Annotated in this window: 54 protein-coding genes and 2 pseudogenes (1 of these 56 running past the window's edge); 13 read left to right on the plus strand and 43 right to left on the minus strand. The window is 48.4% G+C overall.

Annotated elements, in window-relative coordinates; genetic code table 11:
- Positions 1 to 522: 522 nt before the first annotated feature.
- The 4 genes from ACFSX3_RS27795 to ACFSX3_RS27810 all read right to left on the minus strand — a co-directional run bounded on the left by ACFSX3_RS27795 (position 523) and on the right by ACFSX3_RS27810 (position 3,813).
- Complete coding sequence (locus ACFSX3_RS27795) at positions 523 to 1,917, minus strand: ADP-ribosylglycohydrolase family protein (protein WP_209992512.1); 1,395 nt, start codon at positions 1,915 to 1,917, stop codon at positions 523 to 525.
- Between the two features lie 321 nt (positions 1,918 to 2,238).
- Complete coding sequence (locus tag ACFSX3_RS27800) at positions 2,239 to 2,391, minus strand: hypothetical protein (protein ID WP_209992513.1); 153 nt, start codon at positions 2,389 to 2,391, stop codon at positions 2,239 to 2,241.
- 147 nt (positions 2,392 to 2,538) lie between these two features.
- Entirely contained in the window at positions 2,539 to 2,871 is a 333-nt protein-coding gene (locus ACFSX3_RS27805) for a hypothetical protein (protein ID WP_379256380.1), read from the minus strand.
- A gap of 15 nt (positions 2,872 to 2,886) precedes the next feature.
- Positions 2,887 to 3,813 (minus strand): helix-turn-helix transcriptional regulator, encoded by a 927-nt coding sequence (locus ACFSX3_RS27810; RefSeq protein WP_209992514.1) that lies wholly within the window; start codon positions 3,811 to 3,813, stop codon positions 2,887 to 2,889.
- Positions 3,814 to 3,912: 99 nt separating this feature from the next.
- Here ACFSX3_RS27810 and ACFSX3_RS27815 point away from each other — a divergent pair, with 99 nt between their 5' ends.
- A complete protein-coding gene (locus ACFSX3_RS27815; protein WP_209992515.1) occupies positions 3,913 to 4,395 on the plus strand; it encodes an effector binding domain-containing protein in 483 nt (160 codons plus the stop codon).
- Positions 4,396 to 4,531: 136 nt separating this feature from the next.
- Here ACFSX3_RS27815 and ACFSX3_RS27820 read toward each other — a convergent pair whose 3' ends face one another.
- From ACFSX3_RS27820 to ACFSX3_RS27835, 4 genes and pseudogenes are all read right to left on the minus strand, one after another.
- Positions 4,532 to 5,386 carry a DUF1648 domain-containing protein gene (locus tag ACFSX3_RS27820; protein WP_379313535.1) on the minus strand — a complete coding sequence of 285 codons (855 nt, stop codon included), beginning with the start codon at positions 5,384 to 5,386 and terminating at the stop codon, positions 4,532 to 4,534.
- A 172-nt stretch (positions 5,387 to 5,558) separates the two neighbouring features.
- Positions 5,559 to 6,158: pseudogene (locus ACFSX3_RS27825) on the minus strand (putative immunity protein).
- Positions 6,159 to 6,203: 45 nt separating this feature from the next.
- Positions 6,204 to 7,130, minus strand: coding sequence for a hypothetical protein (locus ACFSX3_RS27830; RefSeq protein ID WP_209992518.1), 927 nt, complete (start codon positions 7,128 to 7,130; stop codon positions 6,204 to 6,206).
- 109 nt (positions 7,131 to 7,239) lie between these two features.
- Complete coding sequence (locus ACFSX3_RS27835) at positions 7,240 to 7,659, minus strand: DUF4275 family protein (protein ID WP_209992519.1); 420 nt, start codon at positions 7,657 to 7,659, stop codon at positions 7,240 to 7,242.
- A gap of 146 nt (positions 7,660 to 7,805) precedes the next feature.
- Between ACFSX3_RS27835 and ACFSX3_RS27840 the strand changes: the two genes are divergently transcribed.
- Positions 7,806 to 8,291 (plus strand): hypothetical protein, encoded by a 486-nt coding sequence (locus ACFSX3_RS27840; protein WP_209992520.1) that lies wholly within the window; start codon positions 7,806 to 7,808, stop codon positions 8,289 to 8,291.
- 223 nt (positions 8,292 to 8,514) lie between these two features.
- Here ACFSX3_RS27840 and ACFSX3_RS27845 read toward each other — a convergent pair whose 3' ends face one another.
- Both ACFSX3_RS27845 and ACFSX3_RS27850 read right to left on the minus strand, forming a co-directional pair.
- Entirely contained in the window at positions 8,515 to 9,048 is a 534-nt protein-coding gene (locus ACFSX3_RS27845; RefSeq protein ID WP_379313537.1) for a hypothetical protein, read from the minus strand.
- Between the two features lie 8 nt (positions 9,049 to 9,056).
- Entirely contained in the window at positions 9,057 to 10,541 is a 1,485-nt protein-coding gene (locus ACFSX3_RS27850) for a serine hydrolase domain-containing protein (RefSeq protein ID WP_209992522.1), read from the minus strand.
- Between the two features lie 242 nt (positions 10,542 to 10,783).
- Between ACFSX3_RS27850 and ACFSX3_RS27855 the strand changes: the two genes are divergently transcribed.
- Together ACFSX3_RS27855 and ACFSX3_RS27860 are read left to right on the plus strand one after the other, a co-directional pair.
- Positions 10,784 to 12,634, plus strand: a complete 1,851-nt coding sequence (locus tag ACFSX3_RS27855; RefSeq protein ID WP_209992523.1) for a PA domain-containing protein — start codon at positions 10,784 to 10,786, stop codon at positions 12,632 to 12,634.
- Between the two features lie 127 nt (positions 12,635 to 12,761).
- A complete protein-coding gene (locus ACFSX3_RS27860) occupies positions 12,762 to 13,115 on the plus strand; it encodes a VOC family protein (RefSeq protein WP_209992524.1) in 354 nt (117 codons plus the stop codon).
- 48 nt (positions 13,116 to 13,163) lie between these two features.
- Here the strand turns inward: ACFSX3_RS27860 and ACFSX3_RS27865 are convergent, their stop codons facing one another.
- The 4 genes from ACFSX3_RS27865 to ACFSX3_RS27880 form a co-directional block, all read right to left on the minus strand.
- Entirely contained in the window at positions 13,164 to 13,577 is a 414-nt protein-coding gene (locus ACFSX3_RS27865; protein WP_209992525.1) for a DUF3788 domain-containing protein, read from the minus strand.
- 26 nt (positions 13,578 to 13,603) lie between these two features.
- Positions 13,604 to 13,996, minus strand: coding sequence for a VOC family protein (locus ACFSX3_RS27870; RefSeq protein WP_209992526.1), 393 nt, complete (start codon positions 13,994 to 13,996; stop codon positions 13,604 to 13,606).
- Positions 13,997 to 14,346: 350 nt separating this feature from the next.
- Positions 14,347 to 15,042: a hypothetical protein gene (locus ACFSX3_RS27875; protein WP_209992527.1), complete on the minus strand. Its 696-nt coding sequence runs from the start codon at positions 15,040 to 15,042 to the stop codon at positions 14,347 to 14,349.
- A gap of 269 nt (positions 15,043 to 15,311) precedes the next feature.
- Complete coding sequence (locus ACFSX3_RS27880) at positions 15,312 to 15,632, minus strand: DUF6809 family protein (protein ID WP_379256355.1); 321 nt, start codon at positions 15,630 to 15,632, stop codon at positions 15,312 to 15,314.
- 271 nt (positions 15,633 to 15,903) lie between these two features.
- Between ACFSX3_RS27880 and ACFSX3_RS27885 the strand changes: the two genes are divergently transcribed.
- Positions 15,904 to 16,446: an AAA family ATPase gene (locus tag ACFSX3_RS27885; protein ID WP_209992528.1), complete on the plus strand. Its 543-nt coding sequence runs from the start codon at positions 15,904 to 15,906 to the stop codon at positions 16,444 to 16,446.
- 91 nt (positions 16,447 to 16,537) lie between these two features.
- Here ACFSX3_RS27885 and ACFSX3_RS27890 read toward each other — a convergent pair whose 3' ends face one another.
- The gene (locus tag ACFSX3_RS27890) at positions 16,538 to 16,738 is read right to left on the minus strand and encodes a sensor histidine kinase (RefSeq protein WP_209992529.1); all 201 of its coding nucleotides are present in this window, start codon (positions 16,736 to 16,738) and stop codon (positions 16,538 to 16,540) included.
- A gap of 192 nt (positions 16,739 to 16,930) precedes the next feature.
- Between ACFSX3_RS27890 and ACFSX3_RS27895 the strand changes: the two genes are divergently transcribed.
- Complete coding sequence (locus tag ACFSX3_RS27895) at positions 16,931 to 17,221, plus strand: hypothetical protein (protein ID WP_379256352.1); 291 nt, start codon at positions 16,931 to 16,933, stop codon at positions 17,219 to 17,221.
- Between the two features lie 53 nt (positions 17,222 to 17,274).
- Positions 17,275 to 18,180, plus strand: coding sequence for a trypsin-like peptidase domain-containing protein (locus ACFSX3_RS27900; protein ID WP_209992531.1), 906 nt, complete (start codon positions 17,275 to 17,277; stop codon positions 18,178 to 18,180).
- A gap of 118 nt (positions 18,181 to 18,298) precedes the next feature.
- Here the strand turns inward: ACFSX3_RS27900 and ACFSX3_RS27905 are convergent, their stop codons facing one another.
- From ACFSX3_RS27905 to ACFSX3_RS27915, 3 genes are all read right to left on the minus strand, one after another.
- Positions 18,299 to 18,595, minus strand: a complete 297-nt coding sequence (locus ACFSX3_RS27905; protein WP_209992532.1) for a hypothetical protein — start codon at positions 18,593 to 18,595, stop codon at positions 18,299 to 18,301.
- Positions 18,596 to 18,627: 32 nt separating this feature from the next.
- Complete coding sequence (locus ACFSX3_RS27910) at positions 18,628 to 19,041, minus strand: hypothetical protein (RefSeq protein WP_209992533.1); 414 nt, start codon at positions 19,039 to 19,041, stop codon at positions 18,628 to 18,630.
- Between the two features lie 513 nt (positions 19,042 to 19,554).
- Complete coding sequence (locus ACFSX3_RS27915) at positions 19,555 to 19,719, minus strand: CPBP family glutamic-type intramembrane protease (protein ID WP_209992534.1); 165 nt, start codon at positions 19,717 to 19,719, stop codon at positions 19,555 to 19,557.
- Between ACFSX3_RS27915 and ACFSX3_RS27920 the strand changes: the two genes are divergently transcribed.
- Positions 19,703 to 19,924: a hypothetical protein gene (locus ACFSX3_RS27920; RefSeq protein ID WP_209992663.1), complete on the plus strand. Its 222-nt coding sequence runs from the start codon at positions 19,703 to 19,705 to the stop codon at positions 19,922 to 19,924. The two genes, ACFSX3_RS27915 and ACFSX3_RS27920, sit on opposite strands and share 17 nt — an antisense overlap.
- A gap of 5 nt (positions 19,925 to 19,929) precedes the next feature.
- On the opposite strand, the gene ACFSX3_RS27925 is transcribed toward ACFSX3_RS27920, so the two are convergent.
- The 9 genes from ACFSX3_RS27925 to ACFSX3_RS27965 form a co-directional block, all read right to left on the minus strand.
- The gene (locus ACFSX3_RS27925) at positions 19,930 to 21,156 is read right to left on the minus strand and encodes a glycoside hydrolase family 5 protein (RefSeq protein ID WP_209992535.1); all 1,227 of its coding nucleotides are present in this window, start codon (positions 21,154 to 21,156) and stop codon (positions 19,930 to 19,932) included.
- 401 nt (positions 21,157 to 21,557) lie between these two features.
- The gene (locus ACFSX3_RS27930; RefSeq protein ID WP_209992536.1) at positions 21,558 to 24,137 is read right to left on the minus strand and encodes a glycosyl hydrolase; all 2,580 of its coding nucleotides are present in this window, start codon (positions 24,135 to 24,137) and stop codon (positions 21,558 to 21,560) included.
- 357 nt (positions 24,138 to 24,494) lie between these two features.
- Complete coding sequence (locus ACFSX3_RS27935; protein WP_379313543.1) at positions 24,495 to 25,073, minus strand: hypothetical protein; 579 nt, start codon at positions 25,071 to 25,073, stop codon at positions 24,495 to 24,497.
- Between the two features lie 127 nt (positions 25,074 to 25,200).
- The gene (locus ACFSX3_RS27940) at positions 25,201 to 26,604 is read right to left on the minus strand and encodes a M56 family metallopeptidase (RefSeq protein ID WP_209992537.1); all 1,404 of its coding nucleotides are present in this window, start codon (positions 26,602 to 26,604) and stop codon (positions 25,201 to 25,203) included.
- A 26-nt stretch (positions 26,605 to 26,630) separates the two neighbouring features.
- Positions 26,631 to 26,990 (minus strand): BlaI/MecI/CopY family transcriptional regulator, encoded by a 360-nt coding sequence (locus ACFSX3_RS27945; RefSeq protein WP_209992538.1) that lies wholly within the window; start codon positions 26,988 to 26,990, stop codon positions 26,631 to 26,633.
- A 107-nt stretch (positions 26,991 to 27,097) separates the two neighbouring features.
- Positions 27,098 to 28,858: an ABC transporter ATP-binding protein gene (locus ACFSX3_RS27950; protein ID WP_209992539.1), complete on the minus strand. Its 1,761-nt coding sequence runs from the start codon at positions 28,856 to 28,858 to the stop codon at positions 27,098 to 27,100.
- Complete coding sequence (locus ACFSX3_RS27955) at positions 28,855 to 30,597, minus strand: ABC transporter ATP-binding protein (RefSeq protein WP_209992540.1); 1,743 nt, start codon at positions 30,595 to 30,597, stop codon at positions 28,855 to 28,857. The genes ACFSX3_RS27950 and ACFSX3_RS27955 overlap by 4 nt, the downstream gene beginning before the upstream one ends.
- A 282-nt stretch (positions 30,598 to 30,879) precedes the next feature.
- Entirely contained in the window at positions 30,880 to 31,974 is a 1,095-nt protein-coding gene (locus tag ACFSX3_RS27960; RefSeq protein WP_209992541.1) for a radical SAM/SPASM domain-containing protein, read from the minus strand.
- 9 nt (positions 31,975 to 31,983) lie between these two features.
- Entirely contained in the window at positions 31,984 to 32,262 is a 279-nt protein-coding gene (locus ACFSX3_RS27965; RefSeq protein WP_209992542.1) for a PqqD family protein, read from the minus strand.
- A gap of 244 nt (positions 32,263 to 32,506) precedes the next feature.
- Here ACFSX3_RS27965 and ACFSX3_RS27970 point away from each other — a divergent pair, with 244 nt between their 5' ends.
- Both ACFSX3_RS27970 and ACFSX3_RS27975 read left to right on the plus strand, forming a co-directional pair.
- Positions 32,507 to 33,259 (plus strand): LytR/AlgR family response regulator transcription factor, encoded by a 753-nt coding sequence (locus ACFSX3_RS27970; protein WP_209992543.1) that lies wholly within the window; start codon positions 32,507 to 32,509, stop codon positions 33,257 to 33,259.
- A gap of 2 nt (positions 33,260 to 33,261) precedes the next feature.
- Positions 33,262 to 33,960, plus strand: coding sequence for a sensor histidine kinase (locus ACFSX3_RS27975; RefSeq protein WP_209992544.1), 699 nt, complete (start codon positions 33,262 to 33,264; stop codon positions 33,958 to 33,960).
- Between the two features lie 51 nt (positions 33,961 to 34,011).
- On the opposite strand, the gene ACFSX3_RS27980 is transcribed toward ACFSX3_RS27975, so the two are convergent.
- Positions 34,012 to 35,175, minus strand: coding sequence for an MFS transporter (locus tag ACFSX3_RS27980; protein WP_209992545.1), 1,164 nt, complete (start codon positions 35,173 to 35,175; stop codon positions 34,012 to 34,014).
- 130 nt (positions 35,176 to 35,305) lie between these two features.
- On the opposite strand from ACFSX3_RS27980, the gene ACFSX3_RS27985 reads away from it, so the two are divergent.
- Together ACFSX3_RS27985 and ACFSX3_RS27990 are read left to right on the plus strand one after the other, a co-directional pair.
- Positions 35,306 to 36,217 (plus strand): LysR family transcriptional regulator, encoded by a 912-nt coding sequence (locus tag ACFSX3_RS27985; RefSeq protein WP_209992546.1) that lies wholly within the window; start codon positions 35,306 to 35,308, stop codon positions 36,215 to 36,217.
- Positions 36,218 to 36,241: 24 nt separating this feature from the next.
- Positions 36,242 to 36,610, plus strand: a pseudogene (locus ACFSX3_RS27990) (Rpn family recombination-promoting nuclease/putative transposase); the annotation flags it as partial.
- Between the two features lie 73 nt (positions 36,611 to 36,683).
- Here ACFSX3_RS27990 and ACFSX3_RS27995 read toward each other — a convergent pair.
- The 9 genes from ACFSX3_RS27995 to ACFSX3_RS28035 form a co-directional block, all read right to left on the minus strand.
- Positions 36,684 to 37,535: a MurR/RpiR family transcriptional regulator gene (locus ACFSX3_RS27995; protein ID WP_209992547.1), complete on the minus strand. Its 852-nt coding sequence runs from the start codon at positions 37,533 to 37,535 to the stop codon at positions 36,684 to 36,686.
- A gap of 61 nt (positions 37,536 to 37,596) precedes the next feature.
- Positions 37,597 to 38,649: a DUF871 domain-containing protein gene (locus ACFSX3_RS28000; protein ID WP_209992548.1), complete on the minus strand. Its 1,053-nt coding sequence runs from the start codon at positions 38,647 to 38,649 to the stop codon at positions 37,597 to 37,599.
- Positions 38,650 to 38,677: 28 nt separating this feature from the next.
- A complete protein-coding gene (locus ACFSX3_RS28005; protein ID WP_209992549.1) occupies positions 38,678 to 40,096 on the minus strand; it encodes a PTS transporter subunit EIIC in 1,419 nt (472 codons plus the stop codon).
- Positions 40,097 to 40,123: 27 nt separating this feature from the next.
- Positions 40,124 to 41,011, minus strand: coding sequence for an N-acetylmuramic acid 6-phosphate etherase (murQ, locus tag ACFSX3_RS28010; RefSeq protein WP_209992550.1), 888 nt, complete (start codon positions 41,009 to 41,011; stop codon positions 40,124 to 40,126).
- 513 nt (positions 41,012 to 41,524) lie between these two features.
- Positions 41,525 to 41,959 (minus strand): hypothetical protein, encoded by a 435-nt coding sequence (locus ACFSX3_RS28015; RefSeq protein WP_209992551.1) that lies wholly within the window; start codon positions 41,957 to 41,959, stop codon positions 41,525 to 41,527.
- Positions 41,960 to 42,004: 45 nt separating this feature from the next.
- Positions 42,005 to 42,646 (minus strand): tyrosine-type recombinase/integrase, encoded by a 642-nt coding sequence (locus ACFSX3_RS28020; RefSeq protein ID WP_379313549.1) that lies wholly within the window; start codon positions 42,644 to 42,646, stop codon positions 42,005 to 42,007.
- Between the two features lie 154 nt (positions 42,647 to 42,800).
- Positions 42,801 to 43,475 carry a DNA alkylation repair protein gene (locus ACFSX3_RS28025; RefSeq protein ID WP_209992552.1) on the minus strand — a complete coding sequence of 225 codons (675 nt, stop codon included), beginning with the start codon at positions 43,473 to 43,475 and terminating at the stop codon, positions 42,801 to 42,803.
- Entirely contained in the window at positions 43,468 to 43,923 is a 456-nt protein-coding gene (locus ACFSX3_RS28030; RefSeq protein ID WP_209992553.1) for a VOC family protein, read from the minus strand. Before ACFSX3_RS28030 ends, ACFSX3_RS28025 begins: the two co-directional genes overlap by 8 nt.
- A 174-nt stretch (positions 43,924 to 44,097) precedes the next feature.
- On the minus strand, positions 44,098 to 44,580 hold the full coding sequence (locus ACFSX3_RS28035) for a copper amine oxidase N-terminal domain-containing protein (protein ID WP_209992554.1): 483 nt from the start codon (positions 44,578 to 44,580) through the stop codon (positions 44,098 to 44,100).
- A 144-nt stretch (positions 44,581 to 44,724) separates the two neighbouring features.
- Here ACFSX3_RS28035 and ACFSX3_RS28040 point away from each other — a divergent pair, with 144 nt between their 5' ends.
- Positions 44,725 to 45,696, plus strand: a complete 972-nt coding sequence (locus ACFSX3_RS28040) for a helix-turn-helix transcriptional regulator (RefSeq protein WP_209992555.1) — start codon at positions 44,725 to 44,727, stop codon at positions 45,694 to 45,696.
- Between the two features lie 122 nt (positions 45,697 to 45,818).
- Here ACFSX3_RS28040 and ACFSX3_RS28045 read toward each other — a convergent pair whose 3' ends face one another.
- The 6 genes in view from ACFSX3_RS28045 to ACFSX3_RS28070 are tightly spaced (at most 38 nt apart) and all read right to left on the minus strand, a layout consistent with a single transcriptional unit that may run on beyond the window.
- Entirely contained in the window at positions 45,819 to 51,632 is a 5,814-nt protein-coding gene (locus ACFSX3_RS28045; protein WP_209992556.1) for a tail fiber domain-containing protein, read from the minus strand.
- A 38-nt stretch (positions 51,633 to 51,670) separates the two neighbouring features.
- Complete coding sequence (locus ACFSX3_RS28050; RefSeq protein ID WP_209992557.1) at positions 51,671 to 51,853, minus strand: hypothetical protein; 183 nt, start codon at positions 51,851 to 51,853, stop codon at positions 51,671 to 51,673.
- Positions 51,854 to 51,872: 19 nt separating this feature from the next.
- A complete protein-coding gene (locus tag ACFSX3_RS28055) occupies positions 51,873 to 54,713 on the minus strand; it encodes a tail fiber domain-containing protein (protein ID WP_209992558.1) in 2,841 nt (946 codons plus the stop codon).
- Positions 54,714 to 54,741: 28 nt separating this feature from the next.
- A complete protein-coding gene (locus tag ACFSX3_RS28060; RefSeq protein WP_209992559.1) occupies positions 54,742 to 55,491 on the minus strand; it encodes a phage tail protein in 750 nt (249 codons plus the stop codon).
- Positions 55,488 to 56,360, minus strand: coding sequence for a hypothetical protein (locus ACFSX3_RS28065; RefSeq protein ID WP_209992560.1), 873 nt, complete (start codon positions 56,358 to 56,360; stop codon positions 55,488 to 55,490). The genes ACFSX3_RS28060 and ACFSX3_RS28065 overlap by 4 nt, the downstream gene beginning before the upstream one ends.
- 22 nt (positions 56,361 to 56,382) lie before the next feature.
- Positions 56,383 to 57,671: the 3' portion of a putative baseplate assembly protein gene (locus tag ACFSX3_RS28070; RefSeq protein WP_209992561.1), read on the minus strand. It continues 2,365 nt past the right edge of the window; only the last 1,289 of its 3,654 coding nucleotides appear in the window; its start codon lies beyond the right edge, outside the window; its stop codon occupies positions 56,383 to 56,385.

Genomic DNA, 57,671 nt, shown 5'->3' on the forward strand with positions numbered 1-57,671 from the left:
AAGTGAACGGTATATTCACGTTTTCTCATAGTCGATACCTCTTTTTTCTCGACTATATCATATCTACCATTAATTAACTAATTTAAATCTGATGCTGTACTAGTTGATACGGGAAACGTAACTGATGAGGAAGATGGAATTCAACTTGGTCTTAAAATCTACAAAAGCACTGTCTTCGAGGACCGTTACTTCATAAAAAGCCAAGATTATGAAAACGCATGGCGTGAATATAAATTACGCGATTAACATTGTTCATCTCAATGCATCCCCTGAATTTATGTTTCCATCTTTACACATGCAGCCCTAACCGCAAAGCCAATCCAGCGGACAATTCTTTTTGATAATCCAACTTCAGTTCGTTATACACTTTGGTCATACGTGCCTGTGCTTGTTCTATATCACCTGTTAAGCAATACAGTGCAGTTAAGTGATGTGGGTTCTCGTATATTCCAGCTTTCTCCCTTAACTCCATTACCCGAATGACATCTTCAACCCCTTCCCACTCCCCTATCCTCCAAAAACTCAAATCCCCAAATTCTCATTCACATACAGCTCGCTGGGTAGAATTCGATGCTGGCCGGTGTGCAACAGCTCTGGCAAACGCCCTATGCGCTGAGCTAAGCGGGATAGTTGTTGCTCATGAAAATAAGATAACCCCGTATGAATCCGGTCCTGGAAAGGTTCAAGCCATCTCGCTTCCAAGCTGTCCGGGCCGAAATACACTCCTAGCAGCGAGCCAGCTGTTGCTCCGAAGCTGTCGGTATCGTTGCCTTGCATGACCTGCTTGCATATTCCGTCTCCGGCATTGTCAGCAAATCGAAATGTATTTATCAAGGTACCGATTTCCTGATACACCTGACAGTGGGAATAATTCGCGTACTTGTGATGAATGCCCTGATACGCTTCCAGCCAGTTATCTGCATTCGCTACGATCTGGAGACAATCCGCAGTAATCTCATAGAATCGGCTCCTTCTAGGGACGAATTGCAGTGCAGTTCTTATGATTTCAAGCCGATCGCGCAGCACATGTGCGGCAGCAATTGCAGCGGCAATGAACATCGTGGCATAAATTCCCGTCCGCCGATGTGTAAAACTGGCATCACGCCAAGCCAGCTCGGCCGCAAGAGCGGGTTGACCAGGACAGGCATAACCGTAAGCATCTGCACGAATCGCCGCCCCGCATAATTCGGTATCTTGCACCAGGAAGTCGGGCCAAGCCTCTATTTCAGAATGATTGAATACTTCTCTGTCATGCTCCAAATAGCTAATCCCCGACCGAACCAGGATGGCCCTCTCCGGCCCCCACGTTGTACTTATCGGGAGATGATTTATCCATAAATCTCTTAGGTTTCTTTTCGTAAAACCCTTACCGAATTGCTCTAACGCCATCATTCCTATTAAGGTGTAGTTGATATCATCATCAGGTGCCACATAGCGAATCCGCCCCCGCGCCGTCTCGAACCAGGACCAATGACGACGATCCAACGCATGGAGAGCTCCTTCCGAAATATAATCATTCAGCGGCCATTCCCCTACAGCGGTTAACGCTTGACGTAATTCCGACAAGGTGGGATTGACCTCAATCGGCTTGCCCAGCATTGAACCACAGACTGAAGCGAGGAATCCTGCCTCTACACGCTTGGCACTGTCCTTCAGATTCAATACTCCGATCTGGCCTAGAGGTCTATCCAGGTCGCATTCCCGCCATATCTCCTCCAACTCGTCCGGCTCATAGTAAGGCCAGTTGTCCCGCATTGGAATGTCAGCCAAACTATGGGCGAATTCCAGATAAGCATCATAGCTTGCGGGAAGCTGTTCCAATCGGGCTAAATAACCGGAGGTTTGGTGCCCCTGTGCAAATTTATTACGCAGAATTCCCTCTAATTGATGTTTTAGAAACGCTAGTGATGGCAGCATGTTGTATCTCCTTTATTTTGATTGTCACAAAACCCCAACAAATTAGAAAAATAAACGGATTTCAAAAGTTCACTGTTTATCGCTTGAATCTCCTTAATAAATTCAATAATTTTAGTTCTTATCTCTTTTACAAATTTACTTTTGTGTACTCTAATATTCGAGAATGACCCATATGGGGCATCTATTAATAGGAACTTATCCGTTTGAATTAAATATCTATAGGGTATTTCATGATTTAACTCGCTTAAGATTAGAACCTCATCATCAACTTGTATTTCTAACCAGGTCCAGCAATTTTCAACATACTTCAAGGCTAAGTATTTATGCGAATTCATGTCCGTCTACAACTAGAGTAAATGCCCCATAGATCTGATGCCACTCTTTATCGAATGTCGCTGTATCCACCGTTCTCAGTTCCTCTACCTGATCTTCAAACAACTCATACTTAATCTCAAATGTTGGACGCTTAGACACTATTTCTTTCCTCTTCTCCAGGTATTCTCCCAATACTCTATCGTCACATCTGAATATTCATCCTCGCTCAGAACAATTTTTTTAATACGCTCATACACTTTTCTACGAACTTCCTCAGATCTTTGATAATCAACGTAGTCCTTTCATTCACTCTAAACTACCCTCTTCACACCTGCTAAACATCACTTCAAAGTCACCGCTCATTATAAAATGTGCAATTACCTCTTCAATCCGCTTACGGCTGCATTCGTCCACAAGCACCATGTCACTTCCCCAAAGATACTTTCCGTGCAAGCACTCACCCGTTAGTTTATTCTTGTCAGCCAGTGTCTGAATGTTCTGGTATGTAAAAAATGAAGCCACCCACCTTGAGCTGTCTTCAAAGGTTACTATAGCATCCGTGTTACCATCAACGATGTTCCATTCCCCTTCAGCCCATTCTTCATATTCAATCCAAATAGAATACTTCATTCCATTCATCCGCTCCCTCCCCCGCTAATCCCCATCATACTTCTTCAAAATCCCAACAACATATGCCTTAAACCCCTCCCTGATCTCAGGCGGTCCCAGCACTTCACACTTATCTCCAAAAGTAAGCAGCCGGTCATAGCCATAGTCATTCGCAATAATGGGATACTTGGCCCAGCAGTGGTGTTCATCCACCCGCAGGATATGGTCAGCACCGAAGCGTTCGATTACCCGATCCATAACGGAGCGTTCCAGCCGGATTGTCACGTCCACCCAGCCCTGGTTCAGCCAATCGCCGCCGTCCATCGGGAGAGGGGTGAACGCTTTTGGAACGAACTGCTCTTTCGTCACCTGGAGACCGCTCATTCTGGCCAGCTTGAAGATCCGGTAGTCCTTTTTATCCAGACAATAGGCTTGCAAGTACCAGCTACTCTCCTTGAAAACCACCTGATACGGCTCCACCCGCCGTTCACTGCTCTGCCCCCGCGCATCTGTATACGCAAAAGTAAGCACACAATGCTCATTCATCGCCGTCTCGATCATCCCGAACAGGCTGCGCAGCGACTCGTTTCCCTGATTCAAGGACAGATCCATGACGAACGGCGCATTCGGCCTGCCCTCCGCATTGTCCGGGTAGAGAGCGTTCAGCTTCTCCGCTACATACACCATTTCCCTTCTTCCAAAAAGCTGCTTGTAGCTGTGCAATCCATTCTGCAGGTTCTGAATTTCTTGAGGGGTGAACAGGGTTTTGCCCACTTTGTAGGATTTCATCAAGCCGACACCGCCCCATGCTCCCATAAGCGTATAGATGGGCAGGCCGGCTCTATTCAGCGTTTCAATATCCCGGTAAATCGTTCGTCTGCTGACTTCGAGACGCTCTGCTAACTCGCGCGCACTAATCTGCTCATGCTCCAGCAGGATCATAATGAGCGCAATCAAGCGATCCATTTTCATGATGACCACCTCTAATCAAGTATGCCATACAGGTGTCACAGTTGGTAGATTATGCTTGCTTGGAATACACCAATCCCACTATCCAGGAGGTACATTGTCATGATTTCGACCAGAATTGAAACGAAGGAAGCATTCCGCATCATTGGGTTCAAGGCCACACTAAGTGAAGATGGAGCAGTGCACGATCCAGCGTATTCTCCGCTCAAAACGGCTTTTTTCAAAAGCACGCTGGAGAACGGCTCTATGGCCTCCCTGCGTCCTCTGTCCGAAAGCCCCTACGGCTTCGCCGCGATTACCCAGGAAGATGGAAAGATCCTGTATGTTGCAGGCGTTCAGTCGCCCAGGCCCCAGCCGGATGTAGCGGTTGAAGTACTTTTTCCGGGAGGAGAGTATTTGGTGTTGTCGGGTCAGGGCGGCTTGTCGCGTCTCGCGTTTGACCGGCTGGAGGATGAGGCATTCGATGCCATCCTGAACGATAATTATGAGTATGTGTATACCGGACACCCGATCGCGGAGGTACTAACCAATGGCAATCCTATGGATGCCGAAGTTGAAGTATGGGTGCCGGTGAAGAAGCGGTAGGCAAATTGAGGATTAAGCTTGAGGAAATAACATTGGGCTGTAGGTAGAAGCAACTTCGTTGCGTTGGAGCGTGTTGGATCAGCGGTACTCAGAATTTGAGGTGTGGCTGATCCAGCGCTCAACCATCTGCTCATGTCTAGCGGCTTTCGCGCTGACCAGCCCAGTACGTTAAGGTGTAGGCGTATAGGATGATAAAGGCAATTATGCTTAGGACAACGGGGATAACAAAATTAATATTAAGCAGAGACGTCATATTTAGCTGCATTACGGATAACAGGATAACGAACAAGAAGCTTGCTGTAATCATAAAATTCGACCAGGCACGGCGGTAAGTTAAGTCTTCCCTAACCTGCTGCTTCCCTCTGCGCATTCTCCAATATTCATATATGAACAGAAGGATTCCTAACACCTGCATGATCGTAGGTATAAACACGATACTATAAGATTTATCTATATAGCGGTCTACGGTCCAACTGCCGTTGAAATGGACCGGAAGCTGGTCAGGAATCAGATCGTAGTTGCGCAGCACTGTTACAATACTAACCACAATAATAACAGCATGAATGAGGAACCAATGACTGGGCAGGCCAACATTTCCGTTCCGCAATCCTGGTTCCATGACCGATGATTCGGGAGCAGCAGGCAGCATAGGCAGTACGCTTTTCATTTTCAAATGATACCTGATGTTAATGACCAGAGAGATTACGAGCATAGCGAGTGCATAAGTAATAATGATCCAACTAATTTGTCTCGAATGTTCATCACTGTAAATTAAGCATAGAATGCCAACTATGAACAGGATGCTATGTAAAATTGCACTAATCCTAGCATACGACTTCCGCATCTGACGCAGCGGCTCACTGTGGAATTGGACAGCGCTGACAGTGACTCCGAAACTAATCGTCTCTTTTGTTAAATACGGCATACTCACGATGAGTACAATGGAAGGTACAAATACTAAGATAAAAATTATAACAGGCAGTATCGTCATATCGTTCACCTCATTCTACATACGTATTATTTTACATAGTCCTCGAAAGTGATCTTATACTCAATAGAAGTTGAAGCCCTCAATTTCCGCACAATGCAATCCCCCTACTATCACATGCTAAGAAAGTTTCATCCGAGGCCTATCGGCAGCATACCTTCTTCGGTGTAATGCTTCAAGCTTGAAGATCTGGAGGCGTTAAAATTACTTCATGTATTAAATTCAATTGTCTTTCCCTCTCCTTTGTTGAAGAATCTGTGGAGTTATCAGTTAATACATTTGTTGCCTTTATTGCGTAATCACTGCTAACTAAAGCATGTCCTCTCATATGTCCTGTTGCAATGGCTTGGGCAAATGAACGTGCAGAATACTTGCTAATGTCTGATTTGGATTATTTCGCCAATTCATTAACTACAAATCCAACTTTCCGTAAATCGGAGGCTCTAATGCTTCCGTCTATTCGTTTTTGTAAAGTTTCTATCCCTAAATGTATTCGTGAGTCATTTTTTAAATGGTCATCTAAGTAATCCAAGTACGGAGTTGCTACTTTTAAAGTCCATTGAGCAACTAACTTCTGCGGTATTTTTTCAAGAGCCTCTTCAATTTTATTGCGCAATTCGGTGTTATCTATAATTTTTATTTTAGGTTTACTATGCTTGAATTCTGTTTGTGCTTCTTTTAATTTTTGCTCATGTTTATTCCATGCGTAATCTTCTAATTTCACTGAATTCACTCCTATCAAACTACAAAAGATTTGATTGGAAAACGAAACCATAGCCTCAATTCCTTATCGTATTACAATCATAAGGTAACCGCAGCGTCACAGCAATTCTTTAACCGAAACCTGATACAACATATCATCTACACAGAACAGCACGCGATCTTCCCGAAAATCTTGCGTCACTGGTACAAGCGGCTCAGATTTTTCATTCAGAAACTGTATCTTATGCCCTTTGGTCAGGCTTGCTTTTTCATGTTTTTTGAGATAATAGTCTCCGTGTTTGCCGTAACCGCCATCGAACAAGAAGTGACAACCATCCGTGCAGAACCCGGCCGAACCGGAAATCTCAGGATTCATAAACGTAACCTTGGGCTGACTGGGTCCGCCTGAGATGCAGCCGAGCAAAAAGTCCGTATAATAATAAAACCAGACCTCCTCTTCACGGACCACATTCAAAGCGTAACAATCGGCAATGTCCGACACATGATCTTCGTACAATTTGTTGCCATGCTCATCCCAAGCCACAAGGCCGTGTGCACCGACAGGTTGATCCCACCCGTTATTCCCGAACACGCCTTCGTCAAAATAACTGGTCCAGATGGTACCTTTCTCCGTCACTTGAACATTCTGAATCCCGTCTCCAAGCAGGAACTCACGAACGGTACGCCCTTTATAATCACACACTTTGGCGTTCAGATCGTATCTGCCTGCACCATAATACGAGCAGCGCGCTCCAACCAACAGCAGATGTCTGCGGAGCGGCTGAACATAATGATAATTAAAATGCTGATCCTCAATCAAAATCTCATCGATATAATGTTGACTTTCCACCATCAAAACCTTGTAAGTATGCGGTTGCTTCAAGGCTGGTTGGACGAACATTCCTCGTTTCCGTTCCGGGATCTGGTTAATCAGCAGGACATATACGCAGCCATCTCCACCTAATTGAGCTGAGACGATCTTGAACCCTTTAGTATGCACCGAAATATCTGCAAAAGGCTGCAGCGTCACTGTTTTATGAAACATGCCTATTCCTCCTTAAGAGCTGATGTAAAACCATCCTCTGTTCTATTACCGTATTATGTCAGAGTAGATGGAACCAGAACATGGCGGAAGTATGGCGAAGGTAATCAGATCAGGATTTTTTATAAAAATAAGGTCCACTAAATGATTCATGAGTGTTAACATACGTCCATTGAAATTCCGTGTCGACGATATAAATATCGTCTTCATTTTTAAAATCATCCGCAACAATATCCTTCGCATTCTCTATAGTTAATGCAAGATCAGAATGTTGATAAAACACATATACACGATTCTTCAGTTCATTGTTAAATGCATTTTTTGCATAGTCCTTCTCGTAAGCTTTCACCCTACTGTAGCTGAATAGATTCCATAAAAAGTCGTGCAAATATATTTTCCTTTTCTCATCACTGCTTATAGCCTCAGTAAATTCCTTCTCCCAGACGCCTCTAAGGTACTTCCCCCATCTACCAACCTCAGTATATTGAATGTTTCGTTTATGAAGTATTTCTGTAAGCTTTGTCTTTGTCATCAGGTATTCTCACTTTCGTTACTATTTAGCATATAGTTGAATATTTATTTCGTAATTATATTGTATAGAAGGCTCGATGAAGCTGGCAGTGGGGATATTATTAATAATATTCAGAAATCCCCATCATAAAAGGAGATGAAATAAAGATGAACAGAACCAGACCTACAAAATTACTATTATTATTTTTGTTTGCACTATTGATTACTTCATGTCAATCCTCGACTGAACCTAGTACCGGAAACAATAGCAATACTGGAGATTGGCCTTCTTACACCTTTGAAGAATTAGTCTCGAATTCAGACTTGGTTGTTTATGGAGAAATCACTGACACTAAAAATCTTGACGGTGACCCTCCTTCACAAGAATCAAATCTGAATGTTTTGAAAGTGTTGAAAGGTGACGAAACGAATAAAACAATATCCTTAAAACTAACAGACCCTTCATATTATGTTAGTTCTGATTCTAAATATGTTATGTTCTTAGATAGTACCGGCTCTTACTATACACAAAAAACATACAACTCCCTTTTAATCGAAAAAAATGGAGTCATCTCATCTAGTCTTCAAGGATTAAGCGGCGAATTTACAATAGATGAGGTTCAAAATCAGATTTCTAGTGTTATGGCAAAATGATTATTAATGAGTCTTAGAGGGGCAGTTTTTTCTGCTCCTTTTTTTGGTTTAACCGATATGATACTAGGAGTAATGTGATGCACCCGACCGCCGTTCTATTCGGAGACTGGATAGGATTCGAGCAGATCAAAGTTCTCGTGATTCCCGTCAATAAACAGGGTGGTCCATGGTTTCTCAGTCAACCATTTTAGCCAAAAGCGATCCTCCGCATCATCTGCCCCATTCAGTGAGCGCTTGATTGGATCGCAAAAGCATATTTCTTTTCCTGCTTCTCCCAGAATGCATTTATGATAAAACCTCTATATTCCTTTTTATCTTTTTCATAGTAAGAGCTTAAGGAAGAAGCGATGTGCGTTTCTAAATTGAAGCTATACACGCCTTTCTTTGTAACATAGGGAACGTCGGTTATTAATTTGGATGTATATAAATAATCTCCATTAGCATCAAGTAATCCATCGCTTATGGAAAGTGTGTCAGGCGGATTTGATCCAAAATCAATTGAAATCTCTTCGCCAATTTTCAAATATTGAATTTCCGAAGTGTTCTCTTCCTCGAATGCAAAGGAAAACGGTGAAGCTGTCTGATCGGATAAAGAAGCCTTTTGATCACTATTCAGATTCGCATATTTAATATTCTCTTTTCCGCCAACAATGGTAACACTACTCTTAGGACTACCATCACAGCCCGTAAATGCCACAAGTAATGAACATAAAAGCATACTCATTATTATTTTTTTACAGCGATTAATAAGGATCATCCCCCTCTTTATAATGAACGCCAGTTTCTGCCTGCCAAAATCATGGACAACACGCAGCTAAGCGAAGCCAGCCCCATCCACAGCAATACGGAATAGGACATCCATACACTAATCATATTGTAATTATAATTCACCAATAAAGGCCAGCCCAGCATGAATAGTAACAACAGCGCTCTGATTAGCAGGGTAACACGGGCCTTGATCTTTTGGCGGCGGATTCCCTTCTCTGTGGCAAAATCGCTTCTCCCTCCTGCCAGCCGGATGAGCTTAAACGCAATCCCAATCACAGTTAACACTACTAAAAGCGAACCTATCCCGTCTATTAGGATATAGGTGTCGTCATACTTGAAGGTCTTCATCGGCTGCCCTTGCATCTGGTCATAGATATTCTGAGCAATCAGCGTAGGTGCGGTAGAGTTCAGATTAGCCAGTACGAACACCCCCTCCTTACGTTCTGGATCGATGATCGCCTGGGAAGAATAATTCGGGTTGCTTCCACTATGACGGATCACCCTCGTCTCCCGGTCTTGGCTCCAGCCGAAGGCATAGAATTGGTTCTCAGCTTCATGCCCCGCTGTACTAAGGTCAGGCTTATGGGATTGTTGAATGGCCTTTCTTAGATTATCCGGGACCTCGCCGCTTCCAATCTGAGCGTTGACCCAGTGCTGCAAATCCTTCAGATTGGTCACCAGATACCCTGCGGCTATATTTCCGTAGTATCTGGGAGCATCGTAGGCCATACTTTTGCCAAAAAACACCCGATACCCCTGTACAAGCTGCTCCGGCTTCCGTTCCTGCCCTGTCGAGAAATAGCTGTCGTTCATCCCCAGGGGCTTAAGGATCTGCTGCGTTACATAATCCTGATAGCTCATCCCTGTAACCCGCTCAATAATCGCTGCCAGAATATCGTAATTCACTGTTGCATACTGATACTCATTGCCCGGCTGGGTATCCAGCGCAAGGCTGGACATCTTATGTATGGTGGTAGCAAGCTGCTCCTTATCTGAACCTTCAGGGATCAGGCGGATGCTCCAAGACGGTATTCCGCTGGTATGTGATAGTAGCTGGTTAATTGTGATCTTAACCTTCTCCCCCTTATAGGTTGGAGCAAACTCTGGTAGATATTGCGATACATCATCGGTATAAGCCAAAGCCCCCTGATCCTGTAGCATAATCACAGCCAGAGCCGTAAAGGCCTTGGTCGTTGAGCCTAGTTCAAAAAGCGACTCTGCCGTAACCGGCCTTCGCTGCTCCTTATCGGCGTAGCCGTAGGTTTTGAATTCGGTCTTGCCCTTGCTGGCGGATAGAATCGCTACACCTGGAGTCGCTGTTTTGTCCATGATGCTCTGTACCGTAGCGGACTCACTGTCAACCTTCCCTGAGGCCAAAAGAGTTCCAGTCTCATGCCAACATGTAGCCGTAGCAAGGATTACGATTAGCAGCATCGCTATGCCTTTCAGCAGTATTTCTTTTCTCCGCGTTGTTCTCTTCATGATTATGCTCCTTCAAGTTCGGTCATCTGGATCAATTTACACTTATCTAGTATGACGGCTTGCAGCAGCCCTTCCCTGCATAATGGGTGATTAGTACTTTACCTCAACAAAAACAAGCCCATATACCAATGTATAAAGAATTTTTTTAGTTTGACCTTGCAGTATAGTTCAACCCTTATAGTGAAATATAGTTAAGGATGCTTTTAAACTAAATTTATAAAGATTATGAGAGAAGGTATATTATGAGAAGTAAATTTAATGGAGAACTGCCGGGGATTCTATTCCTGATTCTAGCACTTGGTGCTTCTGTATTTATCGGAAAAGAAATGTTGTTCGCTGTACTAGCAATAATCGTGCTATTGGCACAATTAGGTATTTATACTTTTCACCTTCAAAGAAGAGGTAAACTGTTCTGGGTCTATGCAGTGGCCCTGGTAACCGAGATTTTATTCTTGGCCACTAATGAGTTTTGGATATTCTCACTTACTATTCTACTGCTGATAGTAGCAGGGGTGTGGAATGTGTTTTATGCTGGTGATGTGCGTAAGAGCGGGAAGGTTTTTCTAGTGGTTCGGAGAGTGTTGTTCGGAATTGTAGCTTTAGTTGCCAGTGTTTTTTGGCTAGTTAACATATATGCTAAGCCTATTACGAGGTCTGTTACCCTGCCAGCTGAATTGACTGTTGAAATCAACAATGACCAGCTTGATTCTCCAACCACCATGTTGGAAAATATTAAGAAAATGAATTCTTTTGGCAGCCGTACAACAGGATCTGAAGGTCACAATAAGTTCATTGCATGGTTACAGCAGCAGGTAACGGATATGGGCCTTACTGTGTACCGTGATAAGTATACTTTTGATCGCTGGGAAGAGAAGAAAAGCTCTGTGACCATAGATAACCAGGAAATTCATGTATCCTCTGCGTTTCCTTACTCAGGCGAGACCGATACAAATGGAGTTACCGGAGAGTTTGTCTACACCAAACCTGGTAAATATGAGGAAGCCAAGGGCAAAATAGCCGTCGTAGAAATCAAGAACTTTAAGAATTTTCCCATGGCACTGGTTATGAATATACGTGAAAAAGTTGGGGCGCCGGGCGGTATTCCTTCAGATGAGGGCGATCTGGTCCTTACCACAGCTTTGAAGCACGCTAAATTGGAAGAAGCCAAGGAACAGGGCGTCAAAGCAGTCATTATCGTCTGGGATGGTGTTTCTGATGAAAAGGCTGAAAAGCAGTACCTCCCCTTCACTGAGCATTATTTCGGAATTCCAGCAGTTTGGGTCAATAAAACAGCAGGGCAAAAGGTAATCAACGCAGCTAAGGCACATAAGGCGGGCACAGTGATTTTAGAGGCAGAAACACAGGAACATGCACCGACCGAATCTTTTTATGTGAAAATTGAAGGAAAGAATAAAAAGGAATCGATCATTATAAATACGCATACCGATGGTGTGAATGTGGTAGAAGAAAACGGTGCGATTGGCATGCTCTCCATGATTCGTTACCTGCAGCAGCAGGAGCAGCCAGAACGGACTATGATCTTCACCTTTGTAACAGGACATTTCAGATTACCCGAATTCAAAGGTACGTCGCAGGCAACCTCAACCTGGATGCAGGCTCATCCTCAGCTGTGGGATGGGAAAGATGGACACCTGAAAGCCGTGGCAGGACTCACTGTAGAGCATCTGGGCAGCTTAGAATGGAAGGACAATGCTTCCGGACAATATGGACCGACTGGTAAAATAAGCACAGAATTCACCTATGCAGGAAATGAAATAATGGAAGCTATTTGGATGAAAGCTGTTGAAGATAGAAATAACACCCGGACCGTTATCTTACGCGGACATAATAACTTCCAATTCGGTGAGAGTCAGCCCCTGTTCAATGCCGGGATTCCAATGATTGGACTTATCCCCATCCCAGACTATCTCCTGGTAGATAGTATAGACAGAGAAATGGATAAATTCGATGTGAATCTGATGCACGAACAAGTCGGGTCTTTATTGAAGGCATTACAGCTCATGGATCGTATAGAGACTTCTGAGCTAGGGACGGCGGATAAATATTCGTTTTTCCTTGGGCGGACGAAATAGTTGAATGATGGCGCGGCAGTCTAACACCGGTGCCGGACAATATAACATGAATAACTTGTGATCCTAAACAAGATTTGGGATAATGAGCATAATCTAAGCCGTCCAAAAAAAGGAAGAAGGTATACGTATGAAACTTTGTGGAGTCTGTATCCTCACTGACAATGCGCCGCGCCTCGCTGCTTTTTATGAAATCGTGCTCAAGGAGTCTCCGGTTGTGGAAGGACAGCATTACGGATTCGACTGCGCCCAGCTTGCGGTCTACACTCCGGGCCAAGTGAACGTGGTCAATGACAAGAATATGTCTCTAATGTTCTATGTCCATGATGTCTTGGCTGAATATGATCGTCTGAAGCATGCCATCCCCGGCATCGGGATTACCTCTCCACCTGAGCGCAGACCGTGGGGCGCCTATTCTTTCTGGTTCCTTGATCCCGACGGAAATACGGTGAGCTTTATTGAGAAGAAGGATCTTGAAAGCTAGATTATCCTCTCTGATTTCTTCAAAACTTATGGCGTACACAAGCAAATTTCATTTTATATTTGGCTTTCGCTTAATTCGTAAAAGCTTTTCAATATCACAAAACAGGGAAGTGTCCTTCAATTCAAACATCATCCACTTCCCATCATGATAGGTGGTAGATTCATCGTATACCCGTTGTACTTCTAAGGAATAATTATTTCTATCGGCCTCAAATTTAACTCTTTCATCCTTACCGAAAATAATCAGGAATCCAAACGCATCTTCTTTTGCGTATAAGGTACATAAGGTTTTGCCACCCCTGCGATACTTATACTCATAAGTCCATCTTTTCCCTCCACTGTTCCAAAGATGTTCCATGTCGTATTTTGTTTCAACTAAATGGGTTAGCTTGGTCCATACATCGAATAATGATTGACCAAGTAAAGAAATCAATTCTTCATTGGTAGGTACCTTCACGGGCATTTTATTCCCTCCATGATCTCTTTTTTCTATACTGCGATATACCAGTACACGCCGTACTTATCGACAACTTCAGCACAGCAGGAACTCCATGGAAGGGCGCCTAACGGAAATAGCACCGTGCCGCCCTTCGCTAGCATTTCGTATGCCTTGTTCACTTCTTCTTCACGCTCAAAGTTAATCCCATAACTCATAGTTGGGCGTGATCCCTCTAGTGATGATGAGAGCATGATATTAATAAAGGTATCATTATGTGATTCACTGACAGCAAATATTTCTTGTCCGTCTCTAAGTAAAGATGCGTGCATAAATGTGCCATCCGGGAATTTCTCATGGTATCCCAGGGTAAGTCCAAAGGCTTCTGAATAAAGCGCTACAGCTTCAGTGGTGTTCTTGATGTATAGGGTTGCTGCTAGTTTCATGGTGTAGACTCCTTATTATTATATTTAATTCCTTTCCCCGCCAAACACCTCAATAATCATTAACGCACCTATTTTGTAGCCTTGGATTGCCAACTACAATAATTTACCAATAGTCCTTACATATTCTATTATCCATGATGAATCCGTTTTTTTAGGTTCAAGCTCAGATGGCTATAACGTATAAATAATTCTTTTTTCTCATAAATGCCCCTCTTTATCAATATGCACAATAATCCTTCGTTTAACTAATAGTAGTGAACCAATACATATCTCTGTTTAAGCCTCCTCTGATTATAATGATGGCGCTTGTAGGAAATCCATTAGAAAAATGAATATAAATGGTTTTAATATCATTCAACTTTCATCCATAAAGCATTCTGCCGATCATCAGTACTGGACAAAACTATCATTCCAGATTCATGACCTTCAGGGATTAAAAATCCAACCCAACCGTTAAATGGTTTCCCTTCAGATACACTGGGAGAATATTTGGGGAACATAAAAGAAGGAGTTCTCTTTAGAGTTACTGAATCAATATATTCAAACCTATAATTATTCATTGACAGCAATGCCCCCGGCTTTTCAGATGCTAAGATATGAAGGTTCACTTTTATAAGAACATAGGAATACCCGCTTGGAGCAGGTTCTTTTTTCTCCTGAAAGACTTTCAGAGCATCCTTTCCTTTGCTCGTTTCTTCAATGGAGACTGAACCAATGAATTTATTAAAATTTTCATTCATTTCAAAATATGCTTTTGAACCAGAATGTAATGGATTGGACTCAGTGTACCCGCCGTACATGCTTATGTCTCTTCTCAAAATACTGATTGTATTCGACTCCGGCATGACATGATATGACCCTTCCATCCCTTCAATAACTGTGCGCAAAGGTACATAAGTCACTCCATCAATAACCTTTGCTTCCCCTTTAATTGCAATCCCATTTACCCTTAAAGAGAATCCTGTAGTGGCCGCATAGACCGTAATAGATAGACATACTACTGAAAACATAATGAGAAAACTTGATATCACTAACTTTTTGTTCACTATTGACACACTCCTTGACCTGAATATATCTTTCTTTACCCTGAACTATTATGAACACACGCATACTCCATTCTCTTTTTAATATTCGACAAGGTACCCATCTCCCCTTCCAAAAGAACTAAATTTCTCCATGTGAAATAAAAACTAGTGTTTTTCCAGAAGTTGTTCTATGACCTTAATCTACTATTAATACCACTCATAATTTCCGCACAAAAAAACCGAAACAAATTTACGCTTCGGTTCCTTTACTACTAAATTTATATGCCTCTTTAAATGGAGCTTTTGTCCCCGCCAAAAACCTCAATCATAATCAATGCACCTATTTTGTAACCTTGGATAAAAGATACTGCCGAATGCAGCGAGCAGGATTCACTATGTAGCTCCAGCAGTTCCTCAACCTGAACAAAATCTTCTTCGGGTAGTCTCTCTTTTAGCATCTGTAATGAATCAATAATCCGCTGATTAATCCTTCGCGATTCAGGATCGTTTGGTTTTATCCGCTCATTGGGACGTAAACTCCCATAATACAAATCCTCCAAAATAATAATCATCAGGCCTCCCTTTGTATGTGCCGCGATACTTGTAGACAATAGTGATCCTCCCAACCAAGTTTACTTGATAAAGTAGGTATATATTGTTTTTTATGCAGTATTCGCATAGGAGCTTAACCTCAACAAAAACAAGCTTATGTGGAGGCAGAAGTCTATAGAAAATAAAGTATTAGACTTGTGTGGACGCTTTACTAAGCTAACGGGCAGGATGGATAGCGCAATGACCTGGCCGCTTGGCTTCCCCAGGTTGTGGTAAAATGTTGATAATAACTTCTGCATTTTGGGCAATTGTAAAATGGAGGGCAGCAAAATGAATAAAATTCATGGAATAATTTTGTTCGGGGCAAATGGAAGCGGAAAGACTACTCTTGGATGTAAACTGGCGCATATATTGAACTTTAAGCATATGGATCATGAGAATTACCACTTTAAAAAGTCGGTAATTCCATATACCGCAGTCCGTCCTTATGAGGACTGTTTGAGTTTAATACTTTCCGACATTGAGAAATATCGTTCGTTTGTCTTCACCGCTGTCACGGGTGATTTTGGCGACACAATTCCTAAGTTTTACGACCTCGCTGTATTTATCTCAGCACCGATTGAACTGCGTATGGAACGTATAGAGCAACGTGCGTATAACGAACATGGAGAACGTATCCGCAAAGGCGGTGATATGTACGAGCAACATTTGAAATTCACAGATTTCGTGGCTTCGCGTTCGCTGTCAAGAATTGAACAATGGGCGCAAACCCTAACGTGTCCTGTAATACATATTGACGGTGCAATTGATTGGCACACGAATGCGACGAATATAGCAAAACGGTTTTATGAGATCGAATGGCAAAAACAATAAAACAGATAATAGTTGAAAGATATATTGAAATATTTGAAGTTATAAATTACCGATAAGACGCGACTGAGCAAACGGGAAACGTAAGTTGAACTTACCCAACCTTCTTCCAAAAACTAAACCGCGCCCCGCCCAGCTCCGAGCGGGAATAGGTCAGCTCCCCGTTCAGACGAGCCGCTATCTGGCGGCAGATGGCGAGGCCGAGGCCAGTCACTCCGTTCGCTCCGGTATAGAAACGCTCGAAGAAGGATTCCCGCTCCTCCACATCCAGTCCCGGACCGTTATCTTCAATCACGCGGCTCCCGGCACCTCCGGGTTCACCCGGATGACCACTTGATCTGTCGTATGCCTAACCGCATTCTGATCAAATACATGAACATCCTTATCCAGCCTTTCCGATCTTACTTCTCTAGAAAAGCCACGTTCGAGTGATTTGTCGTGATTGTCGTCGGCTTCATGCTGCGCCGACCATCTGGGCGTTACTTCGGTGATTCGATATCTCCCGCTGAATCCCCGGTGTTACGAAACGCTCATTCATTTCTTCCATTCGTCGGGCTGGTCCCTTTCGTCGCTGCGGCAGAAGTGGCTCCAGGTCGTACGCCAGCATGCGCCTCTCTCGGTGGTCAAGCAGGCCACCTCGGGGCTGTTTTTCCGCTATCTGCGAACGCCCTCCCATGCCGTAGTCTCTGAAGCCAGTGCGGCCACCTATTTACGCAAGTCTACTTTTCACCTGTCTGCCCAAAATTCGCACATCCATTCTTACATATCCGCAGACTGACCGTCACAACATGTCTCACTCCTCAATAGTATAAAACTAAAGGGGGAGTGATTATGACTCGAAGGGTTAGCAGATTCCTCTCATTCCTACTGGCTGTTGCGGTTCTAACATTAGGCATCCACATAGCCGCAGCTTCAGCTGTCAGCAAAGTGTCCATTACATCCACGACTGTCACCAAATCCGGCATCAAGGTCCGGCCTTACACAAGCAACCCCGCATTATCCAAAGAAGATCAAGCAAAAGCCTATCGTGATTATAAAAATCTGACACGTGTCGTTATGGTAGAGAAGTATGTACTGTCCGGCGAAGGAGCCAAGACAAAGATAGGCATTGGTGCAGGCTTTATGTTACCCCGCGGATACATTGTCACTAATAATCACGTGGCCCCCTCCAGCTATAATGGAAAGAAATTACGGTTCCAAATCACTTTTTATGCGCAAAAATCGGACGGGTATCTGCTTGGCTCACTAGTGGCAACAGATCTTAAGGAAGACCTCTCCCTGCTGAAGATTGACGCTAACAAAATCCCCAAGACCTATCAAGACAGCTATTTCAATGAGTTCAATCTTGTACCAACGACCAACGAAAAGGTGACGGTCATCGGGCACCCTACTAAGCCAATAGGAAATTCAGACACTCTGACTACCAAGAGGTACACCTGGACACCGCTCTACGGAACATTCACCGCCGATGATGTGGCCGTTATCCGCAAATCGAAAAATGCGTCAACACCCGATGTGTACACGCACTCCATGGAATTCAATGTGCAGACCTGGCCCGGAAATAGCGGCAGTGCTGTCATAGATTCGAGCGATAAAATAGTCGGCGTAATCTCCTCCACTATCCTGGGGCAACCCCGGTCTTTTGCTACCAGTTCGAAGCTTATCTTACAATTCATAGAGAACAACCATTTGTCTGAAGCCATTTTTGGACACGCCGCTGGCGGAGGTCAGAGTTAGTTAGATGTATAGATCAAAAGCGGGACTCTTCATGAGCCCCGCCTTCTGTGTTTATAAGTATGTGGCTGCGGAAGACTGCAATGGATGCATTATTTCTTTTTGGGTGTAATGATGATCTTCATAGAATGTGAACGGTGGCAACGTCCTTTCCTGCCCACAGATTGAAGCTGTACCCCGGTACCCACAAATGCCAAGGTGCGGCGTCAGCAAAAAAGGCCACATCCGCATACGTATCCCAGGTACCCTCCACTTGACTTGTGATCCTGACCAATACGGTCCAGGTATCCCCATGCATGACCCCGTCAATGGCCTCCCCATAGTTTACAACAATGTCCCGTATCCATTCATTTCTTGAGAATTTGCTGGGGTTGCGGTGCCAGGTTATTAGAGCTTGTGCGTGTCTTATGTCGTTCATGGGGTTACCTCTTTTCTATTTGGTGTGAATATCTAGCCTTTAAAATCCGTTATTTTCTCGTTAAAATACCTTTTCAGCATTCTATCACTTTTTAGCCCCATCAACATTATGACAAAGCCTAAACCTGCTAGTGTTACTGAATCACTTAACGCATTAACCATCTTGACTGAAATATCCAAATCTACATTAACCAAAACAATCGCAACCAATATAGCGCAAAAACTTGAAGTATTATGTACTACTGTAAGCACCTTTTTCAAGGGTTTACTGGATGTGAGACCTTCTAAAAAGAATAGGGCGTAGTCGCCTATAATGAAGCAAAAAGATGAAATCCCAACACACAGTATAAATTTCCCGGTCACATTGATGGATGGTGTAAATCTGGCAATTGCCAATACAATAAAGGCTAAACCAATATACTTAGTTAATCCAGTCGGTGTTATCATTTTCATCCCCCTAGAGTGTATCTTTTATTGACCTAATGATCATTGTTAAATTTCTCCATAATTCTGGTATTTCCTTCATAAGCTCGCCCTCTCAATAAAAAAAGAGTAGAGTAATCCCCCTCACCCCAAATGATCCCGGAGGAAGGCACGCTCGCCTTTCCTGAGGAGTCTTACAGAAAGCGGCCAAATATTCAGGAAACTTGGTCTGAAGCTGAAGCAACTTGTCCACTTCTCCCCTAGCAATGGCCTCCTTCACGGCAGAGAACCATGTACCTCACACACTGTCCAGACTATCGGCCAGAAGAAGGTTATCGATCAATAACTGTGGCCTTGAAGTATCGCTCATGAGAGTATCTTCTCCCTTCAATAATCGTTCATTCTATCCTCTAACCCTGCTTCATCTGAATCATCTTATATTTGTAGCGGGACCAGCAAATTATGCTTCTGCACATACACCCAGCCGAATACCCGACTTGGAATGGTGATGTTCAGCAGCATCAGCGGCTTGCTGTATTACTGGACATGCATTCCCACAAACAGCACCGTGGTGATTCCAATGGCGAGCCAGGGCTGGGGAAGGTAGAAATTCAATACATTTTGTATAATTCCCCCAAATAGAAGCTCCTCAAATAACGCACCGGCAGGAGTGAGTAAGGTCAGGATGATTCCAAATAACAACAGGCTGATTGTGGAAGGACAGCATATATTGCCAATTGCAGCGGATCATCAAAAGATAACAGATCCTGCAAGGCCTGTTACGCGCCGCACAGAGGGTAAGATCTTCAAGACTTATCATCTTCTTAAGCACAAAAAAGCTCCCGTGATCGCCACAGGAGCTCCCTTCATCTTTTTGCAGACCATGTTATCTGCCGCTTCACACTGAACAGCTTATTGCATCCCCTGCATAATGGCATTGATAATGCCTTGCTGGGTGACGGTGTTGTTGTAGCGGTTGAACAGAGCGAAGCCGTGCTGGCCGTTATAGCCATTGTCCCAATAGACGGGTACGGCCTTGTACTTCTTGGCGGTTGCGGTTACGGCTTTGGCATAGGCGGCGCGGTAGTTATTATTGCTGGAATCGTAGGATGATTTGTCAATCGAGCCGAATTCTCCGATCACTACAGGGTAGCCCTGGGTCGTGAATTTATTGTACATAGACTGGAGCTGCGAGTTCAGGTAATCCTCCTGTCCCCAGGTGGATTTCTTGGCAGGGTTCGTCGCTGACGCTCCCCACTGCGTGATATTCCCCGATTCCTCACCGGCAAAATCCCAAGGGGAATAGTAGTGGGCGGAGATCATGATTCTTTTTTCCGAGCCGGGTATGGCGGATGATCTGTAGGTGTCGGTTGGGAGCACGAAGCCGTAATTGCCCGCTGTGTAGTCGATATTCGTGTTCCAGCCCGGAATCAGCAGCCATCTGGCGCTATTGTTGCCGCCTGTCTGTCTGACCGTATCCACGAAGATCTGATTATAGGCGTTCAAGTTGGCGTAGTACGCCAGATTCGGATTGTTGTAGTTGCCGTCAAACACCTCGTTCATCGACTCCAAAATAAGCCGTTCCCCATAACCAGCGAACTTATTCGCGATCTGCTGCCAGACCTTCTGGTACTTCTGCTTAATGGCCGTCTGGTTGCCGCTGTTCACCAGGAGCCAGCTGCCCTGAACGGAATTGAATCCATCCCCGTGAATATTAATGACGACATACAAGCCTTCATTGTATGCATAGTCAACGACTGCCTTTACACGATCTAGCCATGCCGAGTTGATCGTATAGCCGGGAGCGTTCCCTATATAATTCAGGTAGGAGACCGGGATGCGGATGGTTTTGAAGCCTGCTGCTTTGACCTTCTGGATCAACTGCGGCGTAATGGTCGGGTTATTCCAGGCGGTCTCACTGGGGATCCCGTTCACCGAAGCTTCGAGCGAGTTGCCCAGATTCCATCCGGCCCCCATTTCGCTGACAATCTGCGAAGCCTGCAACGATCTGAAGTCCGAGGTCAGCGCAGCTGACGCCTCTTCCGCAGATGCGCGGGAACCCGAGCTGCCTAGCAAGGTGGATGCCAGTAATACTAGAGCAAGGCTGTAGGTTCCGTACTTTTTGATTTTGGCTAACATATTAGTACCTCCGTTCCTTAGATTGAATTCTAACTACAAGGCAACACACAAGCATCGCTATGGAAATCCCGAACATCAAAATGTATCCATTATAAAACAGAGTATTGGTATACTGGAATAGATTTCAAAACCAAGAGTATGAGGAAGATGGCCAGCAATAGCAGACTAAGAATCAAAACTACTATTCCGGGATTCCCGTTACCGGATGTCCCTTTTCCAAGTCTATACTTAATAGTAGTAATGTCGACCGCAAAAATACAAAGTACATTTAACGCCAGCAGGATGATTGTTGACCCATACCTTCTTTTCAAAATAACACCTCCGGTATAATGGTCTCCCCGCCAAATAACATAATTTCATTAATTAGCGGAGAAGGGGTCAACAACTGCGTTTGGGAGCGCTTAAGGCTCCATCCCCCACACCAGCTGCCCGTTCACATATCCCGTAACCTGCTCGAGATCAGTGAACTGGGTGCTGGCGGCGTTAAAGGAATAGTCGTTGGCCTGATTGTAGTTGGACCAGTTGACCTTAGCAAAGCGGGTCTGGATCTCGGCGCTCTGGCCGGGGTTCAGGGTTCCCGCAGCACTGGTGAAGCCAATCTCCAGCGCATAATCGGCACCGGCGGCCGGAGTGTCCAGCTTCACGAAGGTCCCGGTGACGTTCGCATTTCCGATGCTGGCCCAGTCGGTCCAGAAGCTCTGCTGCTGCTCGCCGTCAATCGTGTAGTAGTACCGGAGCTTCACATTGCTGAGCTGGACCGGCGAATTCCCGGTGTTGACTACTTTGAACTTAGGTGCGATTCCGTTGGTCGAAGCACCGGTACTGCCGTTGTAGGCTTGGATGGTCAAGTCGCCCGAAGGCTGCGGAACGCTGCTATCCTCTACGTCCACAGTAAGCACAACCTCTGCGCCTCCGCTAAAATGAAAAGTGATCTCATTATGGCCGAGCAGCAGCGTGGCAAGATAAGCTTTACTCAGAACAACCGCAGTGCCAGTGGCCGTATAGTCCTGACCGGGGACAAGGGTGTAATTACCGCTCTTCAGGCTTGTCAGCTGATGCCCCTGTAAGGTAAGCGCTACAGAAATATCCTGTGCAAGATTCGCCGCCCGGTCAAACAGCGCATGGTCTGGTGAGATGGCAACGCCTGGTGTTGTATCGATGACTTTTACTTTTAACACGGGATCTTGGCCCTGATTGAAATCCAGGACGATAGAATGCTCGCCAACCGGCAGCGTTGCCAGGAACGCCTTAGTGAGCAGCAGGGTGTTCCCGCTTACTGTATAGTCCTCGTTCTCAGTCAAAATGGCGGTGCCAGAACGAAGGGCCGTTAACGTGTTGCCGTTCAGATTCATAGTGACGGTCTGGTCGGTCTGATGAGCCGGGGCTTTGTCAAACTCCACCATGGATGGCGTAATGGTTGCGCCCGGATGAGGATTATTCCCCTTCAGATCAGGCAGCTCGTCGAGCGTAATGACATAATTACTCTGGTACAGAGTGGTCAGCGTAGCCGGATAATTGAACGCCGTGCTCATCAGATGCTCTCCGTACCATGGGAGGAAGTAGAGCCAGCCCGCTTTTTCATCGGTCAGATTCTGCACGCTGGGAACGGTGTCGTTCTCGGTCATGGCTACCATCTTCTTACCGCCGGTTAGATCCACCAGCTGATAAAAGATCGAGCTAATCGCGTCCTCATTCGGCACGCCGGATAGTCCGTCATAGCGGTTGTAAATCGTGTTGTATTTATCATAGCCGACAATATCCACCTGATCATCCCCTGGATACCATGCGGGAGAAGTGCTGTACACATAGCTGTTATAGGTCCAGATCAGGTTGTGCAGGCCGTAAGTCTCCGTAAGCTCGGTGTAGAGCTGATCCCAGAGCTGCTTGTACACCTCCGCACCTGCCGAAGCCCACCAAAACCAGGCCCCTTCCCCATTCAGCCCGCCGTTGCCCTCTGCCTCATGGTAAGGACGGAAGATCACGGGCACGTTGTTCTCCTGCAGAATCTGCAGCTGCTCCGCCAGATCCTGAATGGCCAGTTGCAGGTATTGGTATTCTTTCGTTCCCGGAATCACAGCATTTGCAGTATCGAAGTTAGTTTCGGTAGGCTTATAGGTAGCCTTCTTCCAATCCACAAATTCCCCTAACTGGTAGGCGGTGAAGTCACGGGGAACGGTAAGATGCCAGCTATTGGTCGCAATCCCGCCCTTGGTATTCACCCAGTCGATCATGCGGGCGGTAGTGCCGTCCTCCCAGCCATACAGCGGATTATAGTTCATGAGGTCAAACCCGCGGACTGCCGGATACTTGCCGGTCAGATTATGAATCCAGTCGAACTCCAGCTCAGAATTGCCGTCATTCCCTCCGCCGTAGATCTCCTGCTGGCCCGAGAGCATATGCTTCCCGTACACCTCCGTCAAATAATTCATCAGGAGCTGCGTTTCGGGCGTGGCCTGAGCGTCAGAGAGAACGGGCTGCACAATCAGGGGGTCCAGGTTCGCATGATCCACCGTGAAGGTGTCGAAATAAGCGAATCCCCAGCCTGCTTTTACCTGAATGGTATTGCTGCCTTGATTCAGCTTGTGGTAGCCGAAGTTGAAATCCTTCCACGTAGTTGTGTAGGGCAGCATATACGAACCCTTGGCAGCACCGTTAACGATTAATGCCTGCTGTCTGCCATCCGGGCTCAGCTCCTGCATATAACGGGTCGAGATCGTATACATGCCGGTTTCCGGGACAGTTATGGTGTAGGTTAGTGTGCCGGAGTTCTGCATCCAGACAAAACCGCTTCCCGAATAGCCGGGCTTCGGCGTTCCGTAAATCTGGGTCGTCACTTGCAGATCCGGGGTGAGCTGGGCATTCTCGCTTTCGATGGTGATCAATGCAGGGTCAGCGTGGGCCACAGGCGGGGCGTTCATCCCTCCAAGCAGCAGCGTACAGGCCAGCAGCAATGTTCCTGTTCTTTTGAGCCATTTCTTCATTTTCTTCTTTCCTCCCCATGATAAAAATGGTAAAACCTTGGTTAACCTATCAGATCATGGTTGCGCTTTCATAGCAAAGATAACATGTATACCATAATTTGTAAATACAAATTAGCAAGTGTGCTCAACGGGATGAATTGCAGGAGGAATGGAAGGTTAAGTTCATCGTGCGGTGAGAGAATGGGGAGGGAATCTAGTGGAAAAAGTACGTGCAAATCCAGCCGATTTCATAGAATCGGCGGGAACAAGTGCCTTTTTTCCAACTAAGTTTCCTTGTTGATTGGCTTCTATGCCTCCTGTCCCGCAAGCCCCTGTAATTCTATCAAAAGCTTGTCCCTACCAGAGTCAACTCCCTGCTCAAGGTGCAAAAACCTCCGGGTTATCGCTCCGCCAAGCTCCGATGCAGCCGATTAGGCAGGCGGTATAGGTTCGTAGCACTCTACCCTCCCCGCTATACTCGTATTCTAAGGCGATGTTTATGCCCTCGCCCCGCCAGGCGATAATGCGGCCGGAAAATCCGGGCCATTCACATTCTTCATCCAGCTGCGCAGGACCATAGGCAGCGATCGATTCCTCAGGCGAAGAGTTCATCGTAATGCCCTCTGGTAAAGTAACGGGATAAGGTGCTTCGATCCGGTCGCCCGAACCAGGGGGAAGGAAGTGGATGGCGCCGATGATCCATTCATCGGGATTCGTATACTGTAGTCCGGTCAGCTCATTGATTTTGGGTATACGGTAGAGATCCATCCTTAGAGATGCTTTTGCGCACGAGATCATGGTATCGTTGAAATAGCTCTTCGGCGCCGGCATGCGCTTAACGCCATAGGGTTTGAGCAAGGCTTGGACCCTCTTGGGATGGTACGGCTGGCCCAGCATGGCAATAAGCTGAACGGCCGGCTCTTTCATATCCGTATTCATATTCAAATTCATATCCATATTCTTGTCCTCCCCTTCACCTGAATTGTACTTTGGTCACCCGCTCCCATTATAACAAAAACGCACTCCCGGCAGATCTCAAGGAGCGCGTTACTATTTCTTTTACACATCCGCAGCCGGTCAAGGGTTACTTGGCATTCTTGAACTTCAAGCCGTCAGCATTCAGCTCGAAGTCGTATTCTTTGGCTAATCCCTTAAGCTCACTCTCATTCACAGCCGTGATTTCTTTGATCGTATTGTCCTTGTCTCTGATGACTCTGAAATCATCCGAGCCGTTCCCGTCATAGTAGAATTTGTTGAACTTGCCTTCATGCTTGAGATCCTGGTCCAGGAACAGGCGGATAGGCTTGCCGTTGTAGAAGAATCGGTCCTGGGCTTTGTCGTAAGTCAGTCCATAGGTCATGTAATCCTTCAGTGCCTCATAGTTAAAATCGCTCACTGCTGCTCCATCCTCCGAGGAGGCTGCCGCTGCCGCAGAATCAAGCCCGCTGTTGTCATCGCTCTCCTGTGCATTCATTTCCGCAGAATTCACTGTATTGGCACTGCTTACCGCATCGCTGGACTGCTCTGCAAACGCAGATACCGCTCCTGCGATCAGAATGAGTGATATAGCCGCCGTCAACACCGTTAATTTTTGCAATTTCATGATAGACACGATCCTTTCTTTTGTCGCATTTTTACTGAAGCCCGTATACAGGGGAGTGAACCCCTTCTGTTGCTCCGCCACCTCCAAGAGACATAACGCATAATCCGCCTTGTGCTCTTCACCCAGCTTACGGATGACTCTGGCATCACAGACCATTTCCAGCTCCCGGTTCAGATAGAAGACCATCAGCCAGACCAGCGGATTGAACCAGTGCAGGCAAAGGGCTACGGACGCAGCCAGCTTCCACGCCGTATCGAAATACCGGATATGCATATATTCATGGGTGAGAATATAATTCATGGCCGGTGCGTTCCTGGTATTCAGGGTCGTAGGCAGAATAATCTTCGGACGCCAGATTCCGCACGTAACCGGCGTATCCATCCGGTCAAATGTCAATATGGTAAGCTTACGCCGCAATGGATGCCGGGCGCGCCAGGCCTCGATTACAGGGTCCTGCCTCTGCAGAGGCAGTGCTGTACGCAGCTCTCTCTTGCTTCTGCAGTAGATCACCGCAAGTGTGATAAGCAGCAGAGCCGCGACGCCAAGCCATATGGCACTCAGAAGCTCCGGCTTCAGGAACGGCTGCTCCGGCTCTCCGGCTGCAAAAGCCGTGAACGCTATATCATGGGCGAACATCCCTGTGTGCAGGGCTGAGCGTTCAGGCAACTGCAATACGGCTGCTGTGTGCGTGTTAACCTGATCGATTGCAGCAGCAACCTCAACCTGTGGCGATAGCTGCGGAAGAACCGGCACAGAACCCGGAATCAGCAGTCTGGCGATGACAATTCCCCACAAGACCAGAAAAAGCTGTCTGGGTAATTTGTGCAGGGTCACAGACCGCAGGGCGATAACAAGAACAATCAGCACGCTTGCTGAAATACTCATCTGTAAAATATCCATCATCCCTCGTCTCAGCGCAAGCTTTCCACGATTTGCTTGAGCTTGTCGATATCCGCCTTGCTGAGGTTCTTCTCATTGAGAAATGCCGAGAAGAACAGCTCCGCCGAACCACCATACATTTTGTTGATCAGCTCCTTGGTCTCATACGTCTGCACCTGCTCCTTGGCAATCAGGGCTGTGCAGACAAAACCGGGGTCTGTCCGCTCTACAGCGTCCTTGGCAATCAGCTTCTTAATTACCGTATAGGTCGTATTCCTGTTCCAGCCTGTCTCCTGTTTCAGAATGACGGCCAGATCCCCTGCGGCTAGCTTGCCTTCCCTCCATAGAATCTCCATGACCTTAAGCTCGGAATCATACAACTTAATCTCCATGTACCAGCCTCCCTTCGTTTGACTACTTCAGTAGTCATGACCCAATACTACTCCAGTAGTCATCTAATGTCAATTATATCCTTTTGCTTCTTGTTTATTCCATGTCATTAGGCATACAAATAGCTCTGGGCCGTATACATCTGATAATATTTCCCCCGCCGGTTCATCAGTTCTGTGTGCGAGCCCGCTTCACAGATCTCCCCCTGGTCAAATACGTAGATGAAATCGCAGAGCCGGGTCACACCGAGCCGGTGTGAGATCATTATCGTAGTCTTGTTCTCACACAGTGCAGAGAACTCTTCATAGATCTGCGTCTCCACCTTGGGGTCCAGGCTGGCTGTCGGCTCATCCATAATCAGAATCTCGCTGTCCGCCCGGCTGAGCGCCCTGGCAATCGCCAGCCGCTGCCATTGTCCGCCGGACAGTTCTATATCATTGTTCTCCAGCTGGCCTAACTGGGTGTCCAGGCCTTGGGGCAGCTGATCGATGAAGGCCTCCATATTGAAGATATGCAGGGACTGCTTCTGAAACTCTTGTCCGAAATTCCCCGCCCGGATATTATCCGCAACCGAGAACTGATATTTAATGAAATTCTGAAACACACAGACCGTCTTCCTCCTGAACGAATCAATGACATCAGCCAGCGGGTCCCCACCGATCAGTACCTCGCCTGAAGTCGGCTTGTACAAGCCGAGCAGCACATGAATGAAGGTTGTTTTACCGCTGCCATTTTCGCCCACTAAGGCAATTTTCTCGCCTTTGTTGATCGTTAATTCAATATTTTTCAGTGTAAGGTTCCCGCTTCCCGGGTATTTGAAGTTAACCTGCTTGAAGTGAATGGTTGAAGCCTCTGCAAGCGTCTTATACCCGCCGCCGTTATCCTCGGGGAGATCCAGGAAATTCAGCATATCTTCCATGTACAGCGTGTAATTGTTCATGGAACTGATTTTATTCACCATACTGCTCAGTGCGCCTGTTATGGCCTGCATCGATGTGATCACCAGCATAACATCGCCTATACTCATTCTATTATCTATAACGCCTAGGCAGGTGATGAGCAGACAGATACCCAGTGCAATGTTCCGCAAGAGATCGACAAGCGCTCCGCCCAGCGTATAATGCAGCAGCAGCCTGAACTTCTCTCTCCATACCTCGCTTCGGATCTCTTCCGTGCGGTCATTGAAATAATCTATCAATCCGAACATGCGGATCTCCTTGGCATATCTTCGGCTTGTCAGCACATCGTACATATAGTTCAACCGGCGCAGCGGCTTGCTCTGTTCAACCGCCTGGAAGTAGCTCCGTTTGCCCTGTGCATTCATCAGCAGTAAGTACGGAATGGTGGCAAGCACCGCAATAATGGGAAAATACAGATTAATATTCAACAACAGTACTATAAAGGAGAACATCGAGAACACGGGAAGTACAACAGACAATGAGTTGTTGACGTAGGCCAGAATCCCCTTGTTCACATTGGACTGGACCCTCTCCAGCAGATCATAGACAGCCGGGTTCTCCAGCTCTTCCATATCAATAACAGACAGCTTCTTGTTCACCTGTCTGATGAATTCACGGTTAATGTTATACTTCAGTCGATTGTTGACATGCGCAGTAATATGCTCTATCCCTTCCAGGACAATCTTCAACACGGTATATCCGGCGACAAGGATTAACAGCTTGTGTGTTACGGCAGATGCAGACTGGACGAGGGCGAGGCCATCGATCAGGAGCTTGTAGAGCCAGGCTCCAACCGGGGCCAGCAGTGCACTGAGCGCCATAAGCGCCAGTGACAGGTACAGATCTTTGGTGCAGAATAGCTTGACGATCATCTTGAGGTTGCGGACATGAACCAGCATTTTCGTTGTCATATGACCTGATCTCCCGTATCATACCATTTGGCCTGATTGCTGAAGAAGCTGCAATATTCGCCCTGCAGCTGCATCAACTCGGCATGGGTGCCCGTTTCCACTATCTCTCCCTGCTTCATAAATACGATCCGGTCGGCGAGCTTGGCAATTCCGATCCGGTGCGAGATGAGCACAACACTTTTGCCGCGAAAATATTTGCCGATATTATGGAACTGCTGAATCTCCGACAACGCATCCAGGGAGGCAGACGGTTCATCGAAGATAATAAAATCAGCCTCGGGCATGAACGCCCGGCTGATCGCCACCTTCTGCCACTGGCCTTCCGACATCTCGATTCCGTCTGCATCGAACTTTTTCCCCAGAATCGTGTCCAGCCCCTTGGGGTATTGCTGGATGACCTGGTGAATCTGGCCTTTAACCGTTGCTTCTGTGATTCTGTCGTTATCGTTGATACCCGCTACATCGCCCAGGCCGACATTATCCCGGACCGAGAATTCGAATTTGGCATAATCCTGAAAAGCTGCGGTAGCTGTCTCACAGTAACTGTGGACGCTTCCTTCCGTCGGCTTCAGCAGACCCGCCATAATTTTGGCCAGGGTGCTCTTGCCGCTGCCGTTCTCACCGACAAGCACAATACTCTCCCCTTTGCCGATGTGCAGATTAATATGCTGTAACACTGCGGGAGCATTGCCGTATGAGAATGAGACATTGTGCAGATCCATCGCCAGCCTGGTTCTGGATAAGACCGGAGAAGGGTTGTCAGGAGAATCTGCTTCTTGTGTCTCTGGTGCAATCAGTTCTCTGAATTCTTGGATGTAGATCTTATTCTTGCGGGCTTCGGAGAAGAATTCGGCGAAGGAATTGACCCCCTCAATGATCTGACCCTGCCCTTGAGTTAATACGATCAGCTGATCCAGGCTCAGCGTTGTCAGTGCCACAGCATAACACATGAACAGCAGTGTGCTGTTCTCCAGGCCCAGCATCAGCCCCGACCATATGCAGCCAATCACTGTCCATTTCAGGCTGAAAGCCATATTCATGTCTCTGATCTCATCGAATTTGGAGAGCCGTTTCGACTCCAGCCACTCAAAAATCCGAAAGCTCCTAATCTCCTTCTGGTTGCTCCGGTCCTGCATCAGATGGCTCAAGTAGTTCAGCTTGCGGTCCTCATGCTCCTGCCGCTTCGTTACAGCAATATGTTCCTCCGTGTTACGCTTCACGAAATAGTTATAGAGCAGCCCCAGCACAATAAAGGCAGCTGCATACAGAACCCCCAGCCTCACAATAATCCATACAGACATGCAGAAGCCGGCAATGGACCCGAGGAAATGGAACACATCGTTAACAGCATTCGTGAGTTTATACCATAAGGTGTCCTTCGCCCGCTCAATTTGAAGCAGATAATCCGCCTGATCCAGCTTGTCTAGATCTGCTTTGGCAATAGCACGGAACATTTGTCTTTGCAGCAGTGCACCGACCTTATTCTCCAGCAATTCTATGAACAGCAGCGAAAAGGAGTATTGAATATTCTTCAAGGAGTATACGAGGATATAGGCAAAAATGAGGATGGCAACAGACATCATCCCGGACGGATGCCCAAGGCTGACGATGATCCGCCCAATCAGAAGCAGCTCTAAGGGCTGCAGGGCGTACATTAAGATATAGAGCAGGAGGATGGATACCATGGTTACCGGCTGTTGTCTGAAAAAGATGGACAGAACCCATTTATATTCCTTCAAGCGCTCCCCCTCCCTTTTTTAGAAAAGAACATGATTATAGGAAATAACCATGTTCTTGTCGGGTGATATGGAATGTATTAAGTATGCATTGGATCAGGGTTTACCAGTTTCCGCATTTAAAGTTTTTCTTACAGGAGTAGCTTCCACAGTTGAATGTTTTCGGACAGCTGAAGCCTGAAGTACAAGCTGCAGGAGTAATCATTGAATCTGTGCTTGCTTTTTCGATAATAGGTCTGATATAGCTCATGTTCTCACCTCCCTTCAAGTCTGCTGTGTACGGAATTACTGCGGCACTAAGGCCTTTCTGTTTTTCTTCAGCTCAGAGACATAATATTTCGTTCTTACCTTGCAGCAGCCGTCCGTATCCTGAATTGAGCCTCCATTGGCTACTGCGAGCGCTACGCACCCCTTGCCGCAAGTCCCATTCCATATACAGCTCTGACATTGGTTCATATAATTCTGTCCCACCTGCAGGAACTTGACCAGGTTCACGATTTGCTGAGACTCAAGCATGGAGGACAGGCTGGTCTCATTGACATTACCGATCGCATACTGGGCGTCCGTGAATAATTGGCACAAGAACACATTGCCGGATGAATCTATTCTCGGTGTTAACGGAATTCGTTCAGCGTCTTCGGTCACTCCATTTAATAAAGGGCAGGCCCCTGTAAAATCATCGGGCAGTGTGATCTTAACACCGCTATCTATCAACTCCACCACCTCCGGATGCCGCTCCAGACGCTCCACCAGGGCGGATTTCTCCAGAATGTCCAGGTACAGGTTATTCTTGTTGTCTTCACTCCGGCCCAGGTTACTGAGGCTCGCGATCTCAGCCTGCGGTATCTCAAGCTCAGCGACCATCTTCAGCAGATTAACGATGTCATCCTTATTGAAGCCCGTAAGCACGCTGCGGATCAGAATCCGTTCGCTCATACCGGCATTGAGTAAGTGCTTCAAGCCCCGCATCGTCTGGTTGAAGCTGCCGCGTCCACATAATTGATCATGAATCTCCGCGCGCGAACCATTCACACTTAGTTGTATGGCCACTTTATAGGAAGCGAACTTCTCGGCAACCTCGCGAGTAATATACGTGCCGTTCGTGATCACCAGCACCATACCGAACTGCTTCTTCTGCAGCGCCTCCATGAAATCCCAGAATTCAGGATGCGAGGTCGGCTCTCCCCCGGAGATGGTGATGCTTGTATCGGGATGATCCGGCAGATCATTAATGATGCTCATGAAGGTCGGCATATCAATCTGATCCTGCAGGACGCCGGATTCGTTATAGCAATGCAGGCAGCGCAGGTTGCAACTCGAGGTGATCTCCAGATAACAACCGCCTAATCTAAAGCTTTTGGCTGGGGATAACAATTCCACACAAGCACCTCATTTCCTTATTTTCACGAAACCTCTCTGCTCCAGTTCTTCAAATGCGCCAATACAGTCCGTAATAATATCGTTTAATTCAAGCTGGTCCTTCTCCAGACACTGGTCGTGGAGCATACCGGCAACCTCGGATATCGTTCGTCCATTGCAGTGCTCCCATAAATACTTGGCAGTCTGATTCAAGAAGAACATCTCATGATTACGGTCCATCACCAGTGATTCTTCACCTAAATCCTCATGGATAACATTGACTTTAGACAATAACGTGCTTGCGTTCATTCATTCACATCCTTACGGGAAATTACAGATTATTGTTGCTTGATAGCCACGGCATAAAGTGATTTATTTCACATTAGGATCTAGCATTCATCTCTTCCATCTTTGCTGAATCCAATATAACGCATTCTTTCACTTTATGGAACATTATGTATGTTAATGGTATAATAAGGCATGCAAACGCATTCTATAATTCATTTTACTATCAATTCAGGATGAATTTAGTGTCAAAAAAGGAGAGATAGAATTGTTTCATGTAGGCGTGTGCGATGATGATGCCGACGTTCTGGGCAAGGTTAAGCAGTATTTCAAGCTGCTGTCGCTGTCGACCAACTATTCATTTGATGTCCACTGCTTCTCTTCCGGCGAACAGCTGCTGCAGCATTACAAAGCCATGCAGGGAGAATACACCTATCATCTGTTGATTCTGGATGTTGAAATGTCCGGGATCAGCGGAATTGAAACCGCCCAAGCTATCCGGTCTTTGCCTGACCGCGATGTGCAAATTATCTTTTTGAGCAGCTATCCTGAATACATTATGGACAGCTTTGACGTTCAGACCTTCCAATACCTGCTCAAGCCGGTCCCTTATGAATTATTCCAAGACAAAATACTTAAGCTGTGCAGCTATATTCATTCCAGCCCGAACCGCTTCTTCACCATTAAGGTAGAGGATGATCAGGTGGTGCTTCGGCGGCCCGATATTATTGCTATTGTCAAAATCAAGCATTCCCTCGCCCAAAATAAGCTGAAGCTCATCACTTCCTCCCGGGAGTACTTCATCAATGGCACCTTGCAGAGCTATTCGGACAAGCTGGGCAATCCGTTCCTGCTGATCCACCGTTCCATTATTGTCAATCTGGAGCATGTCCGCAGATTCAACGCGAACTCCGTGGTCATGTCCAGTGATGAAGAATATCCTATCGGACGTTCCCAGTCGAAGGCCTTCAAGGATGTCTATGCCGGGTATGTGCTGAAAGAAATTCAAGGGAGAGGATAACGATGGTCTTATGGTTCAGGAGGAGGAATGAGGCTGCACGGCTGGCGGAAGTGAATGGCCGTCTGCAGAGACAGCTTGAAGCCCAGGAGCTCAGCTATCAGGATACCTTACATTCCTTCATGGACATCAAGCGAATCATTCATGATATCAACAAGCAACTGGTATACATACGCGCCTGTATTGAAGCAGGTCATGCGGCAGAAGGCGCAGATCATATTAACGGGATTATGCAACAGATCGAGGCCTCCTGCAACTCCATCACTACCGGCAACCTGGCTGTGGATGCCTTGGTCAGCCATGCGCTTAACCTCGCCTCTGACCTGAATATTGCAATGCAGCATAAGATACAGCTCTCCGGTGCACCTGTTGACATTGAACGCTACGATCTGTGTATAGTACTTGGCAACCTTCTGGATAATGCCATAGATGCTGCGAGACAGGTCCGGCCGGCACAGAACAGATCCATTCAGCTTCATATCCATTCAAACAACAATGCCCTCGTTATCTATATTGGCAACTCCATGGCCGCTCCCGCCAGCACAGCAGGGCCATGCCGCCGGACCCATCCTGAACTGCACGGAATCGGCTTAAGTACTATTCAGCAGGTTACGGGCAAATACGGCGGGCATCTGAGAACCACGGTTAAACCGGGAAAATACGAAACGGTTGTTGTTCTGCCTTATGCGAAGACCGGAAGCTAAATACAGGTTGCCGTGCCGACTCGTATGGATCAAGACGCCCGCACCGTCAGCCTAACCGTTCCTTAGAGCGTTGCCCTCGCGTGAGCTCCTTCCAATCATCACCTGCACCGCAATCATCAATACAGTGACTACCGCCATGCCGATCAGCGCGGGCTGGAATGAACCCGAGGCATCGTAGATACGGCCAATCGCGAGTGGTCCCAAAGCCCCGAGAAAATACCCACCCCCCTGGTTAAGCGACGACCAGGAACTGGCCTCTTCCGCCCGCTCGGTCATTAAGAGCGGCAGCATTAGAGCCAGGGGGAATAATCCGCCAGCGCCAATACCGAGCATTACTACGCTCAGCAGCGGTGAGGCTGAGCCCAGAAGGAGCAGCAGTCCGCTTAGCTCGAACAGACTACACAGCACCAGCCATAACGTGCGCCGCTGGAATCTGGCCACAAGGATGGGTACGAGAATGCTTACCGGAATCTGTATCAAGGTGAAAAGTGTAAGCAGATTGCCCGCTTCATGCTTGCTATACCCCATGGATGCGGCCATCGGGGCCAGCCAGGCGGTCAGTGAATAGAAGATACTGGCCATAAGACCGAAGAACACGGTTAGCAGCCAAGCCTTGCCGTTGTTCAAGGGCAGCCTGGAAGGTGCAGCCTGATCCTTCAGCGGCTTGGACCGCGCGGCAATCCTCCACCAGACCGGAAGCGCGGCAAGCGACAAGACTGCCCATACCGCCAGGGACAGCTGCCAGGAATTGTCCAGCCAGGTATAGACCGGAACAGCCAGCCCGGCTGCGAGTGAAGCGCTCACCACCATTGAGGCGGAATACACACTGACCATAGCCGAGCGGCCGGGAAAATGACGCTTAATGAAGCCGGACAGCAGCGGTCCGGCAATTCCGATCCCTACGCCTGCTGCCAGCGCCGTCAGAATGAGACCGGACGATGAAGACAGGAACCCGCGTGCGGCTGTCGCCGCCCCGATCAGTACCATGGCCCCGAAGATCGTGCGTTCCAGACCGAAGCGGCGGCTGATGCTCACGGCAAGGGGTGCAAATATCCCCATACACAGGACTGGCAGTGTTGTCATCAGGCTGGCCTGCAGGCTGTTCATCCCCAGATCACTCTGAATGTTACCCAGCAGCGGTGAGACCGAGGTGATTACCGGACGCATATTTAATGAGGCTGCCAGCAAGGCAACGAATAATAGTAAGAAAGGCATTTCCATCACTCCATATCTGTATTTTGTATATAACCTGAGTATACGGAGATGTCATATATTGATCAATACTATTGTTTATATTATTATAATAGTAATTGACTATGATCTTATCCAGAAAGGAGTGAATTACATGGAAACCCGCCACCTGCACTATTTCATGGCCGTCTGCGAAGAACTGCATTTCACACGCGCCGCTGAGAGGCTGGGCATTAGCCAACCGACACTAAGCCAGCAGATTAAGGTGCTGGAAGGAGAAATGGGCATGCCCCTGTTCGACCGGATCGGCAAAAAAATCGCTCTTACCCAAGCGGGAGCCCTCCTGAAGGACTACGCAGCCCGGATGATCCAGAATGAGCAGAATGCCAAGGCAGCGATCAATGAGCTGCGCTCCGACAACCGCGGCATGATCCGGCTTGGGGTGCTACCCTCTGACCTGGACTACCGTCTAACGCCGATGCTGGTCAAATTCCATGCCGATTTTCCAAATATCCGGCTCCAGGTCTTCGCTTCAACGCTTATTCAACAGGAGGTGCTGGAGAACAAGCTGGACATCGGCATCTGCCTTCCAGGTCCGCGTGATTCCATGCTGACTCAAGTGGACCTGGGCTGGGAACCTTATCATCTGATTGTCCGCGAAGATCATCCGTATGCCGCGATGAGCCACATTGAGCTGTCTTTGCTTCAGCAGATCCAGCTTGTGATGTATCCGCGCACCTACATCGGCAGAGAGCTGGTGGAGAATACCTGCCGGGAAGCTGGCTTCGAGCTGGAACCGATCATGGAGACCGGATCAGCCACCTCACTGCTTCAGCTGGTCAAGGCCGGAATTGGCGGCACTGTACAGCCGCGCGGACTGCTTGAGGGCATGGAGAACAGCGGACTTTGCTCCATTCCGATCCTAAATTCCGCCCCCTGCCGCAACCTCAGACTGATCTACCGGGCAGACCGCTATATCAGCCACGCCACCCATACCTTCATCAGCAGCCTGCGCCGGTTCCTGATCGACAACCTCCGGCTTGAGGACGGGGCTCAGAATCCTTGAAAAATGAGTTAATAATAATTTTCACCGAAGCTCGATGAACGTAGTGTTCCGTCTGAAGGCGGACTGATCAATTGGCTATTGTTCCTGAAAGGTGCCGATACATCACACTGGGAGGTGCTGAAGATGAATGAGCCGGGACTAGAGAAGGCGATGGATACCCTGCAATATCTGAGTCAGGATTCAGAGGCCAGACGATTATATGAAGCGAGACAGAAGTATTTGCATGATGAGGCATCCATGCTGGGAAGTGCTAAATTGGCAGGTATGAAGGAAGGCATAAAGGAAGGTATAAAAGAAGTAGCCAAGAATATGCTTGACTTGAATCTGGACATAATGACAATTGTACAGGCCACTAGATTAACAGAGCAGGAGATCAATGCTTTGATAAAATAAAATGTGGGAGCATCCTATGGCGGACGCTCCCTTTCTACTTGCTATTTCATAGAGGTATTCATCTGGTTCAACATCAGTCATTCAAAACTTCAATCATCTGCCTAGTCTTCGCCAGCTGCTCCACAGTCAAATCATGCTGGGCAGAAGCATATACGCTGAAGACAATATCAAGCACGAATAATTGGGCAAATCTTGAGCTGGTTGCCGCACTGCGAAGTGTGGCTTCCGGGGCACGTGATGTAAATAAAGAAACATCCGCCAGCTGGGAAAGCTTGTTATTTCCAGGACGGGTCAGGCTGATGGTTTTGATCCCATGCTCCTTGGCCCGTTTGGTTAACTGAATGACCTCGCCCGTTTCCCCGCTATACGAAATCCCCCAGAAGACAGCGTTCTCTGACTTCGTAGCCATAGCTGCCGCCAATAAATGACGGTCAGAAATAGCATATACATTTTTACCGAGCCGCAGCCATTTCTGTGCCGCATCCTCTGCAATAATGAAAGAAGCCCCTATCCCATACACATAAATAACCTCTGCCTGCTGTAACAGGCTCACGGCCTGCTCAATCGAATGCGCGTCCAGTTGACTGGCCGTATTCTGAAAGGTCAATATGGTATTCGACAACATTTTATCAATGATCGAATGCACCGTCTCATTGGATTCAACATCAAAGTAGCCCACATAACTCGTGTTCTCTACTTCAGCGGATAAGCGGATTTTAAGCGCGGGGAAGCCCTCGATGCCCACGGACCGGCAAAAACGGACAACCGCCGCACTGCTTGCCACCGCTTTCGCCGCTAACTCATGTATAGACATATGCATCACTTCTTTAGCATTGGCGAGAATGTACTCGGCTACCTTTTTTTCTGACTCAGGCAGTTCATTTAAGACCAGTTCAATCTGAGAAATCATACTTCCTGCTGCCAAGTTCTAAACTCCTCTCCTCAGTCTATTCTTCTTATTGTAACAAAACAGAGGGGAGTAATCATTAAGTAGTAGCAGTGAAGCAGAAGCGCCTTCCGCCTTGTCTGACGTAGTCCAATAGAGGAAGGTCCTCTTTGATCACATGACCAATCACATTAACCGCTTCATGTGCCGGCAGATCTCTTAATGTGACCTGTAACTCATGTTCATAGCGGCCATATAAATTATTATCGACGGTAATCGTCCCTCTGGGCCGCTTGTTCGTATGCATAGGCGTAATACTTCGGGTCATTCCATAACGTTCCTGATCTGTCCGTGCACTCTCAGAGCGAATCACATCACGGGCCGCATCAAGCCGGTTCCGGTGGACCTTATCCCATAAGGCATAAGGCGATGCCTGGGTAACCCGCAAGGGAATAATCCCTTCCTCATACCGCTGAAATTGAATCTGTGACCCTTCTGAAAGGGTTAAATCGCCAACGAAAATTTTGTCCACCGCACAATCCTGCTCTAATTCCAGGTAGGCCAGAAAAGAAGATTGATTCCGGTGCTTCTCTAAGGTAGGCAGACCTTGAAATAACGGTTTTCTCTTCAGCCCGTCTCCCGGAATAAAGGCCATCGTCGGAATGCCTTCCGCTTGCAGCCATCTGTTCTTCGCTGTAAATGCTTCTTTATCCAGACCTGTCTCCGGGCGGGGATAATAATTATGCCAGGCTTCAATGTTCTCAAGACAAATCGAATGCTCCTTCAATGCTGCTAAGAATTCCGGGGTTAAGGTGCTGGCATTTAAGGCAATTGTCAGTTGTTGTGAGTAGGCTGCAATTTCATCGGCGCTAAATCCAAAATCCATCCGCAAACCTGTAACACCAGCCTCCAACAGAAAGGGTAACGAAAAGTTCTCCAGTGCCTTCCCGGAAATATCCGCCATCAGGTCCATTCCTAACCGCCGGGCAGTCTTTGCAATCTCCAGCAGTTTCTCCTTCAATACTCCAATATCATCTTCCGGCATATGAAGAGAGGTGAATATTTCGGTACAGCCTGCAGCCTTCATGTGTTCCATATACTTCACATTGTCTTCTAATGTGCGGTCCGCTACAAAAATTGAAATTCCGAGCACTGGAATCACCTCAATATCTCAGAGTCGCTTAATCCTGTTCTGCCATAGCCTCTTTAGGTGTACCGAACAGATAAGTGGCAATGAATCCGCCAGCGTATGCTGCGATTAAGCCTATTACATATTTCAGCCATAATCCATTCGCAATCAAGGGAATTAACGCAACCCCGGAAGGACCAATGGCAATGGCTCCAACGTTGCCGAATAAACCGATGACCGCACCACCAATCCCGCCGCCAATACAAGCTGTAACAAACGGACGGCCCAGCGGTAAAGTAACCCCGTAAATCAAGGGCTCGCCGATTCCCAGAATACCGACCGGAAGCGCACCTTTGATCATGTTCGTCAATGATTTATTCTTCTTGCAGCGAATCCATAAGGCGATGGAAGCCCCGACCTGACCTGCCCCAGCCATAGCCAGCATCGGAAGCAACAGCGTCATCCCTGAATCATTGATCATCTCAATGTGAATCGGTGTCAACACCTGATGCAGCCCTAACATCACAAGCGGCAGGAACGCTGTTCCTAATACAAAGCCTGAGAAGGCTCCGCCCACTTCTAACGTCCAGTTAATCGCTCCGATTAAATTACTGGAGATGAATCCGGCGAACGGCATGATGAAAAAGATGGTAATCAGCCCTACGGCCAGCAAGGCGATTGTAGGGGTAACGATAATATCAACCGCATCAGGAATCACTTTGCGCAAATATCTCTCCACGATGGACAGAATCCATACAGCAATGAGAACGCCGATCACCCCGCCTTGACCCGGTGTCAGAGGTGTACCCGTGAATATATTAGTAATGGTCAGGTCTGCTGTAACCCCTGTTAACAGCGTTACCCCGCCGATTACTCCCCCGAGAGCAGGCGTAGCTCCGAATTCTTTGGCGGCATTAATACCGACATAAATCACCAGGTAACTGAAAATCGCATTTTTGATGACATTTAAGATCGTCACATATTGCTGCCAGGTTGCTGTGTCCAAATTACCCGCTGTAATATTGTTCGTCAGAATCGAGCCAATACCGGCAATTAATCCGGCTCCAACGAATGCAGGGATAAGCGGGATGAATATATTTCCGATCTTCCGCAAAAAGTTTTTGAACGGAGTATCGTTCTTCTTTTTTAGCTGCGCTTTCATTTGTGCGCCTTTGGCCTGTAATTGTTCAGCCGAAGTGGAAGGATCGCCCTCAGGACCGCTTGCTTCCAACACTTTACCGAATTCTTCAGCTACTTTGGTTACAACTCCGGGTCCGAGAATGACTTGATAGGTTTCATCATCCACTACTCCCAGAACCCCGTCGATTTGCTTCAAGTCTGCTTCAGCGATTCGGCTGCGGTCCACAACGGTTACACGAAGACGAGTCATACAATGGGTGTACTCGGTTACATTTGCACGGCCGCCGATAGCCCCTAATATGTTGACCGCTAAATCATGATATTTACTCATGTTGATTGCCCCCTTCTTCTGATCGTATTATTGAATCGCCTGACGGACGAAGCCTTGTGATTCTTCCAGCCGCTGCACAGCTTCTTCTTTCGTTAGCCCCGCAAGGATCATTACAATAGCAATCTTAGGCTTCTGATCTGCCTGCTTCAGAACACGCTCTGCCGTTTCAGCATCACATTCTGTCGCATCCATGACAATCCGTTTGGCACGTTCTACAAGCTTTTCATTGGTTAACTGTACATCCACCATTAGATTTCCATATACTTTGCCTGTACGAATCATTGAAGCTGTGGATAACATATTGCAGATTAATTTCTGCGAACTTCCGGCCTTCAAACGTGTTGACCCGGTTAACACCTCCGGTCCATTCACGACTTCGATCGCAATCCCGGCAATTCTGCCAATCGCTGAATCTTTGTTGCAGCTCACGGCTACAGTGGATGTTCCAATAGACTTGGCATATTCTAATCCGCCGATCACATAGGGTGTGCGTCCGCTGGCGGCAATGCCGACGACAACATCTGAGGCTGTCAGCTTAATATCCTGTAAATCCTGTACCCCTAATTGTTCATTGTCCTCTGCACCTTCGACTGCTTTGATGAACGCCCTCTCTCCCCCGGCAATTAGCCCAATGACCTCCTCAGGTGCTGTTCCAAAGGTTGGCGGACATTCAACAGCATCCAGCAGGCCGATACGTCCGCTTGTTCCAGCCCCCATGTAAATTAAACGCCCGCCTTGTCTGATCGCCATTGTAATCACTTCAACGGCTTCGGCAATCTGCGGAATGACTTGTTTCACAGCTTGTGCGACCTTGTGATCTTCTTCATTCATCACTTCCAGAAGCTCAAGCGGCGTTAATTCATCCAGATTCATGGTGTTCTTATTGCGGGTCTCCGTTGTCAAATGCTCTAACATGATTTCCATCATCCTTTTCCGTTTATGAAATCGCTCTCTAAATGCAGAATACCATTACTGAAATATTATTTCAACATAATTATTATTTTATTGAAATTAAATATCATCTATAAATTGAACACATACAAAAACAAACCCCTGCGATGCACACAGGAGCTTGTTCATGTATCCTTCTTCTATATTCACCCTTCACGCCTCCATCAAACCCCGCCTAACCGATAAGTAAAAGCCTTCTTCTCCTTCTTCCTACCGGTGAACTCAAACCGCAGTTCTGATTCCCCCTCACTACCCCTTGTGAATTTAAGGCTATCGGATTTAAATCTCTTCATATCCAACGGATTTTAATGCGGTTCTTGAATAGAAGAATCGTCAGCTTTTGAAAAATAAGTTTTAGAGTGATCCATTAATAAAAGCAGCGGCAGTCTAAGACTTGATAAATAAAGTCTTGGACTGCCGCTGTGGTCGTTCAACTAACGTTTCCCGTTAGTTCAATAGACAGTTCATCAAAAATTATCACTTCACTCGTTCGGAAATATTTTTATTTATTTCTTCAGGATTTTCAACACCAATGATCAACTTTGATATTTTGAACTTACCAACTTTAAAGCTATTCAAATCTAAATGAAGAGTTTCAAGCTCATTTTCAAAAAAGTGCAGTTGATAACCACCGTTTGATCTAAATAACCCATTTCTCATTTCTCCTAATAAAGCACCATATAGTTTAAAAGCATTTGGTATCGGTCTACCTGTTGTTATTCCTGTGATTGAAGAGTATGGAATTTGCAACCCTTTATCTAATTTTAAAAAGGGTGAGTTTCCAAAGTCGATATTTACGTAGGTTTCCATTAGTTGAATTTTACGTTCCATATTTTGATTCCCCCAATCAAATAATCCATTTATTTCATAACCCATAATTACATATAATACCACAACACCTCTTTTCTTCATAAAGGTCTTAACTGCTCTTTAGTTGAATGGCGACGGATTCTAAAGCTAATCCGTCGCGTATATTTGAGTGGTCGATGCCTTCTCATGACCGAGCATTCCTTGAATGAAGTCTAAGGGAGCACCATTATCAAGGAGTTGGCATGCATATGTATGTCGAAAGCGATGCGGGTACACATTCACTTCAAGTTCTTCCCGATCTGCAAGCCGTTGTATTGCCCACCTAATCGTAGGTATAGCCATTCGTTTTGTTGGATGCGTATCGGTAACAAATAAGGCTTTGCAGGAATCCTCACGGCTAGCCAGGTACTTCTTTAACCATACTTTGCACTTAGTCGTAAAGTAAACTTCTCTTTGCTTCGATCCCTTGCCATTTACGATTGCTGAGCAGTTCTCCCAGTTTAGATCTTCGATGTTGATCTTTTCTAACTCCCCAACCCGGCAGCCGGTACTATAGAGAAACTCAAGCAGTGCTCTTTCCCTGACGGACTGACATGAGATTTTCAAGTGTATGATGTCTTCCTCAATCAAAAACTTAGGAATGCGCTTTTCTAACTTGGGTTCTCTCAATTTCAAAGATGGATTTGAAGTCAGATACGTCTCTTCATAAGCATAGCGGAAAAGAGAACGAACAAAACGAATTCGATGACCAAGGCTGTTTGGCTTCAAACGAACTGCTTGCTTTGCCAAGTACTCCTTCAGTGTACTTAACGTTATCTCTGTGATATCGAGATTTCCTAGCGCCAGTACTAGCATCTTGTGCTGTAAAGCGTATGCTTTTAATGTTTTTGGACTGAACCCTTGAATGTATTTGTCAGCCTCATAGCCTTTAATAAAAATGATTTTATAAACTCATAAGAAACGAATGACTTTCTTTATCCATTTTTTCTATCGCATATCTAAAAGAAATTCTTGGCATATTTTCGTGATTATTAATGAGATAATCAATGACCTCTTCTTTATTTATTTGAGATAAAGATTTGAGCATCCAACCGTATCCTTTAAGAACTAATTCATGCTTATCATTCATTAACCTATCTGCAATGTAAAATGGCTTTAATCTGTTAAAATCATTTCGCATTATAGATGGAATAAGAATAACGGCAGATGCTCTTCGAACCCAAAAATCATCATCTTCTGTCCATTCTAATACATTGGTAAACAGTTCTTTATATTGTAAAAGCAAATTTCCAAATGCATGGGTACAAAAATCATCACAATCTCCCCAACCACGTACATATTTTTTTAACCACAAATAGAAAACAGAGTATGTAATCTTAGTATATTGCTTATGTACCCTATTGGCCCAATCAAAAGCAATAACTCCCTTTTCCCAGCGACGTTCTTCCAGTAAGCGTTCACATAATGGAATAATATGCTCTATCTTTTGATCAGGAAGCATTCTGAATACCTTGCCTGACAATTTTCGTATATCACCAGTTTTGATATGAGTGCCTATTGGTTTGTTTTCATTTAAGAATTCAATTTCGTTATCAATGAATTCGAATACATTATTCATCAAATTCTCCTCTTTGGGGTGAATATTGACCAGTGATTTCAATAACATTTCCATCTGGGTCTGTCAGTTGAAAGTAATAATAAGGACTTACATTGTTAATATATTTGATGCTGGTTAATTGCCCGCTAATATCCAACTGTTTTATTCTGTCTCTCTCTTGCTCCAAATTTTCAGTCCAGAGATTTAGTACAAACTTATGTGTATTCTCAGCTTCAACTATTGCAACTAAATTATCAAACTCCTCTACATATTCCCCTTTTCTAACAGTCAAATTTGGATTCATCGCATCAAAATAACCATTCATAATAGATATATTCTTCCCATTAAACTCAAACTGAGCAAATCGCTGCATATTTTGTGAACTTACTGACATTTCTAATAATTTCTCATAGAATCTAACTGATTTATTAAAATCCCTTACTATCAAATAAATTGAACCTAGATGCATATATACCTCCCAAGATTTGCAACTTGATAATGTACTTTCATTCATTCTATCCCAAACCAAAAACACAAACAAGTGTTCTTGATATTATATTTAGACAGTATCTTATTCGCGAAATTATTGAACTATCCTGCCCGTTAGCTTAATGAAGTATTGACAGTCTAATACTTTATTTTCTCAGTCTCCGACAAAATGAGGATAGCTGATGAACGCTTCACGTTTCTGGGCATTCCAGTCCAGTGAGCCGCCAATGGCATCATTAACGAACCGCAATGGTATGTATAGCTGCTTATTCACTTGCTGGAAGGCTGCGGAATAGGTAATCTGTTTCCCGTTCACAGAGGCCATCCGGCTGCCGATCTTCATGCTGCCTGTCGTAAGGATGTTGTTAATGGTGATCATCCTAGTATGTTCATCATAACTAATTGTAGCCCCGCTGACATATAGCTTGTCCAGCGAGAGCATCACAGTACCATTCATCAGTGTGGCTCCCCCTGCGGAGGTGGTGATTGGCGACTTATTCAGATAGATTTGAATCGCGGGTAATTGGGCGGATTGAGTGGAACCGGAAGCTGCGGCAGCCGGAGCCGAAGAATGAGACACACCCGTGACCAGAACGCTAAGACCGATAATCCGCATGATTTTTTTAAAAGTGATCATATGCGCCCCTCCTCTCTCAGAAAATACCATATTTCACATCATAGCATAAAGCGGATGGAACAGCAGAATATTACATGGTAGACTGAGAAAAAAATGCCCGCATTCATCAGTCGGATGAAAAGCGGACTTGGGAGAGAGTTTCAATTGGCAAAATGGGATAATATGCTGGCTATGCTATGGATGCTACGGTCCGGCAAAAAACTCACTGCCGCACAGATTGCGGACAGTCTGGAAATCAGCGTCCGTACCGTGTACCGGTATATTGACGCACTTGGTGCCAGCGGTGTGCCGGTGGTTGCGGAATCCGGGCATGACGGCGGAGTGTATATTCTGGACAGCTTCAGCGAGACGCCCCTGTTTTTCAACGCGCTAGAGCTGAAGGCACTGGTAGATGCTTATAAATTCGCGGTAGGCGCAGGTTATCCTTATGCGAAGGAACTGGAGAGCGCCCTCAAGAAGGTGGAGAATGGATTGCACGAAGAACAGCGCCATGACTTGTCGCTGCTAACCAGCGGCCTCGATGTCATTGCCCCGTCCCGTCCGCCGTCTGTCGTCCCTTTGCTGCGTGAGCTGGAGCTGGCTGTGAAGGCGGGACAGACCGTTCACCTCACCTACCGGAAAGAGAATGCTGCACATGATGAAGAGCGCGAAGTCGATCCGTATGGACTGGCTTATGACCGCAGCGAATGGTATGTCGTCGCGTTCTGCCACCAGTCAAGGGCAATGCGGACCTTCCGTGTTGACCGCATTGCCGCGCTTAAGCTGACGGATGCCTGCTTCGAGCGGCCGGAGCAGTTCTCGGTGTCTGTCTACTTCCGCAGCCAAGCGGAAGAGGAGCGGGAAGAAGACGGTCCCCTTGCGGTTATCCGCATCGAAGGGGAGCCTGATACGCTGAACAAGCTGTGCAGCAATTGGCATCTGCGTCACTACTTGACGGAACGGACCGACCGGGAGGCGCGGTTCCTGCTCGATGTTCCGTCCATGAACAAGTACCTGCCGAAGTATCTGTTAAGCTTCGGTACTTCCATTCGTATTCTGGAGCCGGTGGAGCTGAAGGAGCAGATCCAGGAATTGGCCTGTGCAGTTACCAGACATTACATGGACGATGCTGATTGAACTTCACTGACAGCCCTAATCCAAGGTTCCCCTTAGAAGACCCTGCCAAATGAAGCAGCTCCTGCGGCATATTCGCTGCAGGAGCTGCTTTTTTCACCTTATGTGCTGAGGATTTATTGCAACTAAGCGCCTGCCAAGGCCGTAACCTGAACCTTAAGTTCATTGACCTGCTTGCGCATGTCTTGAGCTTCCTTCTGCTGCTTCTGGACTACCGTGGTCAGTACGCCGATAATGTCCATCAGCACTACAGACTTGTGATCCGCAGTGGAGAAAATCTGTGGCACATCCTCGGCGATGAAGCCGATATTCTGCTGCTTGCCGTTCTCCGTCTTGTAGTTGAAGGTCACCGGCTTCAGCTTGTTCAGCAGCTCCAGCGCCTTCTTCACCGGCAGGCTGGCGATGTTCTCCTTGTAGGTCCGGGAGGAGGTCTGCGCGAAGTTCGTTGCCCGCAGGTTACCGTTCACATCCAGCTTGTAGTTATCCGCGGGCGCTTTGCCAATGCCAATATTGCTGCTGGAATCTAGCGTTAATACATCTGCCACCTGGACCAGTTCATCATAGACGGAATCCTGGCAGACCAGCTTCTGCATACTTCCCTCAATGCCCGCCTGCCATGCATTTGCCGTAGCATCCCAGAGAATCTGTGCCTTCTTATCCTTGCCCCTGTCAAGCTCGATCCCCCGGGTAACCGTCAGGCTGCCGCTGATCTTGGCATCCTTCACGTTCACTGTACCGCCGAGGGTCAGGTCCTTCGCTGACAATGTGCCTGTGAAGGCGGCATCCTTCGCGGTGAACATTCCTGTAAATTCGGCATCCGCTGCCTTTAATAACGTGTCGATCACTGCGTCCTTCGCGGTTAATGATCCGTTGACATCAGCGTCAGTAACGGTTAACTTCCCGGATACCGCCGCATTACCGTTCACATCCAGCTTGGCGGCTGGTGCGGCGGTGCCGATTCCGATATTGCCGGAAGCCACTTTCAGCACAGCATTCAGATCCGTAAGCTCCTTATGCGTATGACCGCTGTAAGAGAGCTGCTTGAGGCTTCCAGCAAGTCCCATCTGCCATTCAGCCAGCGCTTCGTTCCATACAATCTGTGCCTTGGCGCCTGTGCCTCTACCCACATTAATACCTTGGCTAAGAGTAAGGCTGCCCGTAACTGCAGCATCCTTCGCTGAGAACGTTCCGCTGACCTCGGCATCCGTAGCCGTTAATACGCCACTGACGTTTGCGCGCTTAGACGTTAACGTTCCGCTTACAGCGGCGTCCGTAACGGTTATCCCGCCGGATACCGCCGCATTGCCGTTCACCTCAAGCTTGGCCGTTGGCGCTGCGGTGCCGATTCCGACATTCCCGGAGGCGATCTTCAGCACCCCGGTCAGTTCCGACAGCTCTTGGTGTGTATGGCCGCTGTAGGAGAGCTGCTTCATGCTTCCTGCAATACCCGCCGTCCAGACATCCTGGGCTTCATCCCAGAGCAGCTGCGCCTTCTGATCCGTTCCTCTGTCCACTGCAATTCCCTTACTGAGCGTAAGACTGCCGGTGATGGCGGCATCCTGAGCAGTGAAACCTCCGCTAACCGTGACATCCTTAAGCGCAGCCAGGCCGCTGATCTTGGCACTTGCTGCTTCCAAGCCGCCGCTTAGCGAAGCCTCTGTAACCGTCAATGATCCGCTGACAACGGCATTCCCTTTGACCTCCAGCTTAGCAGCCCGGTCATCCGTGCCAATCCCGACATTGCCTTCGTCAACAGTGATTGCCCCCGACAGTGAAGCATACTCGGGGTGGGTATGTCCCTTGAACTCTATTGCCCTCAGGGTATCTGAGATTCCGGCCAGCCATTCATCGGCAGTCTCATCCCACAGCAGCTGGGCTGGAAGAGCAGTGCCGCCGCGGAATACCTCCAGACCGGCATTTTGGACAATCGGAGTCTTCTGAGGAGCATACTTGTTGACTCTTATGATGTTGTCTTCAACCTCAAGGGTAGCCGCATTAATCGTCACCATGTCGCCATTCACCATCAGATTGCCGTTCACGGTCAGATCCTTGGATATGGCAGCGCTGATTGCACTAAGCTCCCCGCGAATTTCCGCATTGCCTTGTACATCGAGCTTAGACTTAGGATTGAAGGTCCCTATACCGACCTCTCCGCTGTTGGTAACACTGAATGCAGTGCTTCCTCCCGGTACCTGCACATCCAGCAGCGCCAGCGGAGTCGTTGTTCCGATACCGACATATCCCTTCGCATCCGAGAAGAGGGCAATCGTATTGCCGAGTGAATTGAACAGCTTGTTCTGGCCGCCCTTCCCGGTGCCGAATTCAGAGAAGGTAACCCCGTCGCCATAAAACCAGGCATTCTGCTCATTATTCCAGTAGATCCGGGCATTCTTCTGTGGGCTTCCGTCTTTGTTCAAGCCGCGCAGAGCTTCAAACCCTCCGGCAGTCACATTCCCGGACACCACCGCATGATTGCTAATCACGGCACCCGCTGCATTAATCCCTTTGTTAAAAGAAGCGGAGCCCTCGAATACAGCATCACTATGAGCAGTCAGCTTACCCGAGAAGGATGCCGCGCCAGAGAACTCTGTCTCCGTCCGGAAGACCGCTTTGCCTGCCACATCCAGCACTTCGGTAGGATTATCCGTGCCCACTCCCATCTTGCCGCTGCGGGTCAGGCTGAGTACCGTTCTGCCGGCAGTGCCCAGCTTCCAGCGGTCCTTGGCCCACTTGATCTGCGCATTGGTCTCGGTACCCTGCAGCACCTCAATGCCATCTCCGACTGTCACCGTTCCCGCAATTGCCGCACTGGCGGCAGTCACTGCTCCTGTAATCACGGCACCCGCAGCCTTCACTGCGCCGGAAGCCTGGACATTGCCTGATGTATCCACCACCAATGCCGCACTGTCTGTAGGTGTTGCAAGCTGCCACTGATCCTTGACCTCATCCCAGGCAAGCTTAGCCGGATTCTCATCCGGGCCGCGATAGATTTCAAGTCCGCCACCCGCAAGCGAATTGACTGTACCGGCATCCTTGTTAAGGGTGATCCAGGGACTGCCGATATCCAGCTCATCTGTGGCAATTGTTGCAGAGGCTCCCCGGATCTCCAGCTCTCCGGCTACTGTCAGATTGCCGCCCACCGTCAAGTCATGGTGAACATCCACATCCCCTTCGGCGCTGGCGCTGAGTGCCAGGATGTCACTCTTCGGGTTGTACAGCTGGCTATGGAGATGCAGAGAATCCGCACTCTCCATCTGCGTCAGCTTGTCCCAGGAGCTGCCGCTGGCGACATTCTCCAGTGAATTTCCGATACCTACCTTCCACTTCCGCTCACTTTCGTTCCAGAACATTCTGGCTGGCGGCTGCGATTCTCCCCGGAACACTTCAATGCCGCTCTCGGGGGCTGGCGGGGTATCCCCTGCGAATTTGTTGATCTCAATGACGTTATTGGTGACGACCAGATCTTCACGGTTAAGCGTGGTCGTGGTACCTTTGACGATCAGGTTGCCGTCTACCTTAACCAGGCCCTGAACTGCCAGACCGCCGCTGACTTCCGCCCCGTTGTTGACAGTTAGGGTACCCTGCACCTCTGCATCCTTGATTATTTCAATATCAGCATCTGCAGTAACCTGGACAGCCGTGTTGCCCGCGCTATCGCTCAGGGAATTGTGCCGGTGCAGGCCATCGGCATCTGAGCTGACGCCTCCGGTCAACGCATCCCAATTGCTCCCGTAGGCAATATTAGACAGCTCATCACCCAGTCCCAGCTTCCATCTGCCATCCGTCTCGTCCCAGAGCAGCCTGGCGCTCGGGTTCAGCTTGCCCCGGTAGACCTCAATGCTGCTCTGCTTCAGGGAGGAACTGTTCCCCTCGAATTTATTCAGCTCAATCCGGTTGCTGACCACCACCAGATCTTCCTTTTTGACGAAGGTAGTGGTGCCCTTGACGGTCAGATTGCCTTCAATTGTAGCCGATCCTCCCACATTCAGATCGGACTTCATCGTTGCACTGCCCTTGGCTAACAGCGTACCACCAAGCTCCATATTCCCGGATGCCGACAGCTTTCCCTGTCCGTCTGCCGACAGAATCGTTCCGCCGGACGGTGTGCTCAGTGTGCTGTGCTTATGGGAAGCATCCGCTACAGACCCGTTCGTCAGCGAGTCCCATTTGTTCCCGTAGGGAATGTCCGACATGCTGCCTTCAAGCCCGATTCTCCACTTGCGGTCTGTTTCATTCCACTCCATGCGTGCTGCCGGAAGCTGGCTGCCCCGGTAGACATCCAGCCCTCCCTTGTTACCCAGAGCTGTGTGGTCTTCCGCCTTATTGACCGTAAGGAAGCTGTCTGCTACCTCCTGCTCAATCTTCCGGATTACCACCTCTTCTTCCCGGACGATCAGCTTGTTCACGGTCAGGGTCTCGCCGACCATCAGCTCATGAGGGATATTCACATTGCCGTCCGTACCGATCTCCAGCGCAAGCAGGCTCTTGTCTTCGTTATGGAACTGCCTGTGGGTATGCAGAGCATCTGCGTTCCGGTTACCGCCGGTCAGCTCCACCCACTGCTTCCCGTCAGGAATATTGGTCATATCCCCGCTCACGGTGCCGGTCTGCCAGGATTTCGCGGCTTCATTCCAGGCTATCTTGGCATTGGGCAGCGTGGCTCCCCGGTAGACCTCCAGGCCATCCTTCTGGGATACCAGTGTCCCGGATATGCTCATCCCCCGGTCAACCAGAATTGTGCCGGAGTTATCCGTACGAAGCACCGGTGTCCCGTCCGCAGCCTTCAGCTGGCTATGGCTATGCAGACTATCCGCATTCGCGCCATGATGCAGCTGCTCCCAGTCTGCGCCGTAAGCAACCTTGAACATGCCGCTGACCTTGTCACCCTCCAGCGTCTCGGTTCCGATCATCCAGCTCTTACTTTTCTCATCCCATTGCAGCTTGGCACTGGAATGATCCTTGCGCAGGATCTCAATACCCATCCGGTCATCCTCAGCAGCATTCTGATTCAGGGTGACCTTGCTTCCGCCGATGATAACCTGGGGAACGTCCAGCACCGCCATTCCTCCGCTGACTTCAATCCCTTGCTTCGCGGAGAAGGGCCCCTCCATAGTCGACGCGCCGGAGACCTCCAGATCGCCGGACTCATTCACCTTGAACACCGCTGCGCTGCCCGAGGTTACAGATAACGTGCCGTCTATATCCACCGCTCCATAAGTGCTGATGGCCCCCGCCTTGATGTCACCTGTGAATTCTGTCAGCACAGCGTGAACATTAAGCCGGCTCCCTTCCTCGCCGTCCAGTTCCTCCGAATTGCTGAGGAAGGGCGTTTCGGGCTTCTTCTCTTTGCCGATAATGATCTGATCTGCCTTAAGCACCGTCCCGCCTGCGGCCCTGGTCACCAGCTGAGACCCGTCTACATCCGTCTCATAGATCCCGCCGATCGTTAAGGACCCGTCCTGGGAATGCTTCAGATTCACCCGGGCCAGCAGGATGTTCTGGTGTACATCTGCGGGCTTCCGGGAGCTTATATCAATGTTCGCCTGCTCCAGCACATGGATGGGGTTGCCTCCGCCCTTGAGCAGATCTGTATCCGTCAGCTTTTCCTTATAGCTGATAGAAATATAGATCTGATCCGAAGTGCTGTACCCGGAGAGATTAATCACCCGATCCGGGTGAGCGTCACTGACCATAATTTCCTGGCTGATCTCCTCATTGTGCTCCGGGTCGGTGACACGGTTGAGGGCAAAGCCCGGAGCGATCTCAACGGTTATCCCGTCCCGCATGGTGACCTTAAGGCCATCCACGACTCCCCAATCATGAAAATGACGGTTGTGCAGCTGCCGCACACGCTTATGGTAATTCTGATCCAGCGTCAGATCCTCTTCCTTCAGCAGCAGCCCGTTGAAATAATTCATGCGTTTCATATCCTTTGGCACAATCCCACTCCTCCCAGCTCTTCATAGTTACAGCTAGCTTAGGCCTGAACGGACTCCTCTTCTGCGCCAGCCAGCTCCTCCAGCACCTGGATGGCCCCGCTGATGCGTGTTAAGGTATATCCCAGATTGGTACGCTTCTCGTCCAGCTCCTGGATCATCTGCCGCCCGGTTTCAAGCTCTGCCTTCAGTTCGTTCATGCGTGCTTCTAATTGTTCTTTCATGAGTTCATCCTCCTAAGGTTTAGGCACCCTGCAGGGTGTCGATTTGTTTTTGCATTCTTGTGATCGCTTTCTGCTGATCCTTCATCACGCTGGTCAGCACAGCAATGATATCCATCCCGCTGATCGCCCGCTGATCTGGATCGGCCAGAACGGCTGGCACTTCCTCTGCAATAAAGCCGAGTGTCTTTTGCTTAGTGCTTCCTTTGTATTTAAAAGAGACCGGGTTTAGCCCGTCCAGCAGCTGCTTCGCTTCCTTAACCGGAATGTCGGCAATATTGTCCTTCAGCTCGCGCGAAGACCACCAGTACATGCTACCGTTGGCATAGACCCCGCCGCTGGCATGAAGATAGATACGGTCGCCGGCATCATTAGAGACTCCGATGTCCAGCACGCAGTTCTCCCCGCTGGAGGGATAGTACTTGATCCAGGCCGAATCGCCGCTGCCGCCCCCGGGATCGGACGGGAAGATAATCCCGTTGTTGCCGCTGCCCGCGCTCGGGATCAGGGCATTTCTCACTTCCAGGCTGCTGTGGACAGAAGCATAGGACCAGTCGTTGCCGTAATTGAGCACCAGATGGCTGCCGTTATCGACCAGCGCCCGGCCGGGTGCCCCGCGGCGTCCGGGATAGCCGATGTAGAAATCAGCGCAGCGTACAACGGCGGCGAATTCCTCAGCCACATCCAGTTTTTTGAATTTGCCGGCGAAGTTGAACACCTCTGTCTTGATGCTGCCTTTAATCTCAAGGTCGCCGCCAATATATGCCCCTCCCTTCACCTGCAGGGAGCCATTCACATCCAGGTTATCCCAGATGGAGACTCTGCGGGCTCCTGATTTCCCGTTTCCCGCGATCATCAATGAATTGTAGTTCGTGGTATCGTTACTGATCTCGGCGTTATTAACAGATTGACCTGTGAAGCCTGTCCATCCTGAGGTGAAGCGGACCGGATTCTGGCCGCTCAGGATACGCAGCTCCCCTGCCACATCCAGCTTGTCCGCAGGCTGCAGCGTTCCGACGCCTACGTTGCCGGATGCTATCAGGGAGATATGGTCACTCCTGTCATTGGAGGTGCCGATCTCCAGCGTGCAATCCTCGCCTGTACGGGGATAGTACTTGATCCACGCCTGGTCCGCTCCGCCCCCGCCCGGATTGGCCGGGAATATAATGCCGCTGTGCTCCCCGTTCCCCGTGCTTGGAATAATCTCCTGGGAGGCCTGCATTGTGCCGTTCACATACAGAAATCCGTTCACATCCAACCGGTCCCAGATGGCGACCTTTCTCTTCTGCCCGGCAGAGTTATTGCCGACTATCATCAGCGCCTTGTAGTCTGTAGTATCGTTACAGATCTCCGCACCGTTCATCTGTTTATCGGGAAAGCCCGTCCAGGCAGAGGTGAAGCGAAGGGGGTTCCGGCCGCTGAGCAGGCGGACGCTGCCCTCGACATCCAGCGAATCCTCCAGTACCTTCTGCGGTCCGATGCCGACATAGCCGTTCTTATTCCAGGAGAGCGCCTGCTTATCTGTATGGGAGCCATCAGCGTTAACCGTCCGGGTGCCTAGTGCCCCGCCGCTGCCGCCAAATAATACCGGACCATCCAACTCTGCCATCGCAAAGGGCTTTCCGGCTCCGAACCACCCCAGGCCATGCGAATGGTCAACCGTATCGGGGTTCGTCCCTTTCAGCAGCAGGATTCTGTCGTCCTGCAGGGCAAGATCGGCATCACTGTACAGCTTGCCTGCCCCGGTGAAGCCGAAGCTTTGGCCTGCTGATGAAGACAGCTTACTGTGCCGGTGCAGCAGATCAGCGAATTCAGACTTAATCAGGCTGTCCCACTCGTTGCCGTAGGCGATTTTCTTAAGATCGTTGCCGATCCCGGCCTTGAAGCATTTATCCTCCTCCACCCAGACGATCCGCGCATCATGCTTGCCCTCGTCGCCCCGGTATACCTCCAGACCGCCATCACGCGCACCGGGGAATACATAGTTCGGATCATCCGTGTTGGGACTGTTCACTTCAACGAAGCTGTTCATAATCCGCATCTCGCTCTGGGCCTTGTCCTTGCTCTTCAGAATCAGCTCGCCCTCAATCGTCAACGCTCCGGCAACGCTCATAGCCCCTGTGAAGCGGGTCTCAGGAGCTCTGATCTCGAGTACTTTACCAGCCTGCAGCGCAGACATGGACGGCATCGCTGCCAGAACGGCTTCACTCAGCCCCGCGCTGTCCATACTGTCTTCACTCTGAACCGGGATCACCAGCTTCTCCGTGACCAGCTTCTTGCCAGCGGCACCGGCATAGGTTCTTAAGGGCGTCCGGGCCGCATCGCTGTCGTAATCGTAAATACATGTACTGTCGATGGTAATGCCCGCCCCATCGGTGCGGGGAACCACCCGGGCCAGAAGGATCGTGTCGGTACCCTCAGGCCTAGTGGTCCCATGACTGATTTTCCCCCGCTCCCAGACATGGATCTGCTCCCCTTGTCCACGCTCAATGCTGCGTTCAGCCCCTACCTCTTCATAGCTGACCCAGATATAGATATTCTCATTGGCGTTATACTCGGAGAGGTTGACCGGATTATCCGGATGCCCCTCATAGATCAGGATTTCCTGGCTGATGCTCTCATACTTGTCGCCGTTCTTGACCAGCACCAGATTCAGGGCCAGCCCCTCTGCAATGCTCACCTTCATGGATTCCCCCGGCTTCGCAGAGGGCAGTACCTTGAGCCCGCAGACAATCCCCCAGGTATGCAGATAACGGTTATGCAGCCGCTGCAGACGCAGGTGAAACTCCTGATCGAGCTTGTAATCCTCAGCGTTCAGGAAGAGCCCGTCGAAGTAGCTCATTCTTCTTAATTCTTTTCCCATGATTCGCTTGCCTCCCGATCTATAATCTCTATTGCTCTGTCATACCCCCGACTAAGGTCTCCATCCCCACACGCCCATAGACCCCCAGACGCATAGACGGGACTTCAATATTCAAGCTGGAATTGGTGTAAAAGGGCCGCTCCTTCCGGATCACCTCCTGCAGATTCCGCACCTTCTGCTGCAGCAGGCTCCGGCTGTATGCCGGAAGGATGATATGGACGGAGAAGTAGCTCGGCTCGGCCGCCCCAACCATCGTATTGATGCCTATACGCCGGGCATTACCGAGACGGACAGGCTCCTCGTAGCTATAGATACGGATGGCCGCCTCTTCACCGGCGTGAACCTGCAAATATTCGGCCAGACCGCCCAGGGTTCCGCGTTTCTTGTAGAGCTGGACGATGCTGCTGATTAGCTTGCGGTTAACGGTGCTGCGTGTGTCCGCAAGCGGAAGAATCTGCGTAGGGGCAAGCGTACGCTCCAGGTTATCCTCCTCACCGTCATACTCTACGCCTTCGGCCAACTGGAGACCCACCCAGCCTGCAAGCCAGGGCAGAAACTGTGAGGGAGCCGTCTTCGGATCGAAGTATTGATGCAATCCGTCCAGCAAGGCCTCCATTCCCACAGATTCCGCGCCTGCCGTCCCCGTATTGCCGGAGAGCATGGCTTCGAAGGCCTTCAGGAACCGTCCCAGAAAAAATTGTTCATCGGACTCCCCCGATTTCTGCTGGAACACCCGGGGGAGATACTCCACATAACTGTACCCGTCCGTCTTGCTCATGCTTCCACCTCAATCTTCAGGTCCTTCAGCTTAAATAACTGGAACGGCAACAGGTCGGGCGAGTCCAGGTTCACGCTGGTCACATGATCAATGCCGGCGATTCCCTCTACCAGATGATACAGATCCGAGGCGTACAGCTTCCTCCCCGGAAGCCAGCCCTGTCCGCGTTCCCCTCCGTTAACGGGGTCCAGGAACTGTACAATGCTGTCGTTCACGATGCTCCCGATGCTCTGATTCCCGGCGGCAACCGTCATTTCGATCACAACGTCCCGGTAATCAGGCTCAACGACATGGACACGGGTCGTCAGCAGCTTGCTCTTCTCCAGGAAGGCCTTAACCTGTTGCTTGATCTCCGTCATGTCTCTGCGCAGATCCTGCTGATTCGCAGTCTGGAGCACCAGAACCACCGACACATGCCCGAAGGCTTCTTTATCCCGCCCGGTGCCGTTCTCCATATCCGTATTAATCAGACAGAGCGTTCGGACCGCAAGGTCGGGATACGTGCTCTGAATCCCCGGGATATCCAGCAGGCTCTGCCTAGCCAGCAGCTGGTAATCTTCTGCCGTCACAGCCCTGTAGCATTCGGAGAACTGCTTCGCTCCGCGGGATATTCCGCTGGCCAGCTCCTCTCCGTCCTCCAGGGTGATACCCAGCAGCTTGAGGAATTGCTGCTTGCTCTCATCTGTCACCTGGTCAAGCCTGTAGAGGACCATTTCCGTGAAATAGGCGAACAGCTCCACCAGCGTAATGCCGGGATCGGAGGGATTATAGTTCGTCCATTCCGGATCGTAGAGCGGAATCAGCGCAGTGGCATCGGCCACAAGCTGGTCAAAGCCAAGATCATCGAGCTTCAATACTGGAAGCGGCATAGGTTCTTCCTCCTTTCTGTAGTTACGGCTCCAAGGCATTACAATACGGACACCGTGCCACGGTATCCGGTATGCCGGACAGCCCCGTCAGATACCTCCGCTCTTGCATGCGGATAGCCTCCAGCCCGCACGCTGCCGTGGTTGCGGTCAGATCATGAATCAGGTCTGCACGCTTATCCATAAGATACGGAAAAGGATGCTCCTCCGGCTTGTTCACCAGATGCAGCCCGCCGCAGATCAGCTCATCCTCTTCCAGATGAATATTGCCGCTGCCGATGGTGCGGATCTTGAGCGGTGTAGTGTTGATGTATTCATCCGTCCGGCTCAGGAAGACGATATCCTTCTCCTCGAATACGGCGGTCTTCACCACAAAGGTTACCGACCCCGAATCCAGCCTATTGAGGATATACGTCCGGACCGTCAGATCATCCGTGAGTTCAAATTCCAGATCGCTGCCCTCAGGATAGCTCTCGGCAAGCGGTTCTTCATCAAGGGTCTGGCATTCGAGCATATCACCGTCAATGGAGAGAACAATTAGCTCCACCGGCTTCCGGGATCTGTAGCGGAGCCTGATGATTCCGTTCTCCTTGAATCCTCTGAGCACCAGCGATTTCACTTCATCCCCGGCATCCACCGGCTCAGCAAGGGCAAATTGAAGCGCGTTGTCCTCAGAGCGGACTAGGCTATATTTCGGATAGGCGGCCTGGGGCTTATACGGCCCGTTCTCAAGCGGCTCCAGCTTCAGCGTGAAGCATTGAACGGAAGCCTTGACGAGCACATCCGATACATAGTCAACACCCGGCGTCTGCTTAATCACGGCATAGACCTCGGAGACATACAGGTTCTGTCCCAGCTCCCAGCCCGCGTTCCCGTCTGCACCCTTAAGCGGATGAAAGAACTGCTTCAGGTTATCAATGATCCGGCCCTCGGCTACCTTCCGCTGGTCTGGAGAGGTATATACTACGGTTGCCTCCACAGCAGTGCGGACATAGTCCGGGCCAATGACCTCAATTCCCGGCTCGGCAGTGTTCAGAGGGGCCGAGATCCGTTCGCACAGATAGGCTTCTATCTCACTGCGCAATTCCTGGCTCGGGACCGGCCTCGGATCGTCTGTCTCCGGCACCACAATCAGTGTGGCTCTACCCGGAGTGAATTCCAGCTCCCGGTTCATAGCGCTGAGACATTTCACCTTGGCGATCTGAGGCATCGCCTCACGCACCAGCCATTCCATATCCTCAGCGGTGACGCCCCTGTTCCAGCTCTTCAGCGTATGCGGCCCGCGAAGCTCGGCCTGCTCTGCTTCCTCCTGAT

Origin of the sequence: Paenibacillus rhizoplanae, assembly GCF_042684125.1 — a bacterium.
GTDB lineage: Bacteria > Bacillota > Bacilli > Paenibacillales > Paenibacillaceae > Paenibacillus_AQ > Paenibacillus_AQ rhizoplanae.

Coding starts and splice junctions, on each gene's coding strand:
- ACFSX3_RS27935 (WP_379313543.1), bottom strand. CDS start 25,073: ATGGATATGAATTTGAATATGAATACGGATATGAAAGAGCCGGCCGTT.
- ACFSX3_RS27850 (WP_209992522.1), bottom strand. CDS start 10,541: ATGAAGAGAACAACGCGGAGAAAAGAAATACTGCTGAAAGGCATAGCG.
- ACFSX3_RS27860 (WP_209992524.1), top strand. CDS start 12,762: ATGAAACTTTGTGGAGTCTGTATCCTCACTGACAATGCGCCGCGCCTC.
- ACFSX3_RS27925 (WP_209992535.1), bottom strand. CDS start 21,156: ATGTTAGCCAAAATCAAAAAGTACGGAACCTACAGCCTTGCTCTAGTA.
- ACFSX3_RS28060 (WP_209992559.1), bottom strand. CDS start 55,491: ATGAGCAAGACGGACGGGTACAGTTATGTGGAGTATCTCCCCCGGGTG.
- ACFSX3_RS27980 (WP_209992545.1), bottom strand. CDS start 35,175: ATGCCTTTCTTACTATTATTCGTTGCCTTGCTGGCAGCCTCATTAAAT.
- ACFSX3_RS27795 (WP_209992512.1), bottom strand. CDS start 1,917: ATGCTGCCATCACTAGCGTTTCTAAAACATCAATTAGAGGGAATTCTG.
- ACFSX3_RS27945 (WP_209992538.1), bottom strand. CDS start 26,990: ATGGAGATTAAGTTGTATGATTCCGAGCTTAAGGTCATGGAGATTCTA.
- ACFSX3_RS27835 (WP_209992519.1), bottom strand. CDS start 7,659: ATGACAAAGACAAAGCTTACAGAAATACTTCATAAACGAAACATTCAA.
- ACFSX3_RS28055 (WP_209992558.1), bottom strand. CDS start 54,713: ATGGGAAAAGAATTAAGAAGAATGAGCTACTTCGACGGGCTCTTCCTG.
- ACFSX3_RS27930 (WP_209992536.1), bottom strand. CDS start 24,137: ATGAAGAAATGGCTCAAAAGAACAGGAACATTGCTGCTGGCCTGTACG.
- ACFSX3_RS28050 (WP_209992557.1), bottom strand. CDS start 51,853: ATGAAAGAACAATTAGAAGCACGCATGAACGAACTGAAGGCAGAGCTT.
- ACFSX3_RS28005 (WP_209992549.1), bottom strand. CDS start 40,096: ATGAGTAAATATCATGATTTAGCGGTCAACATATTAGGGGCTATCGGC.
- ACFSX3_RS27820 (WP_379313535.1), bottom strand. CDS start 5,386: ATGACGATACTGCCTGTTATAATTTTTATCTTAGTATTTGTACCTTCC.
- ACFSX3_RS28025 (WP_209992552.1), bottom strand. CDS start 43,475: ATGAATAATGTATTCGAATTCATTGATAACGAAATTGAATTCTTAAAT.
- ACFSX3_RS28030 (WP_209992553.1), bottom strand. CDS start 43,923: ATGCATCTAGGTTCAATTTATTTGATAGTAAGGGATTTTAATAAATCA.
- ACFSX3_RS27840 (WP_209992520.1), top strand. CDS start 7,806: ATGAACAGAACCAGACCTACAAAATTACTATTATTATTTTTGTTTGCA.
- ACFSX3_RS27810 (WP_209992514.1), bottom strand. CDS start 3,813: ATGAAAATGGATCGCTTGATTGCGCTCATTATGATCCTGCTGGAGCAT.
- ACFSX3_RS27830 (WP_209992518.1), bottom strand. CDS start 7,130: ATGTTTCATAAAACAGTGACGCTGCAGCCTTTTGCAGATATTTCGGTG.
- ACFSX3_RS27950 (WP_209992539.1), bottom strand. CDS start 28,858: ATGACAACGAAAATGCTGGTTCATGTCCGCAACCTCAAGATGATCGTC.
- ACFSX3_RS27870 (WP_209992526.1), bottom strand. CDS start 13,996: ATGAAACTAGCAGCAACCCTATACATCAAGAACACCACTGAAGCTGTA.
- ACFSX3_RS27905 (WP_209992532.1), bottom strand. CDS start 18,595: ATGAACGACATAAGACACGCACAAGCTCTAATAACCTGGCACCGCAAC.
- murQ (WP_209992550.1), bottom strand. CDS start 41,011: ATGTTAGAGCATTTGACAACGGAGACCCGCAATAAGAACACCATGAAT.
- ACFSX3_RS27940 (WP_209992537.1), bottom strand. CDS start 26,604: ATGAGTATTTCAGCAAGCGTGCTGATTGTTCTTGTTATCGCCCTGCGG.
- ACFSX3_RS27965 (WP_209992542.1), bottom strand. CDS start 32,262: ATGAACGCAAGCACGTTATTGTCTAAAGTCAATGTTATCCATGAGGAT.
- ACFSX3_RS27845 (WP_379313537.1), bottom strand. CDS start 9,048: ATGATCCTTATTAATCGCTGTAAAAAAATAATAATGAGTATGCTTTTA.
- ACFSX3_RS28065 (WP_209992560.1), bottom strand. CDS start 56,360: ATGCCGCTTCCAGTATTGAAGCTCGATGATCTTGGCTTTGACCAGCTT.
- ACFSX3_RS27865 (WP_209992525.1), bottom strand. CDS start 13,577: ATGCCCGTGAAGGTACCTACCAATGAAGAATTGATTTCTTTACTTGGT.
- ACFSX3_RS27985 (WP_209992546.1), top strand. CDS start 35,306: ATGGAAACCCGCCACCTGCACTATTTCATGGCCGTCTGCGAAGAACTG.
- ACFSX3_RS27855 (WP_209992523.1), top strand. CDS start 10,784: ATGAGAAGTAAATTTAATGGAGAACTGCCGGGGATTCTATTCCTGATT.
- ACFSX3_RS28015 (WP_209992551.1), bottom strand. CDS start 41,959: ATGAAGAAAAGAGGTGTTGTGGTATTATATGTAATTATGGGTTATGAA.
- ACFSX3_RS27885 (WP_209992528.1), top strand. CDS start 15,904: ATGAATAAAATTCATGGAATAATTTTGTTCGGGGCAAATGGAAGCGGA.
- ACFSX3_RS27815 (WP_209992515.1), top strand. CDS start 3,913: ATGATTTCGACCAGAATTGAAACGAAGGAAGCATTCCGCATCATTGGG.
- ACFSX3_RS27910 (WP_209992533.1), bottom strand. CDS start 19,041: ATGATAACACCGACTGGATTAACTAAGTATATTGGTTTAGCCTTTATT.
- ACFSX3_RS27975 (WP_209992544.1), top strand. CDS start 33,262: ATGGTCTTATGGTTCAGGAGGAGGAATGAGGCTGCACGGCTGGCGGAA.
- ACFSX3_RS27900 (WP_209992531.1), top strand. CDS start 17,275: ATGACTCGAAGGGTTAGCAGATTCCTCTCATTCCTACTGGCTGTTGCG.
- ACFSX3_RS27805 (WP_379256380.1), bottom strand. CDS start 2,871: ATGAATGGAATGAAGTATTCTATTTGGATTGAATATGAAGAATGGGCT.
- ACFSX3_RS27920 (WP_209992663.1), top strand. CDS start 19,703: ATGATTCCAAATAACAACAGGCTGATTGTGGAAGGACAGCATATATTG.
- ACFSX3_RS28035 (WP_209992554.1), bottom strand. CDS start 44,580: ATGATCACTTTTAAAAAAATCATGCGGATTATCGGTCTTAGCGTTCTG.